The following is a 57,671-nucleotide window of genomic DNA, read 5'->3' as shown; positions in this document are numbered from 1 at the left end:
CGGGTGGGGCCTCGACGGGCTTCGGCGCCTGCTTCGCCGCAGGCGCGGTCCGGCTAGACCTGGGGGAGAGCCGGGGCCTGCGGCAGGGCCGGGGCCTGCGGCAGCGTCGACGTCTGCGGCAGGGCAGGGGCCTGCGGGAGCGCGGGAGCGGCCGGCAGGTTGGACGTCGGGAGCTGCGGCAGCGCCGGAAGCCCCGGCAGGTTCGGGGCGGGCAGCGTGCCGCTCAGCAGCGTGGCCGCGACGACGTTGACCAGGCCGGTCACGACGACGGGTGCCTGGGTGGCCACGGCCGTGACGTCGCCCGCGGTCGCGGCCTTCACCAGGGCGTCGACCGCGGACTGCAGCGCGGTCAGCGCCTCGGCCTTGAGGTCGACCGGTGCTTTCGCGTCGTCAGGAGCCGCTGCTTCGGGAACCGCGACGTCGGGAACGGCGGCGTCGGGCACCGGGGCCGCGGGGGCCTTCTCCTTCGCCGCGTCGATGGCCGCCTTGACCGCGTCGGCGTGCTTCTGGGCCTCCTCGGCGGGGAGCTTGCCGTCCTTCGTCGCGAGGACGGCGTCGAGCAGATCGGTGACCGGGGTCAGGACTCCACCGGTGTCGTGCAGGCTCTTGACCTGACCCAGCAGGGCCTCGGCGTCGGGTACGGGAGCCGATGACCCGACCGTGCGGCTGACGCGCTCATCGGCGGAGTCCGCGGCGAACACCGGTGCTGCCGCACCGATCAGGAGGGACGCGCAGAGAGCGGAGGTCGCAAGGCGCCGTACGGGCAAAGCGGGCATGTTTTTCCCTTTCGAGGGTGTGTCGGTGCTTGAGATCACCGTCGAACGACCCACTACGCCTTGCAACCGAAGGGAGACTCTCCGCGTTCCCCCGAGGTGTCCGGCCATGCCGTTGTCCCAGGTGAAGGGGTATACGGGTCCCGGTCGACCCCCCACCCCCATACGGAGCAAGCAAACAGCCGCCCCCCGGGACAGGGGGCGGCTGCGGAAGAGTCAGGCGTGCTGTTCAGCTGTTGGCGCAGCTGTTGCCGAAGGCGGGGTTCAGCAGGCCGATGACGTTGACGGTGTTCCCGCAGACGTTGACCGGCACGTGCACGGGCACCTGGACGGCGTTGCCCGAGATGACACCGGGGGAGTCGGTGGCGGCACCCTGCGCGCCACTGTCGGCGGTGGCGACACCGGCGGTGCCGGCCATGGCGGCGGCGGCCACGGCGGAGAAGACGAATGCCTTCGCGGTACGCGACATGAGAATGCTCCTTGGGGGGTTCTGTTCGACCGGGCATGCGCCCGGCGCGTGGTGCAACGGTGATGCCGGGCCAGGAGTTGCGGCTCCGAACGGGTGAATGCCAGTTCGGTCGGTGAATGCGCCGCGCAGTGTCGACATGCCGGAACTCTGAATTTCACAACACCGACACACCTCGTGTATTAAGTGAAACTCGCCCTCTGGCGGCTAATTTTGACCGCCCACGCTCGGGGCGACACGTGCCTCAGAAAGTTCATAGGTAAGTATGACTTTCTCATTTTTCTCGCCTGGCGCTGAAGAGCGTCCGCTCATTCCTGAAAGGGAAGCCGGTCGTGCGTAATTCCCAAGGCTGTCTCCTGCGCCGCATGACTGCGGGTCTGCTGACGTCGGCCGCCCTGGCACTGCCCTGCCAGGCGCTGGCGGAGGCGCCCACGCCGATCGCCGAGAAGCCCCGCGTCCCGTTCACGGCGCGCTACGACGCGGTCCTGCACGGCGGGTTCGTCCGCGCGGCGAACGCGGCGATCACGTGCCGGGGCGCCGACTCGGTCAAGCAGGTGGGCTGCGCCGAAGCGCGGTCGGGCGCGACGGCGAGCAACGGTGATTTCGACATGTTCTACACGGACATCGACCGCGATCCCAACACCTACAACTCGTCCGCCTCGGAGGTCCGCCTCCCGGCCGGATCGCGTGTGACCTACGCGCGTCTGTACTGGGGCGGGAATCTGCGGGTCGGGGAGCAGAAGCCGCCGCGGGACAACGGGCGCGTGCTGATCGCGGAGCCCGGCGGTCAGTACAAGCAGGTGCTCGCCGACACGGTGATCGGACACCGGGTCGCCGACGGCGCGGACGCCTACCAGGCCTCGGCGGACGTCACCGACCTCGTGCGCTCCAGCGGATCCGGCAAGTACACCGTGGCCCAACTGAACGTCGCCATGGGCCGCACCGCCTCGGGGGCCTGGGGAGGCTGGACGCTCGTGGCCGCCTACGAGAAGCCCTCCGAACCGCTTCGGCACCTCTTCCTGCACGACGGGTTCGACACCTTCACCCCGCGGCACCCCGGCAGGGACGTCCGGCTGAAGGCGGCGTTCCCCCGGGGCGCGCACGGCTATGCGGGACTCGTCGCCTACAACGGGGACCGCGGCCGCACCGGCGACTCGCTGACGGTCTCGACGGGCCGGGGCACCCCGGTGGCGCTGTCCGACCGGGCCAACCCGGCGGACGACGTGCTCAACTCGACGATCAGCCAGCCGGGACAGCGGCAGCCGGAACGGATTCCGGCCCACGCGAACACCCTCGGGTACGACTCCGACGTGTTCGCCCTCGACCGGGCGGTGGCCCGGGGCGGCGAGTCGCTGGACTTCCGGCTGGACTCCGGCCGCGACGCGGCTTGGTTCGGGGTGCTCTTCGGCGCTGTCGACGCCCGGTCCTAGCCGCTTCCTTCAGTTCAGCCGAGCAGTTCAGCCGAGTAGGAGGCGATGCATGTGACGTCCGCACCCTTGCCGCCGCACGTACTGCACGTGACGCAACCGGTCGACGGCGGAGTGGCGCGCGTGGTGGCCGACCTCGTGCGCATGCAACGAGCAGCGGGGATGCGGGTCTCCGTGGCCTGTCCCGCCTCCGGCGGACTGCCGGAGAGCCTGGCCGCCGAAGGCTGCGAGGTCCTGCGGTGGGAGGCGTCGAGGTCTCCGGCGAAGGGCCTGCTCCGGGAGGGGCGCCGGCTCGCCGAGGTGGTGTCCCGGGTGCGCCCCGATGTCATTCACGCCCACAGCGCCAAGGCGGGACTGATCACGCGCCTGGTGGTGCGGGGCCGTGTCCCCACCGTCTTCCAGCCGCACGCCTGGTCGTTCGCGGCCGTCGCGGGGACCGAGGCGCGGCTGGCCCGGGCGTGGGAGCGGCGGGGAGCGCGCTGGGCCTCCCGGCTGCTGTGCGTGAGCCGCGCCGAGCAGCGCACCGGCACGAGCAACGGGATCGAGGCGCAATGGCGGCTCGTCCCGAACGGGGTGGACCTGGAGCGCTTCCGCCCGGCCGGTCCGTCCGACGGGACGATCCCCCGCCCCTCCGCGCCGGGGCCGCTCGTCGTGTGCGTGGGACGGCTGTGCCGGCAGAAGGGCCAGGACGTCCTCGTGGAGGCGTGGCGGGATGTCGTCCGTGAGGTGCCGCGGGCCCGTCTGGTCCTGGTGGGCGACGGGCCGGACGCGGCGCGGCTGCGGGCCGTCGCGCCCTCCTCGGTCTCCTTCGAGGGGGCGGTCGACGATCCGGTCCCCTGGTACCGGGCCGCGGATCTGGTGGTGCTGCCCTCCCGGTGGGAGGGGATAGCGCTCGCCCCCCTGGAGGCCATGGCCTGCGGAAGTCCGGTTCTGGTCACGGACGTGGACGGGGCCCGCGAGAGCCTGCCGCCCCGGCTGGCGAGCCAGTGCCTGACCCGGCCGGACGACCCGGCGGCCATCACCCGCGATCTCGTCCGCCTGCTGAGCGACGCCGAGGGCCTTCGCACGCTGGGCCGTGCCGCCCACCGTCATGTGCGCGCGCACCACGACGTGCGGCGCACCGCCGCGGCGGTCGCCGACGTGTACGGGGAGCTGCTGGGCCTGGAGACCATCGAGTGCAGAGAGCCGATCACGACGTGACCCAGGAACGAATCGCCTCCTCCCCCGGCCGGCAACTCGCCCGGGACGAGCCAGGAGCGTCCGCCACCGTCATCGCGCAGCGGACCGCGCACACCACCAGGAACACCCTGGTCGGCGGCTCCGCCCAGGACCACTCCTCCCGGGCCCTGCTGCTCGCGACGGACTGCATGGCCGCGCTGCTCGGCACGGTCGTCCTCGCCCCGCTCCAGCGGCATCCGCTGCTGGTGGCCGGGTTCGTCGTCCTCGTCCTCGCCCTGTACCGGAACGCCGGGCTCTACCGCCTCGTCCACGAGCGGTACATGCTCGACGACTGCCCCGCCGTCGCGGCTCGTACCGCGGCCGCCTGGTGCGTGCTCGCGGCCGTCTCGGCGAGTGCGCCGCCGCTCCAGCAGATCTCGCCGCGGGCGGTTCTCTCGGGCGCCGCCGCCCAGGTCGTCCTCGCCCTCCTGGGGCGGGCGCTCGTCCACCGGCGGCGCCGGACGGCTCTCGTACGGCGACCGTGCACGGCCCTGCTGGTGGGGCCGGAGGCGACCGCCCTGCGGGTCGCCTCCGCACTGCAGCGGCATCCGGCGAGTGGGATCCGCCTGGTCGGCATCGTCAGTGACGGTGCCCATGAGCACCAGCCCGTCGACGGCGCCGCTGGCGCCGACGTCGACGCCGACGACGCCAGGCCCGCGCTTCCCGTCCTGACGACGCTCGGCGACATGCGGCGCGCGGTGATCCAGAACGGCGTCCGGCGGGCGATCGTGCTGGGCAGTTCCAGCGCTCCGCGGAACCAGGCCTGGCTGCGCAGCCTGTCCGAACTGCACTGCGACATCTGGGAGTTGGAGCCGGAACCGTCGCCGTACGTTCCTCAGGACCGCAAGGCGGTCCGCCACCTGGCGGGGTTCCGCTGCCGGCCCGTCGTGGCGCCCCCCTTCGCGCTGCACCCCGGCAAGCGCGCCCTGGACCTGGCGGTCTCCGCCCTGCTGCTGGTGCTGGCCGGCCCGGTGCTCCTGACGTGCGCCCTGTGGCTGCGCATCAGCGAGGGGCGCGGGGTGGTCTTCCGGCAGGAGCGCATCGGGAAGGACGGCCGGCCGTTCACCCTGCTGAAGTTCCGCACGCACCGGCCCGCCGACCCGATCGAGTCCGCCACGCGCTGGAGCGTCGCCAACGAGCACCACATGCCGTGGTTCTGCCGCTTCCTGCGGCGCACCTCGCTCGACGAGCTGCTCCAGCTGTGGAACGTCTTCCGCGGCGACATGAGTCTGGTCGGCCCCCGGCCCGAACGCCCCTACTTCGTCGTGAAGTTCGGCGAGTCGTACCCCGGCTACAGCGCGCGGCACCGGATGCCGACGGGCATCACCGGGCTCGCCCAGATCAACGGTCTGCGCGGCGACACGTCCATCGAGGACCGCTGCCGGTTCGACAACGCGTACATCGACAACTGGTCGCTGTGGCAGGACATCAGCATCCTGATGCGCACGGCGTCCGAGTTCTTCCGGCCGACGGGAAGCTGACGACGTGACGGTCCTGCCTGCCCCCACCGACCTGCGCCCCGACCCCGTGGCGGCGGGCCTGCGGGCCCTGCGCCGAGCGGGGCCCGTGATCCCCGTCCTGCTCCTGGTGGGCATGCTCGCCCTGCCGCTGGGCGCCGCCGGCGAGGGCAGCGGCGGGACACCGGCCGACGCCGTCTCCGGACTCGTCGTGCTCTTCTGCGCGGTGCGGGCCGTACGGACGCGGCAGCGCCCCCTGACCCGTACCGCGTTCGTGGTGCTCGGGCTGCCCGTGGTCGCCGTCGCGGTGGCCGCCCTCGGCGCGGACTCGCTGTCGAACGCCCTTGAGGGGATGGTGCGTTACTACCAGATCCTCGTGCTCGTCCCCGCCGCCGTGCTGCTGCTCGTACGCGACCGGAACGACTTCCGGCGGGTCGGCTGGGCGCTGGTGGCGCTGGGGCTGTGGCAGGGGTCGATCGGCGTCTACCAGTATCTGACCGGCACCGGCGCCTCGTACGCGGGAGAGGACATCCGGGCCGTCGGCACCTTCGGCGCCACGGACGTGATGGGCATGTCCACGGTGGTCGCGTACGGCCTGGTCTGCGCCGTGGCGCTGTACCTCGGCGGCGGGACGCGGCGCGTGCGGATCACCGCGCTGGCCTGTGCGGTGGGGCTCGCGGTGCCGCTGGCCCTCTCCTTCAGCCGCGGTGCCTGGATCGCGACGGCCGTGGTCTGCGTGCTGCAGGTCGTCGTCGCCGGAGTGCGCCGGGCCGCCCGGCTGCTGGCCGCGGGAGTCGCCGCCGCGGTCGTCCTCGTCGGCGGGTTCGGCGTGGGGACGTCGATGCTGGAGGAGCGTCTGAGCAGCATCACGCAGGTCACCGCGGCACCGGACCAGTCGGTCACGGACCGGTACACGATGTGGGCGGCGGCGATCGACATGTGGGAGGAACACCCGGCCACCGGCGTGGGCCTCAAGAACTTCCCCGCCTACCGCGACGGCCACGCCTCGATCGCGCTGTCCGCCGGAAGCGACGTCGCCGGAGCGGGAGCGGCCTTCCGGCGCCAGCCGTTGCTGTCGCCGCACAACATGTATCTCCTGGTCCTCAGCGAACAGGGCCTGTTGAGCCTGTGCGCCGTCGCGGGGGCCTGGGCCGCGATGCTGGTGCTGGGCGCGCGGCGCCTCGTCACGGCCCACCGCCGTGCCCGCGGCCTCGACTGCGCCCTCGTCGCCTGCGGGCTGCTCACCTGGCAGTTGATCGACTTCGTGTACGCGGACATCGGCGGCCCGTCGACCGTGCTCACCGGCGTCGTGTTCGGCCTGGCCGCCTGGTGGGCCCTGTCGCCGGGAGCGGTGTCCGGGCCGGTGGGCGAGCGATGAAACCCATCCTGCCCGCGGACGGGGACGAGTCCCTGCGCGCTCCCGCCGTACCGGCGCAGCAGCAGTCTCCCGAGAGCCCCGACAAGAACGCGGACGCATCCGGCACGTCGGGTACGTTCCTGGCCCGTGCCGCGCTGCTGACCGCCGTGCTCTCCGCCGCCGGATCGCTGCTGGGCCTGGGGCGGGACCAGGCCCTGGCCCACCTCTTCGGGGCCGGCAGTGAGACCGACGCCTTCCTGGTGGCGTGGACCGTGCCCGAGGTGGCGTCGACCCTGCTCATCGAGGACGGGCTGGCGTTCATGCTCGTCCCCGCCTTCAGCGCCGCGATCGCCGCCCGCGGCGCGTCGGGGCCGGGGCCGCACGAGCAGGATCCGGTGCGGGCCCTGGTGGCCAGTTCCCTGCCCCGGCTCACCCTGGCGTTCCTGGCCTTCTCCGCGCTCCTGATGGTCAGCGCGCCGAACCTGGTCGCCCTGCTGGCGCCGGGCCTCCCCGATCCTCAACTCGCCGTCGACTGTACGAGGTTGACCGCCTCCTGCGTCCTGACGTTCGGGCTCACCGGGTACTGCAGCGCGGCTCTGCGCGCGCACAGCAGCTATCTCGCCCCGGCCGCCATCTACGTCGCGTACAACACGGGCATCATCGCCACCCTGCTGGTCCTCGCCGACCGCTGGGGGGTGCGCGCCGCGGCCGCGGGTGTGGCGGTGGGCGGCTGCCTGATGGTGCTCGTCCAGGCGCCGTCGCTGCGACGGCGGCTGCGGCGCACCGACCACGGGGACCTCGCGGGCCGCAAGGACGCGAAGGCGTCGAAGAAGCAGTCGATGAACATGGCGCTGATCGCGACCGTGCTGCTCTTCGCGCTGTGCCGGCAGGCGCAGGTCTTCATCGAGCGTTTCCTCGCCTCCTCCCTGCCGTCCGGGGCCATCTCCCACCTCAACTACGCGCAGAAGGTGGCGCAGTTGCCGATGGTGCTCTCCCTGATGCTGTGCACGGTCACCTTCCCCGTGATCGCCAAGGCGCTGGCGCGGGGCGACACCGAGCGGGCCAGGGACCGGGTCGAGCGGGACATCGCGCTCGCCGCCTGCATCGTCCTGAGCGGCGCTGCCGTGGTGTTCGCCTGCGCCCCGCAGATCATCCAACTCCTCTTCCAGCGGGGCGCGTTCACCGCCGAGGACACCGCCGCCACCGCGTCCATCATGCGGGTCTACTCGCTGGGCCTGCTCGGGCACTGCCTGGTCGGCGCGCTCGTGCGCTCCTACTTCTCCGCCGGGCGCCCCACCTGGTACCCGGTGGCCTCGATGGCCGCCGGAATGACGCTCACGGCGGGCGCGGGGACCTGGGCGGTCGTCGCCTGGGGGGTCGGGGGCATCGCCGCGGCCAACGCCCTGGGCATCACGTTCACCGCCGTACTGCTGCTGACCGCGATGGACAAGCGCAGTGTCCCCGTGCGGATCCCCGCGGTGCTGCTCGAACTCGCCAAGACGCTGCTCGCGGCCGTGGCCGCCGCCGTCGCCGGGCTGGTGTGCGCGACCCGCGTCGCGCAGCCACTGGGCTCCCTCGCCGTCGGCTGCCTGGCCATCGGGGTCGTCTTCGGCCTCCTCCTGTGGGCCCTGCGTGTCCAGGCGCTGCTGCCCGCCGTCCGCTTCGCGACCAGAAAGCTTCGGAATGCCCGTTGACACAGCGCTCCAGGAACCACGCGGCCGCAGAACGAGGGAACGTCTGCCCGGACGTTCGCCCTGGGTGGCGATGTACCACTCGGTCGACGACTGCACCGACGATCCGTACAACGTCACCGTCACGCCGGAGCGTCTCCAGCAGCAGCTTCGCTGGCTGCGCTCGCGCGGGCTGCGCGGTGTCAGCGTCGCGGAGCTCCTCGCGGCGCGCAGCCGCGGAGCGGGGCGCGGTCTGGTCGGCCTGACCTTCGACGACGGATACGGAGACTTCGTCGAGAACGCGGTGCCGCTGCTCAGGCACTACGAGTGCTCGGCCACCGTCTTCGTCCTGTCCGGCCGGCTCGGCGGGGAGAACGACTGGGACGTCCAGGGCCCGCGCAAGTCGCTCCTCACCGCGCAGGGGATCAGGGCGGCCGCGGCGGCCGGCATGGAGATCGGTTCGCACGGCCTCATGCACGTCGACCTCACCGGGGTGGACGAGGCGCAGCGCCGGGCCGAGATCCAGCGGAGCAAGGCGCAGCTCGAGGAGCTCACCGGCGGTGAGGTGCACGGCTTCTGCTACCCGTACGGGTGTGTGGACCCGGCGACCGTGGACGCCGTCCGCCGAGCGGGCTACCGCTACGGCTGCGCCATCTCCCCGGGTTCCCTGACCGGCGTGCACGCCATGCCGCGGGTCTTCGTCGGCCAGCGGGACGCCCCGTGGCGGCTGGAGCTCAAGCGCCGCATCCACCGCGTCCGAAGACGCGCCTGGCAGATCGGGGAGAGCGCGCGGTGAAGGTCCTCCACGTCATCACCGGCCTGGGCGCAGGCGGAGCGGAACAGCAACTGCGCCTGCTCGTACGCCACCTGCCGGGATCGCACGACGTCGTGACCCTGACCAACCCGGGGCAGGTCGCCGAGGGCCTGCGCCAGGACGGAGTGCGCGTCGCCCACCTCGGCATGGCGGGCAACCGGGACGCCCGTGCCCTGCCGCGTCTGGTGCGGCTCGTGCGCGACGGGCGGTACGACGTCGTCCACACCCATCTCTACCGGGCCTGCCTGTACGGCCGTGTCGCGGCGCGGATCGCGGGCGTGCGGGCCGTCGTGGCCACGGAGCACTCCCTGGGCGACGCCCAGATCGAGGGCCGTCCGCTCACCTCGGGCGTGCGCGCCCTCTATCTGGCGGGCGAGCGGCTGGGCCGGTCGACCGTCGCCGTGTCCCCCGCGGTGGCCGAGCGGCTGCGCCGGTGGGGCGTGGCACCGCACCGCGTGCACGTCGTCCCGAACGGTGTCGACGTCCCCCGCTTCGCCTTCGACCCCGCGTCCCGCGCCGCGGTGCGCCACGAACTCGGCCTGCCCGCCGACGCCTTCGTCCTCGGCGGCGTCGGGCGCCTCGTGGCCGGCAAGCGGTTCGACGTACTGATCGCCGCACTGCGCGACCTTCCCGGCGACGTGCGCCTGCTCCTCGTCGGTACCGGGCCGCAGGAGGAGTCCCTACGGCGGGCGGCGCACCGCTCCGGAGTGCTCGACCGGGTCGTCTTCGCGGGGGAGCGCCCGCACACCGCCGCGACGGCGACCGACCTGCCCGCGCTGATGTCCGCGATGGACGCGCTCGCCTCCCCCTCCGTCGACGAGGCGTTCGGCCTGGCCGTGGTCGAAGCGCAGGCCAGCGGGCTTCCCGTCCTCTATGTCAGCTGCCCCGCGGTCGACGACCTGCCCGCGGGAACGGCCGCCGACGCCGTCCGTGTCCCGTGTGAACCTGCGTCGTTCGTCCGTGAAGTCCGAAGGATCCGCGAAGAGTCGACGGGCGCCAGACCACCGACGCAGGCGGCTCTCCACTACAGCATCGCCCGCAGCGCCGTACTGCACCGAGACGTGTACGCGACGGCCATGGGCGCACCAACGCCAGGAGTGATGACGTGATGACTGAAGTTGCTCAGGACAAAGACACGTTCCGCCCGCGGTTCGCCGGGCCCGGTACGCGGACGAGGAGGCTGCCCCGCTGGTGGCCGCTGCCCCTCGGGCTCCTGGTCGGCACGCTCGCCGGCGCCACGTACGGGCTGGTCAGCGCCCCTGAGTACACGGCGACGAGCTATGTGATCGCCGTGCCGACGGAGAAGGCCGACCCCATGTCCGCGCTCGGCTTCGCCCAGGCCTACAGCCGGGTGGCCACGCAGGTGGCGGTGCTGAGCGACGCCCAGGACTCGGCGGGCGTATCGGTTCAGGACCTCAAGTCGCAGGTCCGTGCGGAGACGTCGCCGGACGCGCCGATGGTCGCGATCTCGGCGTCGGCCACCGAGCCCGCCCGGGCCGCGAGGATGGCCGACGCCGTCGCCCGCGCGCTCACCAAGAACGCCGGCCACACCAAGGACGACACCCACGTGGAGCTGCTGCGCTTCACGCGGGCCGTGAAGCCGACGGAGCCCTCCTCGGCGTCGGCCGCGCTGACGACCCTGGTCGGGGCGTGCGCCGGAGGACTGCTGGGCGGCCTCGCCCTGCTGCTGCGCCCGCGCCGTGAGGCCGAGACGGTCGCGCCGACGGTGCCGGCCCCCGCCGCCGCGGCCGGGATGCGGGGCGGCGCCTGATGACAGGGGGTGCGTCCGGGCCGGTCGTCACGGTGTGCACGGACACGGCCGGGTTCGGGGCGCTCCGCGAGGAGTGGAACCGCCTGCACCGGGCGTCCCCGACCGCGACACCGTTCCAGAGCCATGCCTGGCTGCATTCGTGGTGGATCTCCTACGGCGGCTCGGGCAGCCTGCGCGTCGTCCTCGTGCGCGAGGAGGGCCGGCTCGTCGCGGCCGCCCCGCTGATGCGGCGGCTGCGTCCCTTCCCGACGCTGACGCCGCTCGGGACGGGCATCTCCGATTTCAGCGACATCCTCGTCGACGAGGAGTCCGCCTCGACGGCCCGTCGCTCCGTCGAGGCCCTCGGCGAAGGCCTGTGGAAGCTGGCCCGGGGCGCCGTGCTCGACCTCCGTGAGGTGCGGCCGGGCAGCGCTGCGGAGGCCCTCCACGACAGCTGGCCGGGTCTGCGCCGCCGCTTCGACGACTCGGCGTGCCTCGAACTGCCCGCCCTGCCGATGGACGACCTGGTGCAGCGGCTGCCGCGGCCCAGGGCGCAGCGGGCGCGGGCCAAGATGCGCAAGCTGGACGCCGTGGGCATCGAGCGCCGGGTCGTGCCCGCCGCCGAGGCCGGGTCGTCGGTGCGCCGCCTGCTCGAACTGCATCAACTGCAGTGGCAGGAGCGGAAGGTGACGACCGAGCACGTGAAGCCGCGGTTCGCCGAACATCTCTCGCGCTCGGTCTCCCTCATGGCGGAGACGGGCGACGCCGTCGTCACGGAGTTCACGCTGGACGGTTCCGTCGTGGCGGCGGACCTGACCTTCGTGTCGCCGCGGCTCGCGGGCGGTTATCTCTACGGTGCCCATCCGCAGCTGAGGGAGCGCAAGATCGACGTGGCCACGATGCTGCTGCGGTCGTGCGCCGAGCATCTGCAGGACGGCTCGCGGGCCGAGGTGCTGAGCCTGTTGCGCGGCACGGAGCCCTACAAGATGCACTGGCGGCCCGAGCAACTGGTCAACCAGCGGCTGCTCCTGGCGCGATCCGGGTCCGCGCCCCAGTTCGCCGCACTGCTCGCCGACATCCGCGCCCGCTCCTGTGCCAAGCGGGCACGACGTGCCTGGAAGGAGCGCGGTGGCGACCCGGCCTAGAGCCCGGGCCGCCACCTCACTCGACAGTCACGCCGGTTCAGGAACGCCGCTCCCACCAGTCGAACCGCAGGCAGAGCTTGCCGCCGAGCCAGTGCTCGACCCAGTCGCCCAGGTCGACGGGGGAACACTGCGGGGGCTGCGTCGGCTCGGTCGGCTGCGTGGGCTCGGTCGGCTCCGTCGGCTTGTCGCGTCCGGTCAGCGCGGCCCGGTAGATCTCCGAGGCCTTCGGGTTCTCGTCGCACTGCCACACACCGTGCGGGCAGTAGTCCGTCAGGGTGTTGTAGAGCGGCTTGTGCTGGTCCATCCAGGCGAGCATGCGCTTCATGTACTCGGAGTTGTCGCCGTTGCGGAACAGCCCCCACTCCGGGTAGGAGATCGGCTTGCCGTGCTTCGCCGCGAAGTCGACCTGCTCCTGCAGCCCGTAGGGCTCGGAGACCTGCTCGTCGAAGGACTTGCCCTCCGGCTGGTCGTACGAGTCCATGCCGACGATGTCGACGACGTCGTCACCGGGGTAGCAGTCCGTCCACGGCACGGCGTCCCGGCCCCGGCTGGGGGTGAAGTCGAAGCGGAACTTCTGTCCCGGCACGGAACGCATCACCGTGACGATGCGGTTCCAGTACTTCTTCCACGACTCGGGGTCCGGGCCGCAGCGGTGCGTGTAGGTGACGCCGTTCATCTCCCACCCGAGCACCACGACGGTGTCCGGCACCTCCAGGTCGACCAGGCGCTCGGCGAGGGTCCGGAAGTGCTGGTCGAAGTCACCGGCCGCGCCCTGCCGCAGCAGCGACCGCACCTCCGTGTCCGGCACCCCTTCCTCGTTGCGCTCCAGCATGGGCACGTTGAGTACGAAGAGCCGGTCGTCGCGCTCCCGGCGCCACTCGGCCCAGTCGTCGAGGAACGACGCCGAGCCCTCGATGCCGCTCCACTGGTCGCCGGGCAGGTAGGTGTGCCCGACGCGCAGGTCGGCCCCGCCGAGCCATTTCGACAGCTTCGTCATCCGGGTCACGCCGCGCGGCCCGTAGTCCAGATAGGCACCGAAGGCCGGGAACCTGTCCGTCTTCCCGGGCTCGTCGCTCGCGTCGGGACTCGTGGTCGGGTCGGGAGTCGGAGTCGGGTCGGGGGCCGCAGGAGTGCTCGGCGACGCGGAGGGCTCGGGGCTCGTCGCGGCAGGCGGTGTCGGATCGGCCGGCGGTGTCGCGTCGGCGGGCTGGACCACCGCGGCCGTCTGGGTCGGATCGGCCGACTCGGTCGGCCACCACGGAATGGGGCTCGTGGGAGCGGACGGCACGTTGCCCGGGTGGGCGTCCGCACGCTCGATGGACACGGATCCTGACGCGACCACCAGTGAGATCAGGACACCCGCCGCGATCAGCGGAGGTCGTCTGCGCTTCGTCCATCGGCGTTCCTCAGCCATACCTGCTCCTCGTGCCGCACTCACTCCGTTCCTGACACTCAGTCATATGAATGCGTATGGCGCCAATCGTGGACCAGCCGATGGCTGCCCTCCCTCACTCTCATGGGTTAATTCCTGGAAGGAATCGACACATGCTCGACCCAGGTGTCCCGGTCCTGCTGCTGCGGATCGACCACAACCCCTTTCACCACGGAACGCTGGGGGCGATCAGATCCCTCGGCCGCTGCGGCGTGGAGGTCCACGTCGCAGCGGTGGAGGACGGCAGCCCGGTGGCCCGTTCGCGCTACGTCCACCGGATGCACGTGCCGCCGAGCCCCGGCTCGTCACCGGGCGAGATCGGCGTCGCCCTGCGCCGGATCGCGGCACAACTCGCCCGTCCGGCGGTACTGATCCCCATGGACGACGCCGGAGCCGTCGCGGTGAGCCGGATGCGTGAGGCGCTGGCCGGGATGTTCCTCCTGCCGGAGCAGCCGGAACACCTCGCCGAGCATGTCGCGGACAAGGCCCGGCTGCCGGACCTCTGCCGGGCGGCGGGCATCGGGCATCCCGAGGTCGTGCTGCCGAAGAGCGAGCAGGAGGCGTACGCAGCGGTCGCGGACCTGGGACTCCCCGCCGTGGCGAAATGGAGCCGGCCGTGGCACCTCGCGCAGGGGTCGGGCCTGCGCAGCACCTGTCTGGTCGGCTCCCCGGAGGAGGCGAGGAGCCTCTACGCGAAGGGGCTGCGCGCCGACAGCGAACTCCTGCTCCAGAAGTACCTGCCCGCCGGACGGGGAAGGGACTGGTTCTTCCACGGGTACGTCGACCGGAGCGGCCGGCTGCACGGCGGCGGAGCCGGGAGCAAGCGCCAGGCATGGCCGCGCGGCGCGGGACTGACCGCCGTGGGCCGCTGGTCGCCGGTCCCGGAACTCCAGTCCATGGTCGAGCAGCTCGTCGCGTCCCTGGGCTACCGGGGCATCTTCGACATCGACTTCCGGGTGGACGCGGAGACGGGCCGGTACTGCCTGCTGGACTTCAACCCCCGGCCGGGCGCCCAGTTCAGGCTGTTCGCGGACGGCAACGGCCTCGACGTCGTACGCGCGCAGTACCTCGACCTGACACACCAGCCGCTTCCCCCCGGACACGCGCTGCCGGGACGGACCTTCGTCGTGGAGAACTACGCGCCCCTGTCCGCGCTCAAGGCCCTGCTGACGTCCGCCCTGCCGTCCCAACGCGGCCCCGCCGCAAGGGAATTCGCCTGGCACGCCCCCGACGACCGCTCGCCCGCCTGGAACCTGGCCACCGAATGGTCCCAGCACGCGGCTCGCCGGCTGGGCGGCCGGGCCCGGCCGGCGGCCCGCCGCCTGCCCGCCCCCTTCGAACCCCCTGTCGCCGCCCAGACCCCTGCCGCACGAGAGGCGAACTGCTGATGCACGACCTGGTGATCGTGGGAGCCGGCCCCTACGGCCTGTCCATCGCCGCGCACGCCGCGGCGCGAGGACTCGATACGCGGGTCTTCGGAAGGCCGATGGACTCCTGGCGGAACCACATGCCGCGCGGCATGTTCCTCAAGTCGGAACCCTGGGCCTCCAACCTCTCCGCCCCCGGGCGGCGGTTCCGACTCGACCAGTACTGCGCCCACCGCGGCGTGCCCGCCGAGCACGGACACCCCATCCCCGTCGACACGTTCGCGTCGTACGGGCTGTGGTTCGCCCAGCACGCGGTGCCCGAGCCGGACGAGCGGATGATCACCCGCATCGACGCGGCACCCGTCGGATTCACGCTCGAGACCGAGGACGGCCAGGTGCTCCGCAGCAGGTCGGTGGCCCTGGCCACCGGCGTGCTTCCGTACCTGCACATCCCGGAGGCGCTCCGCGCGCTGACCGAGGAGCACGTCACGCACAGCAGCCGGCACAGCGACCTGGACAGGTTCCGGGGAGCGGACGTCACGGTCGTGGGAGCGGGGCAGGCGGCCCTGGAGACCGCGGCGCTGCTCGCCGAACTCCAGGCGCGGGTACGCATCGTCGCGCGCGCACCCGAACTGGTCTGGAACAGCGTGCCCCCGCCGTGGAAGCGCCCCTGGTGGCAGCGTCTGCGCGCTCCCCACAGCGGTCTCGGCTGCGGCTGGCGCAACTGGTTCTACGCGGAGCGGCCGGGGGCGTTCAGGAGGCTGCCCGAGCGGACCCGCGCCGCCGTCACACAGACGGCGCTGGGGCCCGCCGGTGCCTGGTGGATCAGGGACCGCGTGGCGGCCGGGGCCATCGACATCCGCATGGGGCGGACGGTCGTGGAGGCGCGGCAGTCGGCGGGGCGGGTCCGGCTGCGCACCGTCGGTTCGTCGGGCGCGGCGGAGGACTTCGAGACCGATCACGTCATCGCGGCCACGGGATTCGAGGCGAGCTGCGCCCGGATGTCCGTACTGACACCACGGCTGAGGAGCGTGCTCGCCCGGTCCGCGGGAGAGACACCCCGGGTGGGGCGGGACTTCCGGTCCTCCTACCCGGGCCTCTTCCTCGCGGGCCTGGTGACGGCCGCCGACTTCGGACCGGCCATGCGCTTCGTCCAGGGAGCTTCCTACACGGCCCCGGCTCTGGTCGGCGGGGTCGAGCGCCATCTGACGCGGCAGCCCTGGCGGGGCGGCCCCGCGGTCCCTCCGGGGAGGCAGCCCGCACCGGAGGGCCCCATTGGGGTGACATCGCGAGCGAATGGGTGAAGAGGCGCTCCGGGACCGACTCCTCGGTGGTCCACTGGCAGCTGTCATGAGAATGGCCGTGCTGCCTTCCTCCCAGCCGTCGGCTCCACGCCGTTGGGGAGGCAGCCTCTACGGCGGCATCCTCTGTGGGTCGGGAAGAGCGTTTGCGTGGCTCTTCCCGACCCGGCTTCAGCGCCTCGCGGCACCTGCCCTGCGGTACAGGACCCCGCCGCCCACGAGCAGCCCCGCGGCGGTGGCCGCCGCTGCCAGGAGGTTCTGGTCGGCACCGGTGTCGGCGAGTCGCTCGTACGCCTGCGGCACCTGAAGAGCCGCGGGAGCTCCCGGCGCGGGACGCACCGCCGGTCGACCGGCCGGACGGGGAACAGCCTGGCTCGGAGCCGGCACAGCCCTGCTCGTCGGTGCCGGGACCGCCCTGTCGGTCGGCGTCGTCGGCGTCGTCGGCGTCGTCGGTGTCGTCTGTGGTGCCGTCGGAGTGTTCTCCGCCTCCGGACCCGACTCGGTCTCGTCAGTGGCGGGGCCCGCGTGCGCGTTCCCGGTGCTCGCGCACGAGTTGCCTGTCGCGGGGTTGGCCGCGCCCACCGCGTCGACGGTGTCACCGCACAGATTCAGCCCGATGCCCGCGGGGGCCTGCACCGAGTTCCCCGACAGCAGTCCGCCGGACCCCGTCTCGCCGGACTGCTCCGCGGGCGCTTCCCCGGCGTAGCCGTACCCGTCGTCCGGGCTCGAACTGGCCGCGGCGGCCGCGGCGGTGGCCGCCGACTCGCTTGCGCAGCCGTTGCCCGCGGCGGAGTTGGCCACCGACAGCACGTCGATCGTGTTGCCGCAGAGGTTCACCGGAGCCGACACCGGGACGGCGACCGAGTTGCCCGCCAGCAGGCCCGCCGATCCGCTCGGCTGGTCCTGGTCGCCGGTCATGGCGGAGGCACTGGATCCGGACATGGACAGGAAGCCCGTCGCCGCCGCGGCCGCTACCGCACCGATCCTCAGCGCTTGCCTCACAGCGTTTCCCTTCATGGTTGAAACTCGAAGCCGACCCTGGAGCCCGTAGGCGTCCAGGGTCGGCCGGGAGACGAACTGCGCTGTCTGAATCAGAAGTTGGCGCAGGAGTTGCCGAAGGTCGGGTTCAGCAGCGCGATGGCGTTGATGCTGTTGCCGCAGAAGTTGACCGGCACGTGGACGGGAACCTGCAGAACGTTCCCGGACAGCACGCCCGGGGAGCCGGCCGCCACGGCCTCGGCGCCGGAGTCGGCGAACGCGGGGGCCGCCATGCCGAGGGCCATGATCGCACCGGCCATGATCGCGGCGCTCTTCTTCAGGGACATATTTCTCTCCTTTGTTGAAAGGGATGATCGAGGGGGGAGGGACCGAAAGGGCGTCAGCCGCCGGCCGTCGGCCGCTCCGAAATCAAAACGACCCAGGGCAAAGGAAAGAAACTGTGTCGTCAGGTACAGCGACCAGGTTCACCCGGATTCCCGCAGGGATTCCTGGGGTCGCATGTGCGCGGGGAAAACAATCGGGCCGCCTGCCCGTGGAAAGGCAAGCGACCCGAGTTGTCTGTTGCGGCTGATCAGCCGTTCTGCACGCCGTTGGCGGAGAGAACCGGGATGTCGCTCAGGATGTGCGACAGCGGCTCGTCGCCCTTGGCCTGGGTCGAGTTCTCGGTGCACTGCTGGTTCTGCGGGGCCGACAGGACGGGGATGTCCTGGACCGAGACCGGCACGAGACCGACGAGGGAGCCGGCGTTGCCCTTGACCGGGAGGCCGATGCAGGGCTTGTTCAGCGAACCCTGGACCAGGCCGAGCTGCGGGCTCATGTCGCCGTGGGTCTCGGAGTTGCCGAAGGCCTGCTTCGCGCCGTTGCCGCTGAGCGAGGTGGTACCACCGTCGTCGCCGAGGGCGAGTGCCTGCGGAGCGGCCGCGGCCGAGACACCGACGACGGACACGGCGACTGCAGCTGCAGCCATAGCCTTCTTCAGCATTGTTGCGTTCCTTTTCTGATCAGACACCGGTTACTGCGAATGAATCAACTCCCTGAGCGGCGGCATAGTTCTGCAGGTTCACTCGTTTGGCCATCCGGCCACCGAGCTCGCCATGTGCACGCGCCCGTGCGATTGTCATTTATTTACCTCCATCGCCGGTCGAACACGTCGAATCGGCGTGATGGAAGAGCGGCATCGGCGATCCCCGTCCGGGTGAACCAGGACAACCGATCCGGCGAAACGCAGTTGATCCGGGTGTTCTCAGGAAACCAATGAAGGGGAACCTCCCATGATGAAGAAGGCTGTGGCTGCCGCGGCTGTCACCGCGTCCCTGGTCGGTATTGCGGCGGCGGCGGCTCCGCAGGCCCTGGCGGTCGGCAACGACGGCGGTACGACCTCCGAGAGCGGCAACAACGCGGAGCAGGCGTACGGCAACTCCGCCACGTACGGCAACATGAGCCCGCAGATGGCGCTCATCCAGGGCTCGCTGAACAAGCCCTGTGTCGGCCTGCCGGCCAAGGCCAACCTCGGCTCGCTCGTCGGTGTCGTGCCGGTCTCCGTCCAGGACATCCCCGTCCTGTCGGCCCCGCAGAACCAGCAGTGCGTCGAGAACTCGACCCAGGCCAAGGGTGACGAGCCGCTGTCGCACGTGCTGGACGACATCCCGGTGCTGTCGGGCAACGGAGCCGGCAACCACTGACGGACCGCACAGCATGATTGGGCCGCCCTGTGGGGCGGCCCAATTTTCGTTATTCGTCGCTGGGCCAGCAGTCGCGGGAGGCCGTGTCACTCCACTCGGCGTCGAACTGGTCAGGAAGCATCCGTCCCGTCGCACGCCATTCGTCCACGAGGGACGAGTAAATGGGTGACGAGGACGGAGTGTCGGGGGATGTCCTGCTGCTCGGAATCAACGCCTGTCGGCGCCAGCGCTCTGGATTGGCTCCCATGTCGTTGCCTCTTGCTGTCTAGCGGTTGATTGCGTTCTCCATACCGCCCGGGCAGTTGAGGCCAATCCTCTTGTGAGGCAGAAGAGTTACTTTTCCCCGCCATGGCGCGGGCCGCCGGGGAATAAAAGCTTATGTGCCTACTCTCGTCATGCACTTACCCCTCCGCAGTGGAGTGTCTTGATGAGGAACGTCTTTCTTCGTGCCGGCCGCAGAGGGGTCGCGCTCGGCGCGCTGGCCCTCGGGCTCCTGACATTTTCGAGCGTCGCCATCGGGCAGGCCGCGGACTCGCTTCCGAAGCAGGTCGATGTCTTCGGCGGCCTCGGTGCCCGTCCCGCGGACGGGAGCGGAACCAACATTCTCCTGATGGGAACGGACGGGCGCGACACCATCACCCGCTCGGAGAAGGAGAAGTTCCACGCCGGCGGAGTCGCCTGCAACTGCAGCGACACCATGATGCTGGTCCACCTCTCGGAGCAGCACGACCGCGTCAGCGTGGTGAGCCTGCCCCGGGACTCCTACGCGGAGATTCCCGAGCACGACGCCGGCGACGGCACCGTACGGGAAAGGCACCCGGCCAAGATCAACGCCGCGTACGCGGAGGGGGGACCGACGCTCGCCGTGCAGACGGTCGAGTCCATGACCGGTGTGCGTATCGATCACTACCTGCAGATCGACTTCCGCCGGTTCATGGACAGCGTCAATGCTGTCGACGGGGTGACGGTGTGCACGTCGCGCAGGCTGTCGGACTCCGCCACGAAGCTGAATCTCGGCCCGGGGCGGCACCACCTGGCGGGAGGGCCCGCTCTGCAATACGTGCGGTCGCGCCATGTCGACACGAGCGCGGATCTGGGACGCGTCCAGAGGCAACAGCGTTTCCTGGTCAACGCATTGCGGGGTGCCGGAATGCGCACGGCCCTCTCCGATCCGTCGAAGGCCGCCGGGCTGGCGAGGACGGTGCTGGGTTCGGCCTCGGTCGACCAGGGCTTCTCCGTGAACGACCTCGTTTCACTGGCGCGCGATCTGAATCGGATCCCGCTTTCCAGGACGGAGTTCGGCACGGTTCCCATCGACGGGTTCAATCCGCTGATCGAGAACGTCGGTTCGACGCTGCGCTGGGACCAAGGCAAAGCCGAGCAGCTTTTCTCGCGGATTCAGGAAGACCGGCCCGTGACGGAACCCGGGTCGCACACCGAACCGCTTGATCCGCCGCGCCTGAACGTCCAGACGTTCGTGCATGGCGACAAACTGGCCTGCAAATGACCTGAACAGCACTGGTCCGAACGGGTCTTGGTTCGCAACCGCCCGATTCCCGGGTCAGTTGAACAAACGCGAACTCGCATCCGGAGTTCGCTCGATGAAGGGAAGTCTCATGAAGAAGCTGTGGGCAACCGCAACGATCGCTGTCTCCGTCGCCGGTATGTCGGCGATCGCCGCTCCCCAGGCGCTGGCCACGGGTGACGACGGCGGTACCACCTCGCTCAGCGGCAACGGCGCGGAGCAGGCGTACGGCAACTCCGAGACCCACGGCGACATGAGCCCGCAGCTCGGCCTCGTGCAGGGCTCGCTGAACAAGCCGTGTGTCGGCCTGCCGGCCAAGGTCAACGCCGGTTCCCTCGTCGGTGTCGTGCCGGTCGCGGTCCAGGACATCCCCGTCCTGTCGGCCCCGCAGAACCAGCAGTGCGTCGAGAACTCGACGCAGGCCAAGGGCGACGAGCCGCTGTCGCACATCCTGGAGGACATCCCGGTTCTCTCGGCGAACGGCGCCGAGAACCACTGAAGGAGCAGAGGGGCAGTTGCGGGGTGCGGCTGCCCCTCTGTCGTGTCCGGTTCCAGGGTGCAGCGAGGGCGGTCGACCATCTGGTCGACCGCCCTCGCTGCACCCTGGAACTACTGGACCGACGGCACCACGTTGGTGACCGGCGCCACCAGATCCGTGACCTGGTGCAGCTCGTTCAGCCGGTTGAGGCCGGAGAGCTGCGAAGCGGTGGTGGGCATGTCGGCGCGGTGATCGGCCGGGATCGCCATGGTCGAGACCGAGTCGAGCGTCGAGGTCGGAGAGATCGGCTCGCTCCCCTCACCGGCCAGCGGAATCGGAGCGGCTCCTGCCGTCGGCATGGCGATCGCGGTGGCTCCGACGGCAAGCAGGACCGCGGTAATGGCTCGTCGAGTTGACTTCATGCCTCTACAACGGCGCGGAACGCAGGGCAGATACGGGAGCCCCGGAGCACCCACTCGACAGGTCTAAGGGGCCGGCCGCCCCTCATCGCTCTCACTCGCTTGACCTCAAGCGGACTTGAGGGTTCATCGTCGTCCCACGACGTGCTCGGCGCGGAGCGTCCGAGCCCAAGGAGGGGCGTGTCATGTTCGCTGTGATCTACCGGTGGCGGTTGCACGAGGGCAAGGAGGAGCAGTTCGCGGCCGGTTGGCACCGGGTGACCCTCGCGATTCGCGCGCACTGCGGCAGCTACGGATCACGCCTGCACCGAGCGGACGACGGTACCTGGGTGGCGTACGCGCGTTGGCCCGACGCCGCCACGCGCGAGGCGAGCCCGGACGTCGACCCCGAAGGGGTGGCCATGATGCGCGAGGCGATCAGTGAGTCCTTCCCCGCCGTCCGGTGCGAGGTGACGGACGACCTTCTCGCGGAACCCCAAGTCAGGTCCTAGGGCCTGAACCCGCCCGCAGGAGTACCGTTGAGGCACCGAGGGCAGTTCGCACTCCGGCATCCGCGCGGGTCTTCGGAACCGCCGAGTCGGGCCGCGCCCGAGCGACCGTGAGGGGACCGCGAAGGGAGTCCGGATGGCCGAGGTGTATCTGCGCCGACTCACCCGGTGGCAGGCCGAGCAGCAGCGTGAGGCGTTCGCCGACGTGTACGTCTCGGCGTACCACGGCGCCGCCGGGGCCGAGTACCGGGACCGGATCGGATTTCTGCGCCGGTTCGAGCAGCACGTGCGCCACGACGGTTTCGACATGACCGTCGCCGACGCGCCCGATCTCGTCGGCTGCGCCTACGGGTTCCGGCTGGAGCGCGACGGGGCGTGGTGGGCCGATTTCCCCGTCGAGGTGACGTCGCAGACGGAGGAACTCACCGCGTCCGGAAGGGTGTTCGCGCTCACCGAGCTGATGGTGCTGCCCGAGCACCGTCGCAGCGGTGTCGCGACCCGTCTCGGCGACCTCCTGCTCTCCCGGCATTCCCAGGACCTGGTGGTGGCCGGTGTGGACGAGAGGAGGTGCTCGGCCGGGATCCGCGAGCTGCTCCGGGCATGGGGCTGGAAGGAACTGCCCGTCACGGGTCCGGTCGCGGAGGTCCGCGGCCGGGAGGTGTGGGCCCGCGGGCCTGTCCGGTGAGCCCTACGCCGCGGCGAGAGGACCCCGTCGTCACTCCGACGTGAGGGACTCGGCTCTCGCCCCACGTCACGTCACCCGTTCGGCGCAGCAATAGTCGCTGCCCGTACCCGCCCCGCATTGCATGGAGCGAGCGGCCCGACGGCCGCCCGTTCTGTGAAGGGGGGCGTGACGGATGGCGGCGGTACCGGGGCGCGCGCTCGTGTCGAAGGCGCGCGGCCGGCTCGGGCGGCCCCGGAAGGCGGACGTCGCGGCGGGTGCCGTGACGGGCCTGTTCTCCATTCCGGAGGGGATGGCGTACGCGGCGATCGCCGGGTTCAACCCGGTGGCCGGTCTGTACGCGGGTGTCGTGCCCGCGATCGTCGGCTCGCTGACCTCCCGCACGGTCCTCATGGTCACGACGCTGACCAGTGCCATCGCCCTGACCTCGCAGAGCGTGCTGAGCGACGCCGGACTCGATCCGAAGGACGCGGGCAATGTCGCGACGCTGACCCTGATGGTCGGCGTCGTGATGCTGCTGATGGGCGTACTGCGGCTCGGCGCGGTGATGAGCTTCGTGTCGAACGCGGTGATGACCGGCTTCTCCACGGGCATCGCCCTGCAGATCATCACGGGCGTCCTGAAGGACGCCACCGGCTACAAGCCGCAGGGACACAACAAGCTCTACCAACTCGGCGACTGGCTGGCCCACTTGGGCGACTGGAAGGGCGCGGCCACCGCGGTCGCCGGCGTGACGGTGGCGGTGTGGGCCGCCGCCCGGTGCGTCCGGCGGCTCGAACCCGTGGCCCTGCTCCTTGCCATGGTCGTCGCGAGCGTCGGCGTGGCCGCGCTCTCCGTCGACGTAGAACTCGTGCGGGACATCGCCCGCATCCCCGGCGCGCTGCCGTCCTTCTCCGCGCCCGACCCCGGGGCCGTGCCGGCGCTGCTTGCCGGGGCGTTCTCGGTGGCGCTCGTCGCGCTCGCGCAGGCCGCGGGCATCGCGCCGTCCATGCCGAACCCGGACGGCTCCCGCTCCGACGTCAACGGCGACTTCCGTTCCCAGGGGTACGCGAACGCGCTGGGCGGGCTGTTCCAGGCGCTGCCCAGCGGCGGCTCGCTGTCGCGTACCGGTGTCGCGGTCAGCGCGGGTGCGCGCACGCGCTGGGCCGGGGTGATCTCCGGTGTGTTCCTCGCGCTGGTGGTCCTGGTGTGCGGCTCGCTCGCCGAGCGGATCCCCATGCCGGTCATCGGCGGCCTGATCCTGGTGGTCGGCGGCGAGCTGATCTGGGGCAAGCGGCACGACATCCGGCTCGTGCTGCGCACGTCGTGGCTGTCGTCGGCGGCGATGGTGGTCACGTTCCTGGCGACCACCCAGCTGCCGCTCCAACAGGCCATCGTCATCGGGGCCGTCCTTTCGCTGCTGCTGTTCTGTGTGCAGGCGGCGCGGCAGACCCGGCTCGTCGCCCTGCACCGGGAGACGGGCGGCGGCCACTGGCGCACCGGCGACCCGCCGCGCCGCCTGCCGCCCGGCGAGGTCACCGTCCTCGACTACGCGGGCACCTCGCTCTTCGCCGAGCTGCCGCGCGTGGAGGCCGAACTGCCCGACGTCCACGGGGCCCGTGACGCCGTGCTGGTCCTGGTGGTGCGCACGCTGCCCGATGTGCCGTCGTCGGCGGTGATCAAGTCCCTCGACCGGTACGCCCGGTCGCTGTCCGACGAGGGCGGGCGGCTGGTCCTGGCCGGGGTGCAGCCGCCGCTGGCCCGCCTCCTGGAGGTCTCGGGCCTGGCCGAACGGCTCGGCGAGGGCGGTGTCGTACCGGCGCAGCCCGAGATCTTCGCGCCGGTGGAGCGGGCCGTCGCCGAGGGCCGCGCCTGGATCACGGAGCACGAGCGGGCCGCGGACACCGCCGACACCGACCTCGGTACGAGGAGCCGCCCCGAGCTTCCCTGACCGTCCCCGCCCGACGTGCGATCACCTCCGAGCCGCCCGATGCTGGGACGGACCGGCGCCGCCGCGTCGGCCGGATCCGAACCGACCGACCCGTGAAACGGAGCGCCAGATGACCGCCGCCCTCCCCTTCGACGACACCACCGACTTCGAGAACGCCGACCGGGGCTTCATCGACGCCCTCGTGCCCGCGGTCGTGAGGGGCGCCGACGGGCAGGTGGTCTACGACAACGACGCCTACGACTTCCTCCAGGGCGACTGCCCCGACACCGCGCACCCCAGCCTGTGGCGCCAGGGCCAGCTCTGCGCCCGCCAGGGCCTGTACGAGGTCACCGAGGGCGTCTACCAGATCCGCGGCCTGGACCTGTCGAACATGACGCTCGTCGAGGGCGAGCGCGGCGTCATCGTCGTCGACCCGCTGCTGAGCGTGGAGACGGCCGCCGCGGGCCTGGCCCTGTACCGGCGGCACCGCGGCGACCGCCAGGTCACCGGCCTCATCTACACGCACTCCCACGGCGACCACTTCGGCGGCTCCCGCGGCGTCCTGCCCCGCGGCACCGAGCAGGACGTGCCGATCCTCGCCCCGGCCGGCTTCCTGGAGCACGCGGTCAGCGAGAACGTGTACGCGGGCAACGCCATGACCCGCCGCGCGATCTTCATGTACGGCGACCGGCTGCCGAAGTCGCCCGAGGGCCAGATCAGCGCGGGCCTCGGCATGACGACCTCGAACGGCACGATCAGCCTCGTCCCGCCGACCCTGGACATCACGCACACCGGCCAGGAGGAGACGATCGACGGCGTCCGCATCGTCTTCCAGCTCACCCCGGGCACCGAGGCGCCCGCCGAGATGAACTTCCTCTTCCCGGAGAAGCGGGCCCTGTGCCTGGCCGAGAACGCCACGCACAACATGCACAACATCCTGACCCTGCGCGGCGCCGTGGTCCGCGACGCCCGCGTCTGGTCCCGGTACCTCGACGAGGCCATCGAGTACTTCGACGGCGCCTACGACGTCGCGTTCGCCTCCCACCACTGGCCGACCTGGGGCCACGACAACGTCGTCGCGTTCCTCGCCACCCAGCGGGACCTGTACGCGTACATGCACGACCAGACGCTGCGGATGCTGAACAACGGCCTGACCGCCCCGGAGATCGCCGAGGAGATCCAGCTGCCGCCCGCCCTGGAGAACTCCTGGCACGCGCGCGGCTACTACGGCTCCCTCTCCCACAACGTCAAGGCGATCTACCAGCGCTACCTCGGCTGGTTCGACGGCAACATCGCCCATCTGTGGGAGCACCCCCCGGTCCAACTCGCGCAGCGCTACGTGGAGTTGGCGGGCGGCGCCGACGAGGCCCTGACCAAGGCGCGTACGTACGTCGACGACGGCGACCTGCGTTTCGCGGCCACGCTCCTCAACCACATCGTCTTCGCCGAGCCGTCCCGCACGGACGCGAAGGAACTCCTCGCGCAGGTCTACGAGAAGCTCGGCCACGGGGCCGAGAACGGGACCTGGCGCAACTTCTACCTGACCTCCGCGATGGAACTGCGCCAGGGCGTGAACCCCATCGTCATCGACACCACCAACCCCGAGATGGCGATGGCCCTCACCACGGACATGCTCCTGGACTCCGTCGCCGCGCGGATCGACGGCCCGCGCGCCTGGGACGAGGACCTGACCGTCGACCTCGTCCTCACCGACGAGAACACCCGGCACCGTCTCACCCTGCACAACGGCGCCCTCACCCACCGCGCGACGGCCGCGGCCAGGACCCCCGCACAGCTGACGCTCACGCTCACGAAGCCCCAACTCCTGGGCGTACTCGCCGGAAAGGGCCTCGACGGCGTGACCACGGACGGCGACCCGAAGGTGCTGGCCACCCTCTTCTCCCACGTCACCGAACCCGACAAGGCCTTCCCGGTCGTCACGCCCTGACGACCGGTCCGCCGGCCTCCGGGGGCGGGGCCGGCGGGCGGCTCACCGATCGCGGTCCCACCGCCGGACCTCGCGGCGGCGCCGGCCCTCACGCTCCCTGGCGTAGCGGCGGTCCCAGCGGGCGCGGCGGTCCCGCTGGTCGCGGTAGGCCCGGTACTCGGGGTCGTAGACGCCCCCGGTGCGTCCGTAGCGGAAAGCGCCGAAGATGACGACGATGGCCGCCACCCACCACAGGGCGTTGAGGAATCCGAGACCGATCAGGGCGACAGCCAGAAGAAGAAGCAGGGCGAACACGACCGGCCCCCTCACGTCGGAGTGGTCGAAGCGCTGCCGGGGACCGGGGCCGCCCCTCCAATGTAGGACTCCCCGAGCCGGGCGGATACGGCCCGGCGTATCCGCGGCGCACCCGCTCGTGATTGTTCGTCCGCGGGCGCATCCGACCCGCGCACAGCTTCTGAAGCCCTGGTGAGGGGAGCGGACCCGAGTGCACGGCGGCAGAGCCGTGCCGCCCGCTCCACGAGTCGAGGCGAGGGGCCGGGGTGGGCGTCATCGGAGGGGACCGGGAGGCGGGTCGGCTGCCGCGCGAGACGACGAGCTTCGTCGGACGGGAGGCCGAACTGATCGAGGTGTGCGCCCTGTTGGGGGACGCGCGCCTGGTGACCCTGACCGGGGTGGGCGGGGTCGGCAAGACCCGGCTCGCGCTGCGCGCCGCCCACGAGCTGCGGTCCCGCTACCCGGACGGGGTGTGGCTGGTGGAGCTCGCGCCGCTGCACCGGGGCGAGTTGCTGCCGCTCGGCATCCTGGAGACGCTGCGGATCGAGGACCGGTCGACGCGGCCCGCGCTGGAGGTACTGGCCGAACGGCTGGCGGACAAGCGGCTGTTGCTCCTCCTCGACACCTGCGAACACGTCCTGGACGTCTGCGGGCCCGTCGTCGAGTCGCTGCTGGCGGCGGCCCCCGGTCTGAGCGTCCTCGCGACCAGCCGCCAGCCGATCGGCCTCTTCGGCGAACGCGTCGTCACGGTCGCCCCGCTGCCGGTTCTGGGCGCCCGCGGTACCCGGGATGCTCAGGACGCCACGGCCCTGTTCGCGCAGCGGGCCGCCGCAGCCGTGCCGGGGTTCACCGTGGCGGAGGGCGACCGGGAGACCGTCGTCGACGTCTGCCGCCGCCTCGACGGCATCCCGCTCGCCGTCGAACTCGCCGCGGCCCACCTCGCCCGGCTTCCCCTGGACACGCTGCACCAGCGGCTGCGGGACCGGTTCGAGCTGCTGACCGCCGCCGCTGCCTCCGCCGCCGACCCGCTCACCGGAGACTTCCGGCACCGCGCCCTGCGCACCACCATCGGCTGGAGCCACGAGCTGTGCACCCCGCTGGAACGACTCCTGTGGGCCCGCCTGTCGGTCTTCCCCGGCAGCTTCGACCTGGCCGCCGCGCGCGAGATCTGCGCCGGGGGACCGCTGCGGGCCGAGGACGTCCCGGCCGTGCTCGCGGGGCTGGTGGCGAAGTCCCTGGTCAGGCGGGAGCCGGCGGCAGGGGGAGCGGAGCGCTGGGGGTTCCTCGACACCGTCCGGGAGTACGGGGCGGGCTGGCTCGCCGAGCTCGGGGAGACCGACGGGCTGCGCCGCAGGCACCGGGACCGCTGTCTGGCCCTGGCCCGGGCGGCCGACGCGCGCTGGATGAGCCCCGACCAGGTGGCCCGGTACGCGCGCACGGTCGCCGAGCACGCCGACTTCCGGGCCGCGCCGGACATCTGCCTGTCCACCGAGGGCGAGGGACACAGCGCCCTCGAACTGAGCGGCGCCCTGTGGTTCCTCTGGTTCGCCTTCGGCCACACCCGCGAGGGACGCCACTACCTGGAACGCGTCCTGGAGCGCTGCCCGACCGCCGGGCCCAGCCGCAGCCCGGCCGTGTGGGCCTGTGGCGCGGTGGCCGTGCAGCAGGGCGACGGCGCCACGGTGGCCGCGCTGGCCCGCACCTTCCGCGCGGACGCCGAGGCCGTCGGCACCCCGGCGATGCTGAACGCGCTGGCCTTCCTCGACGGCGTGGCCCTGCTGCTGGACGGCGAACCGGCCAAGGCCGCCGCGGTCTTCGACGCCGCGCCGTACGCCGAGGAGCACGACGCGGGGCAGCCCACGGCCCACACGGCGGGCCGCCTGCTGATCTGGGGTGCCCGCACCCTCGTCCTGATCCAGCTCGGCGAGCTGGAGGCCGCCGCGCGGCTCAGCGAGGCCGCGTACCGGGCGTGCGCCGATTACGGGGAGCGGTGGCTGCTCTCCTCCGCCGAGCTGCTGCGGGCCGTGGTGGCGCTCGCCCGGGGCCGCTCCGGCGAGTCGGTCGGGCACGCCCGCTCGGCGCTGCGCGGCAAGTTCGTCTTCCACGACCGGCACGGCCTCGCCCGGACCGTCGACCTGCTCGCCTCGGGCCTGTGCGCCACCGGCCGGCCCGCGGAGGCGGCCCGGCTGCTCGGCGTCGGCCAGCGCCTGTGGGAGACCGTCGGGCGCCCGCGGTCGGGCCTCCCCGAGTTCGTGATGCCCCGCCAGGCGTGCGAACGACAGGCGCGGCGGGACCTGGGCGACGCGGCGTACGAGACGAACTTCCTGCGGGGCAGGGGCCTTTGCCTGGCGGACGGCATCGCGTACGCGCTGAGCGGCGGCGTGTGAAGGAGGGGCGGCCCGTCGCCGGTACCGCATCACGCGATCGGCCACGGAGGCCGGACCCGCCGGGGCACCCTGTGGATCACCTGACCCACCGCGACCCGTACCCGGGAGACCCGCATGACCACGATCGGCATCATCCTCGGCAGCACCCGACCCGGCCGCGTCGGGCCGCAGATCGGGGAGTGGGTCGAGAAGGCGGCCAGGGAACGGGCGGACGTGAGCGTCGAGCTCGTCGACATAGCCGAGTACGCGCTGCCGCTGTTCGACGAGCCGCGCTCGCCGCGCATGGGGGACTACGAGCACGAGCACACCCGCGCCTGGGCGGCCAGGATCGACGCGCTGGACGGGTTCGTCTTCGTCACGCCCGAGTACAACCGGTCGATCCCCGCCGCGCTGAAGAACGCCATCGACTTCGTCTACAACGAGTGGAACAACAAGGCCGCCGGCTTCATCGGCTACGGCAGCAACGTCGGCGGGGCCCGCGCCGTCGACCACCTGCGGCACATCGCCGGGGCGGTCCAGCTGTCGGCCGTGCACACCCAGCTGCACCTGTCGCTGCAGACCGACTTCGAGCGGTACACCACGTTCGCGCCCGCCGAACGGCACGAGGCCGCGCTGCGCCAACTGCTCACCGAGGTGATCACCCTGACCGAGGCGCTGGCACCGATGCGCCGGGGCTGAACAGGGCACGCGCGGGGGCGGTGCCGCCGGCTCTCTTCCGAACCGGGGCACCTGGGCTGTGGCACGTCCTAGGCCGTGCCCCCACTTGGCCGCCGGGTACCCCTGGTGCCCTTGGTATGCCCCCTCGGCGCGACTTGTCGGGACCGGTCGGGAGCGATCGGCACATGACTCAGTGTCAACAATATTGCGCTCAGGACGGTTCTCATCATTCTCGGACGCGTCACAGGTCACGCCCACGTCCCTGACGGTCCCCGTCCCTACGGTCCGTGTTCATGACGGGAAGCCACCGAGACAGGTCCCTCACCCGGCGCCGCGCGAGGGCCGTGACCGGCGGCGCGGTCGGCGCGGGCGGGCGGGCTCGCCGGGTGCCAGGCGTTCGCGGACGACAAGACGTACCTGCGCGGCACGGAACGCTCCGCCCGACATGCCGGGGCGCGCGCGGCGAGGCGCGGGCCGGGTTGCCCCACGTACGACGGGCTCTGGAGGTGTCGCACGGCGCACGGGGGGACGCGGCGCGGGGTGTGCTGGGGGCCGGCGGAGCGTCAAGTACGGCCGGGGCGGCGGCACTTGGGGTACCGGGGGCGGATCTGCGGGCGCGCGGGTGGGCGGCGCGGGGCGGTGCCGCACTCATGGCGGGGGTGCTGTTCCTGCGTTCCGGCGGAACTTCCGGGCCTCTCCGCTAGTTTCTACGCTGTTGTAGAAATAACTGGCCGGCACGAAGGACGGAGCACACCCGTGGCCCTGTGGGACCGCATCAAGGAATCCGCGTCGACGATGCAGACGCAGCTGGTGGCGAAGAAGAACGACCTGAAGTCCGGCGCCTTCCGCGACGCCTCCATGGCGATGTGCGCCCTGGTCGCCGCGGCCGACGGCACGATCGACCCCTCGGAGCGGCGCCGCGTCGCGCAGCTGATCACCTCCAACGAGGTGCTGCAGAACTTCCCGGCGGACGACCTCCAGCGCCGCTTCGACGACAACCTGAACAAGCTGACCGCGGACTTCGACTTCGGCAAGGTCGGTGTCCTCCAGGAGATCGCCAAGGCGAAGAAGAAGGAGAACGAGGCGCGCGCCGTGATCCAGATCGGCATCGTCATCGGCGGCGCCGACGGAGACTTCGACGCCACCGAGCGGGCCGCCGTCCGCGAGGCCTGCCAGATGCTCGGCCTCGCCCCGCACGAGTTCGACCTGTAGTTCGCCCTGTAGTTCGCCCTGGAGGGCGCGCTCGCTCCCGACCGGCGCAACAGATCCTGCGCCGGTCGCCCACAGGGGTCAGGCTGCCAGTGACCGAACCGGAGGCGGAGGTAGGGCATGGCAGCGGCGAGTTCCCCACGACCCCTGTGGGTGCGACGCGTTCTTCTGGGGGCTCTGCTCCCTCTTCTGACCCTGAGCGGCACGGCCTGCGGCTCCTCGGACGTCTCCGACGCCGGCGCCGCCGCGGCCCCGGCGACCCGCTCCCCCGACCAGCCCTTCACCCACCCCGGTGCGCTGGTCAGCAAGGCCCAGCTGGCCGCCGCCCGCGACCACGTCGCCCGCAAGCAGGAGCCGTGGCTGTCGGCGTACAAGGCGATGAGCACCAGCAAGTACGCGGCGGCGGACTACACGCCCAAGGCGTACGCGACCGTCGAGTGCCCGCCCGACACCCGCCCCGGACAGGGCTGCGTCGAGGAGCGCGAGGACGCCATCGCCGCGTACACCCAGGCCCTGCTCTGGAACATCACCGGCGACAGGGCCCACGCCACCAAGGCCGTGCAGATCATGGACGCATGGTCGGACAAGGTGAAGCGGCACACCGAGGGCAACGCGGGCCTCCAGACCGCCTGGGCCGGCACCTCCTGGGCGAAGGCCGCCGAGCTGATGCAGTACACGTACGACGGCTGGCCGGACGGCGAGGAGCTGAAGTTCCAGCGGATGCTGCGCGAGGTGTACCTGCCCGTGGTGCGGCCCGGATCCGCCGACTTCAACGGCAACTGGGACCTCGTCATGGCGGACGCCACCATGAACATGGCGGTCTACCTCAACGACCACGCGGCCTTCGACAAGGCCGCCCACCACTTCCGCACCCGCGTCCCCGCGTACTTCTACCTCTCCTCCGACGGGCCGCTGCCGGTGACGCCGGAGGGCAGCGACATCAACACCCCGGCGAAGCTGCGCACGTACTGGTTCGGGCAGTCCACCTTCAAGGACGGCCTCGCCCAGGAGACCTGCCGCAACTTCAAGCACGCCAGCTACTCGCTGGCCGCCGCCGCGCACATCGCCGAGACCGCCTGGCACCAGGGCGTCGACCTGTACGGCGAGGTGAAGGACCGGCTCGCGGCGGCCCTCGAGTTCCACTCCAGGTACCAGCTGGGGGAGAAGCCCCCGTCCTGGCTGTGCGGCGGGAAGGTGCAGCGGGACATGGGACCCGACACCGAGGTCGGGCTCAGCCACCTCCAGGGCCGGCTGAAGATGGATCTTCCGCAGACCGAGAAGCTGACCCGCGAGGAGCGCCCCGAGGGGACCGACGACCTGTTCGTGGCCTGGGAAACCCTGACCCACGCGTGGTCCGCGTGAACCGATTCGCGTTCCGTCCCCCCGATGGCGTAGAGTCAGGTTCACCGACGCGGGGTGGAGCAGCTCGGTAGCTCGCTGGGCTCATAACCCAGAGGTCGCAGGTTCAAATCCTGTCCCCGCTACTGAAGGCCGAGGCCGGAATCTTCCGAGATTCCGGCCTCGGTTTTTTTGCGTGCGCTCTTCGTGGCGCCACCCGTCCGGCCCACACCGGTAGCCCTCGCACCGGTCCCCGGGAACCCTTGGTGAGACGCCAGAGACCGGGCGCGGACGCGGCAGGAGACGAGCGGTGGGGAAGCGAGGAGGACGGCACGGATGCGCGGCGAACGCCGGGGCCACCCGGTGGTTCCTGCGGCTGCTGCCGCCGCTGCTGATCCTGTGCGGCGGCTGCTACGAGTACGTGACCCCGGCCGGGTTCTCCGGCGCCCCCCTGTTCAGCGCGGCGCCCCTGGTGGCCGCACCGTTCTTCTCGCTGCGCAGCACGCTGCTGGCCGGGCTCGGGTCGATCGTCACGATCCTGCTCGTGCACTTCCGGTACACCCAGCGGGTCGGCACCGACACCATCACGGAGATGGCCACCGTGACGACGGTGTGCCTCATCGCCTGTTTCATCAACCGGCTCGTGCGGCGCGGCAACGAACAGCTCGACTCCGCACGGCGGATCGCCCAGGCCGCGCAGTTCGCCGTCCTGCCCGAACCGGCCGACCGGATCGGGGGCCTCGCCATCGCGGCGCGCTACGAGGCCGCGCAGGCCGGCGCGTTCATCGGCGGTGACCTGTACGCGGTCCAGGACACCCCGTACGGCGTACGGATCGTCGTCGGGGACGTGCGGGGCAAGGGCATGGGCGCGGTCTCGGCCGTGGCCGTCGTCATCGGCGCGTTCCGGGAGGCCGCCGAGCAGGAGGGCAGCCTGGAGGCGGTCGCCCTGCGCCTGGAGCGGGCGCTCGCCCGCGAGGGCACCCGGCGCGACGGCATCGACGACTTCGAGGGCTTCACCACCGCCGTGCTCGCCGAGATCCCGCACGGCACCGGCACGGTCCGCGTGCTGAACCGCGGCCACCCCGAGCCGATCCTGCTGCTCGGTGACGGCACCGTGCGGATGATTCACCCCGAGGAGGCCGCGCTGCCGCTCGGCATGGCCGAACTCGGCGCCTGGCCGGACCGGGCCACCGAGGCGGAGTTCCCGCCCGCGGCCACGCTGCTGCTCTACACCGACGGACTCTCCGAGGCCCGCGACGAGCAGGGCGTCTTCTACGATCCGGCGGCGCGGCTCTCCGGGCGCATCTTCCCCGGGCCGGAGGAACTCCTCGCCGCGCTCGCCGCCGAGGTGCGCGGGCACACCGGGGGCGGCGCGACGGACGACATGGCGCTCCTCGCCCTGCGCCGGCCGTCACTCTCCGCAGAGCCCCCGGATAACAATTGACGAACCGTCAGGAAAGTGGCTGGTTCACACGGTCGGTCAAGTCGACCCGTTCCGGCCGTTCTTGACCCGATAAATCCTGGCCAAAGTCGTGAACGATCAGTAGGAACAGCTTGGAATTCTTGTCGGCTGTCTATTAACGTTCGATAACGCAGCGCGGTCGTCCCAGCCGTCACAAGCGACGGCTCCGCGCGCACACGCCTAATCCCGCAAGGGAGCCGGGGAACCACCAACTTGGGGTGAATCAGGCATGGTTCGCGCGTCTTCGGACGCCCGGGCGGTGCTTGTAGGAGACCTTCCTGCTCCGAACCCGTCAGCTAACCCGGTAGGCGAGAAGGAAGGAAAGGAGAGCGCCCCCGTGGCGTCGAACCGGCCTGCCCCCGAGTTCTCCTACCCGTCGAACGACGAGTTCGGCCCCGACCAGGAGACCTGGGAGGAGTGGAATCCCACCGAGGAGTCCGTCCGCCCCGTCCGCGGCAGGCACCGCGTGGCCCGGCAGCGCGGAGGTCTCGCGCGCAGCTCCACCGTTCTGGGCGTCGGCGTGATCGCCGCCGTCGGCGCCGGCGGCATCGCCACCGCGCAGGGCGGCAAGCCCGCCGTCCACATCTCCATGCCCGATCTGCCCGGCCTGTCTTCCGTCAAGGACTCGCTGCCCGAGGCCACGTCGCTGCCCGGCGTGGGCGCCCTCATATCCGACGACTCCGGTTCCGACACCGCCACGGCGTCGGCCGCCCCGCTCACCACCGTGGGCAACGGCACCTCGGACGCCGGTGAGGCGCTGCGCACCCGGATACTCGCCCAGGCCGAGACCCAGCAGGACGCCGCCGACGCGTCGGCGCAGCAGGCCGCCCAGGACGCCGCCGCGAAGAAGGCCGCCGAAGAGGCCGCCGCCAAGCAGGACGCGGCCGAGAAGAAGGAAGCCGCCGCGAAGAAGAAGGCGGAGGAGGAGGCCAAGAAGAAGGCCGAGGCCGAGCGCCTCGCCGAACTGGCCAAGAGCTACAAGCTCCCCGTCGCCTCCTACACGGTCACCGGCACCTTCGGTCAGCCCGGTGCCATGTGGTCCTCCGGCTACCACACGGGCCTGGACTTCGCTGCTTCCACGGGTACCCCGATCTACGCCATCCACTCCGGCACCGTCACCGAGGCCGGCTGGGCGGGCGCGTACGGCTACCGCACGATCATCACCCTCGACGACGGCACCGAGCTGTGGTTCTGCCACCAGTCGTCGCTCAACGTCAGCGCCGGCCAGAAGGTCAGCACCGGCGACGTCATCGGCCGCGTGGGCGCCACCGGCAATGTCACCGGGCCGCACCTGCACCTGGAGGTCCACCCCGGCGGCGACGCCACCGGGATCGACCCGGCGGCGTGGCTGCGCGGCAAGGGCCTCACTCCCTGAGCCTTCGAGGCTCCCCCGAGCCTCACAGGCTTTCCTCTGAACACCGGCGGTCCTGACGGCAACCCCCCGACGTCAGGGCTGCCGGTTTTGCCCGATCTTGATGCGTGCGCCAAGGTGTCTACGGAATACCGGATTCTGTACGGGCGTTGAAGCGGAGCATGACTTCTTCTGTGCTCCGCCCGCTCGGCTCCTCCGGCCTCGACGTCTTCCCGCTCTGCCTCGGCGGCAATGTCTTCGGCTTCTCCGCCGACGAGAAGGCCTCCTTCGAGGTGCTGGACGCCTACACCGCGGCGGGCGGCAACTTCATCGACACCGCCGACTCGTACTCGGCCTGGGCGCCGGGCAACAAGGGCGGTGAGTCCGAGACCCTGATCGGCAAGTGGGCCAGGTCCCGCGGCAAGCGCGACGACGTCGTCATCGCCACCAAGGTCGGCCGCCACCCCGACTTCCTCGGCCTGCGCGGCGACAACATCAAGGCCGCGGCCGACGCCTCGCTGCGCCGCCTCGACACGGACTACATCGACCTCTACTACACGCACTTCGACGACGACGAGACGATCCCGGTCGAGGAGATCATCGGCGCGCTCGACGAGCTGGTGAAGGCCGGCAAGGTGCGTCACATCGCCGTCTCCAACATCTCGCCGGAGCGGCTGCAGGAGTCCCTCGACTTCTCCGACCGCGAGGGCCTCGCCCGCTACGTCGCCATCCAGCCGCACTACAACCTCGTGTCGCGGGACACCTACGAGGGCGCCCGCCAGGACATCGCCTCGCGCGCGGGCCTCGGCGCCGCCCCGTACTGGGCGCTCGCCTCCGGCTTCCTGACCGGCAAGTACCGGCCGGGCGTCGCGGTCGACAGCGTCCGTGCCGACAAGGCGGGCGCGCACCTGGAGACCGAGCGCGGGCAGAAGGTCCTCGCCGCGCTCGACGAGATCGCGCAGGCGCACGACGCCGAGGTCGCCACCGTCGCCCTCGCCTGGCTCGCCGCCCGGCCCACCGTGACCGCGCCGATCGCCTCCGCGCGCACGGTCGAACAGCTGCCGGCGCTGCTCGCGGTCGCGGACCTGGAACTGACGGCCGCGGAGCTGGGCCGGCTGAACGAGGCGTCGGCGTAAGCGTTCTGCGGATCCGCGGTTCTGCGGTTCTGTTTTTTGCCGGTACTGGTTCAGTACTTGTACGGGTTGTAGGTGTACGCGGGGCCCTGTGGCGGCGGTGGGCCCGCGTACGCCGGCGGCAGCCACATCGGCGCCGCGATCTGCGAGCCGTACGCGAGCGCGGCCCGCGCGTAGCCGCGCCGCTCCCACAGCTCCTTCAGGAGCTCCCGCTCCCGTACGACGAAGTCGGCGCCGGCCCGGCCCCTGCGGCCGCGGTGCCGCAGCAGGGCCAGCGACGTCGCGTACGACTCGTACTCGGCGACCGACTGGGCCGCCTGCCGGCCGCCGTAGTGCGCGGCGAACTCCCGTGCCAGGCGCCGTGCCTTGAGCGAGCCGAGGGCGAACGGCTCGGGCGGCGCGACCCACCCGGCCGCGACATAAGCGGGCAACTCCTGCCGTACGGTGCGTAGTTCACGCTGCCTCACGAACACGGCGAGCCAGGTGACGAGCCCGAACACCGGCACCATGAAGGCCGCGTACACCGCGAAGAAGCCGTACTCGCCGAGTGACGACGAGCCGTTCCAGAAGGCGTGCATGCCCATCGCGGCGAGCAGTCCGGCGAGCGGCAGCAGGATGCGGCGGACCCGGCCCCGGTCGGCCGCGGTGACCGCCGCGATGCCGAAGCCGATCCCCGTGAGGACCGTGAACAGCGGATGCGCGAACGGGGACATCACGATGCGCACGAAGAACGTGGCGGCGGTGACCGAGCTGAGGCCGGGACCCGTGCCCGCCAACTGGTCGGTGCCGAAGGCGTTCCCGAGATACAGGATGTTCTCGGTGAACGCGAAGCCGGTCGCGGTGACCCCGGCGATCACGATGCCGTCGACGACGGAGCTGAAGTCCCGTCTGCGGAAGAGGAAGACCAGCAGCACGGCCGCCGCCTTCGCCGACTCCTCGACGATCGGGGCGATGACGGTGGCGCCGAGGGTGTCTGCGCTCGTCGGGTCGGCGGTGGCGGTCTCTATCCACCGGGTCGCGAAACTGTTGGCGACGATCGCTATCAGGGCCGCCGCGCAGGCGCCCCAGGCGAAGGCGAAGACCGTGTTCCGCCACGGCCCGGGCTGCACCCGGTCCAGCCAGCGGAACGCGGATATCAGCAGCGGCACGGGGACGACGGCGAGCCCGAGCCCGACCAGGAACCCCTCGGTCCCGGTCTGCTCCCGCACCAGCGCCGCGATCACCACCCCCGACAGCGCGAGCAGCGTGGCGAGCGCCGTGACCCGCACGCCCTTCCGCTCCCACCAGCGCGGATGCGGGACCGCGCCGCCCGGGTGCGTACCGAGGGCGTGGTCCTGGTGGGGCGGGTAGGTGGGGTACGGGGCCACGTGTTGACCCTAACGAGGGATACGGTTCGCCGCGACGGGGCCTATGAGACAGGGTCCGTGCGCGGGGGCTTCGGGCCGACCGGAACCGTTTCGGCCAGAGCCGCTTCGGCTGGAACTGTTCCGCCTGAGTTGCTTCGGCTGGAACTGCTTCGGCTGGAACGGGCCGGGGTGGAACTACTTTCGCCGGAACAGCAGATCGTGCACGACGTGGCTCTTGTCCAGGCCCTTGCCCTCGAACCGGGTCAGCGGCCGGAACGCGGGCCGCGGGGCGTATCCGCCGTCGGCCGCCGTGTTCTCGAAGTCGGGGTGGGCGGTGAGCACGTCGAGCATCTGCTCGGCGTAGTCCTCCCAGTCCGTCGCGCAGTGCAGGATCGCCCCGGGCCTCATCGGGCCGGCGACGAGCGACAGGAACTCCGGCTGGATCAGGCGCCGCTTGACGTGCCGCTGCTTCGGCCAGGGGTCGGGGAAGTACACCCGCACCCCGTCCAGGCTGTCCGCGGGCAGCATCGAGCGCAGCAGGATGATCGCGTCGCCGTTGGCCACGCGGACGTTCGTCAGTCCGTTCAGGGCCGCGAGGTTCAGCAGGTTGCCCTGGCCGGGCGTGTGCACGTCGACCGCGAGGATGCCGGTCGTCGGATCGTCCGCGGCCATCTGGGCCGTCGCCTCGCCCATGCCGAAGCCGATCTCCAGGACGATGCGGTCCACCCCGCGGTCCGTGTCCTTCGCGAACAGGCCGGCCAGGTCGAGCACGCCCTCCCCGTCGACGTCCAGGCCCCACTTGGGCCACAGCCGCCGCAGCGCGTCGCCCTGCGCCGAGGTGACCCGCCCGCGGCGCGGCTGGAAACTGCGGATCCGCCGCTCGTGGTGCGAGTCGGCGGGGTCGGGCCTGGGCCCGTCGGGGAACCGGGGCTCGTTCGGGCGCGATGACGTGGGGTGCTCGGAAGACTCAGACACAGTGCGAGGATTTTACGCGTCCGACGCGGATCGCCGCTCTTCAGGAGCCCCGCGGGCGGGGGCCCCGGGGCGGGTCCGCTCAGGCTGAGGCGAGCGCGTCCAGGGCACGCCTGGCGACCTCCCGGCCGATCGGCAGGGAGGCCGTGGCGGCCGGCGACGGCGCGTTCAGCACATGGACCGTGCGGACGCCCTCGCGTATCAGGAAGTCGTCGACGAGCGTGCCGTCCTTCAGAACCGCCTGGGCGCGCACTCCGGCCGGCGCCGGGGTCAGATCGTCCGCCGTGACGGCGGGCACCAGCCGACGCACCGCCTGCGCGAACGCGGCCTTCGACGCGGAGCGCCGCAACTCGCCCGCCCCGTACCGCCAGTGGCGCCGGGCGATCCTCCAGGACCCGGGCCAGGCCAGCGTCTGCGCGAGCTCCCTGGGCCGCACGACACCCCATCCGTAGCCCTCCCGGGCCAGCGCGGGAACCGCGTTCGGCCCCACGTGGACGCCGCCGTCGATGCCCCGGGTCAGGTGCACGCCGAGGAACGGGAACGCCGGGTCCGGCACGGGATAGACCAGGCCGCGCACCAGGTCGGGCCGGGCCAGCTCGAAGTACTCCCCGCGGAACGGCACGATCCGCATCTCCGGGTCGTCCCCGGCGAGACGGGCCACCTGGTCGCACTGCAGCCCCGCGCAGTTCACCAGGACGCGGCCGCGCACGATGTCCCCGGTGCTCGTGCGCACGGCGACGCCCCGCTCGGGCCGCCGGTCGATCTGCACGACCTGGGCCCCGTACCGGATCTCGGCGCCGGAGGCCTCGGCGAGCCGCTCGGCGACCGCGCGGTAGTCCGCGATGCCGGTCGTCCCCACATGGATGGCGGCGAGGCCGCGCACCTCGGGCTCGTACTCCTGGATCTGGGTGGCACCGAGCTCGCGCACCGGGATCCCGTTCTCCCTGCCGCGCTGGACGAGGGCGTGCAGCCGGGGCAGCTCGTCCCGCTCGGTGGCGACGATCAGCTTTCCCGTGACCTCGTGCGCGATCCCGTACTCCGCGCAGAACTTGACCATCTCGGCGGCGCCGCGCACGGCGAACCGGGCCTTCAGCGAACCGGGGCGGTAGTAGATCCCGCTGTGGATCACCCCGCTGTTGCGCCCCGTCTGGTGACGGGCGGGTCCCGCCTCCTTCTCGAGCACGACGATCCGGGTCCCCGGCGCGATCCTCGATACGGCGTACGCGGCGGAAAGCCCGACGATCCCGCCGCCGACCACCACCACGTCCCCGTCATACGCAACCGTCCCCACCGGGCCTCACCTCCACTCCCAGCATCTTGCCCGACCCCACTGACAACGCCTTGGGCAGCCTGCCGCCCGCCCCTGAGCCTTGGGCAATCCGCCGCTCGGAGCGGCACCCCCCGGCGCGGGGCGAGCGCTTCCGTCCGGCGCCCACCCCGACCCGGCACCCCCTACGCCGGCGCCACCAGCAACGGCCGGGCCCGCTCCCGCAGCTCGACGACCCGGGGCTCGTCCCCGTACGGCTCCAGCCGATGCAGCAGATCCTTCACGTACTCCGTGGTACGCGCCGAGGAAATGCGTCCGGCCACCTCCAGCGCCCGGGTCCCCTGCTCGCACGCCGCGTCCAGATTCCCGGACTCCAGCTCGGCGACGGCCGACACCACGAGCCGCAGCCCGTGCGAGCGCACGAACTCCTCCGTGGGCCGCGACAGCGCCTGCTCGGTGAAGCGGCGTACCTGTCGAGGCGCCTTCAGGTCGCGGTAGCACTCGGCGGCGTCCGCCGCGAACCGGTCGTACGAGTAGAACCCCAGCCACGAAGGATCACTGTCCCCGTCCCGGGCCCGCTCCAACCATCCTTCCGCGGCACGCAACGCGGCACCGGCCGCCTGCGCGTCTCCGGCGCGCGCGTGTGCGCGTGCCTCGACCAGCCGGAAGAAGCTCATGGTCCGCGCGGTCGCCAGCCCGCGATTGCGTTCGAGCGCGGCCTGCGCCAGGTCCACCCCTTCGTCGCCGAAGCCCCGGTACGTGGCCTGGAGCGACATGGAGGCGAGCACGTACCCGCCCAGCGGCACGTCGGCCGCCGCCCGGGCGAGCCGCAGCGCCTGGATGTAGTACCGCTGAGCGGCTTCCTGCTGCCCGGTGTCGAACGCCATCCACCCGGCGAGCCGCGTCAGTTCGGCGGCGGCCCCGAACAGGGAGCGCCCCACCTCGTCCGAGTACGAGCCGAGCAGCAGCGGCGCCGCCTCCACCCGTAGACACTCGGGCACCATCGACGAACGCCAGTCCCCGCCGCCGTACTTGGAGTCCCAGCGGCGCGCGTCCTCCGCGGCCTCCCGCAGCTTCTGGACGTCGCTGTGCCCCACCTTCTGCACCTTCGCGCCGTCCTCGGCGCTGTCGGTGCTCTCGGGTCCCGCGGCCCCCTCCGCAACGTGCGGCTCTCTCGCGACCGAGGAGTCGGCCGGGGTTATCAGCCACCGTGAAGCGGGCGTCGCGTACGCGCTCACCGCGAACGAACCGGCCAGCGACTGCCAGATCCCGCCGCCGGCCCGCCGCCCGGCGAGGTCGAGCCGGTACAGCTCGGTCGCCGACTTCACCGCCGCGCGCACGTCGCGCGGGAAGGCGAGACCCACCTCCGGCGCCGGATCGGCGTCGGCGAGCCCGATCTCGTGCAGCGGCACGGGACGGCCCAGCTTCTGCCCGATGGCGGCGGCGATGAGGTGCGGGGCGGCGCCCTGCGGCACCATGCCCTTCGACACCCAGCGCGCCACCGACGTCTTGTCGTAGCGAAGTGTCAACCCGCGCTGTGAGCCGAGGTCGTTGACGCGTCGTGCAAGCCCTGCGTTGCTGATTCCCGCGAGGGCGAGAACGGCGCCGAGTTTCTCGTTCGGCCCGCGTTGCTCCCTGGACATGCGTCACCCCTCGACACAGACGGCTGCCGCGTCAGTCGTCATGCGGACCGGGCAGAGGGGCTCGGCCTGGCATAACCGCGCGGCATTCGTACACCCAGCGTAGTTCGCCGAATCCCAAGCGTTAAGGGTCGCTGTTCCGGATGGCGGGATTGTTGTCCGTACTGAAGTACGGCGCAGGCCACGCGGTGTGACCGTGTGCTCCGGGTGTGGTGCCGTGCGCCTGCGCGTGCGCTCTTACTCGGGTACCCGGAGAGCGCTTCCATGGATCCTGCGTGGGTCGGCCCGCTGTACTGGATCCAGTGGGCTGGGGGACACCGCCGCCTTCATCCCCGCGGGCGGCGGACCGGTCCGGGAGGCGGTGTGCGCCTCCCGGACTGTGCGTGGCGCCATGGGTTGCGCGCTGTGGCCGAAGCGGGGTGTCCGGCTCCGGCCACCACGGCCCGATTTGGCCGAAACTCGCCCCCGTCGTCCTACGTCGCCCTGGTAGTGCCACGGTTCAACTACGGCTCAAAAGGGGCGCATTGGGGGGAGCGCACGCCAACTCGCGCTCTCTGTATGTCCCGTCACTCGGCCCTTCACTTGGCCCCTCCTGGACGTCTCCTTCGTGGCAGCATGGGGACCCCTTGGTTGTCCACAGCTTGTGGAGGCGGCGATGCGGTGGTTGGTGGGATGGAGCAGTACCGCCGCTGGCGCCGTCGCCTTCGGCTCGGCGGGAGCCGCGGGATCGACGGGCACGGAAGGCGAAACGGTACATCCGGTGGGTTCCCAACTCCTGTGGGGCGATCCGGATCCGCTGTGGGCGGTCGGTGACTGGCGGCCCGACGAGGTGCGCATCGTGAAGGTCGACGACCAGACCCGGATCGCGGTGCTCGGGGTGTGCGGCGCCACCGACGAACAACTGCGCGTGGGCCTGTTCGCCGCGCGCGGTGGCGCCCTGCGCCACCTCACGGCCTGGCCCGGCAGCTACACGGCGGTGGTCCAGGTGGGCCGCCGCGTCATGGTGGTCGGCGACCTCGCGGGCGCACGCCCCGTCTTCTACACCCCCTGGGCGGGCGGCACGGCGTACGCCACCGCGGCGCTTCCGCTCGCCGACCTCATCGAGGCCCACCTGGACGTGGGGCACCTGGCCGCCCTCCTCGCGGCCCCCGACGTCCCCGAGGCGCTGCACGACTCGACGCCGTACCAAGGCGTGCGCCGCATTCCGCCGGGGCACGCGCTGATCCTGCGCGCCGGGGCACGCGAGATCGCCGGCTACGAGCATGTGGCGTCCCTCGCGGTGGCCGCGGCGCCCGCCGACCCCGACCAGGCCGTGGACGCCGTCAGGGATGCCCTCGTGGACGCCGTACGGGCCCGCCTGGCCGCGCCCCGGCACATCCCCGGCACCGACCTGGACCCCGGACCCGTGCCCGGCATGGGGCCCGCCGAGCGCCGCGCCGCCCGCGGCATGCCGGTGCCCGGCATCGGCGCCGACCTCTCCGGCGGGCCCGCGTCCGGCACCCTCGCGCTCCTGGCGGCCGGCCTGCCCGGCATGCCCGGCACGGTGCTCGGCCACGGCACAGGAGCGGGCGAACGCCTCCTGGCGGTCACCTTCAACGACCTCTCCACCACCACGACCCACAGGGAGGCGGAACTCGAACGCGCGGGAGCCATCGCGTCGAACCCGCGCCTGCACCACGTAGTGGTGGCCGGGGGCGAGGAGACCCTCCCGTACGCGGACCTGGAGGGCCCGCTCACCGACGAACCGAGCGCCACCCTGGTCACCGCCTCCCGGCACCGCGCCCGCCTCGCCTCCGGAAGCGCCGACCACTTCACCGGCTACGGGGCACGGCAGGTCCTGGACGCCCACCCGGCGCGCCTGGCCGACCTCCTGATGGATCGTCAACGGCGTCACATGGTGCGTCCCATGGCAGCCCTCACCAAGGCCGAGGGAGGCTCCCTCCGGGTCCCGCCGCGCGTCTACGGCGCGGCCAGGAAGCTGGCCCGCACTCCCTACAAGGCGGGCCTCGACACGCTGTCCGACCGCCTGCTGCAGCGCCGCTTCGACGAACCGGTCGGCGCCGTCGGAGCGTCCCTCGCCGCGCTCACGTGGGCCAGGCCGGGACCCGCCGCGCGCTGGCTCACCGGCGAGGCCCTCGCCGAAGTATCGGTTCGCCTCCAGGAAGGCGCGACGCGCCCCGGCACCGGACCCGGCCAGCGCCCCGGCGCGTTCCGGGCCCGCTCGGCCCTCGCCCGGCACGCGGCGGACCTGCGCATCCTCGAGCAGGCCGCCGAGGTCCGCTCCCAGCGCCTGCACGCGCCCTTCCTCGACAACGAGGTGGTCCGCGCCTGCCGCGTCCTCCCCGAGGCGCTCCGCGTCCAGCCGGGAGCCCGCGCGGCGATCCTGCGCACCGTCCTGGAGGGCGCCGGCGTCAGGGACCTGCCCCCGGGCTGGGGAGCGCCCTCCCACGCCACGTCGGCGGCGGCCGCCCGCACCGGCATCCGTGTCTCGGCGGACCACCTCATCGCCCTCTTCGACACCCCGCTCCTCGCCCAGACGGGCCTGATCGAGGCGAGGGTGGTCCGCAAGGCCCTCCGCGCCGCGGCCGACGGAGAGACCGTCGCCCTGGACGGCCTGGCCGACCTGGTCGCCCTGGAACTGTGGCTGCGCCGGCTCCTCTCCCGCCGCGGCACCTGCTGGACCGGCACCCCGGCCCGCGCCCGCGCGGTCCCCACCGGCAGCGTCGTCCCGGACCGAGCCCTGGGCACAGGCATCCGCTGACCAAAGGCTCACCCGCGGCCCTGGGCAATCTGTCGCCTGGGGCGGCAGGGTGGGCAAGGCGGCACCCCGGCGCGGGGCGAGCGCCCATCCGGCCCGCACCACGACCCGGCCCACCCCAGCGCACCCCCTCCCACAAACCCCGCGCACCCATCCGCGTCCGCCAGCGACAATGCCCAGGTGCAGTACAAAATCCTGGGAACCACACAGGCCTACGACACCGAGGGCACCGCCGTACCTGTAGGCGGCCCCCGCCTCCGCGCCCTGCTCACGTCCCTGGCCCTGCACACCCCCCGCACCGCCCCCACCGACGCCCTCATCGACGACGTCTGGGCCGACGCCCCGCCCACCGACGCCCCGGCCGCCCTCCAGGCCCTGGTGGGCCGTCTCCGCCGCGCCCTCGGCCACGACGCCGTCACCTCCGAACCCGGCGGCTACCGCCTCACCGCGACCCGCGACGACATCGACCTGCACGTCTTCGCGCGCCTGACCCGGGAGGGCACCGCGGCGCTCACCGCGAACGACCCGGCGACAGCGGCCCGCGTCCTGCGGGAGGCCCTCGCCCTGTGGCACGGCCCCGCCCTCGCCGACCTGCCCGACCACACCGCGGCCACCCGCCCCGAGGCCCAGCGCCTGGAGGCCACGCGCCTGGAGGCCACGCGCGCCCGCGTGAGCGCCGACCTGAGTCTGGGCCGCGCCTGCGACCTCGTACCGGAGCTGCGTGAACTCACCGCGGCGCATCCTTACGACGAGCCGCTGCACGCCCTGCTCATCCGCGCCCTGCGCGCGACGGGCCGTGGCGCCGACGCGCTGGCGGCGTACGAGTCGGCGCGCCGCGCGCTGGCGGACGGCCTGGGCGCGGACCCGGGCCCGGAACTGGCAGCGCTGCACGTGGAGTTGCTCGCGGAACCGACAGCGCCCGCCCCCACAACCCCACCCACCCCCACAACCTCACCCACCCCCACAACCTCACCCACCCCTCAAGTGCCACCCGCCACTCAAGCCCCCCGCCCCCCGGCCCGTACCGGAAATCTCCGTCCCCGTCTGAATTCCTTCGTCGGCCGGGAACCCGAACTGGACGCGATCCGTTCTGACTTGCGAGGAGCACGCCTGGTCACGCTCACGGGCCCGGGCGGCTCCGGCAAGACCCGCCTGGCCGAGGAGGCAGCAGCCCCCGAGCCCAGGGCCTGGCTGGTCGAGCTGGCGCCGCTCGACGACTCACGGGCGGTCCCGGGCGCGGTCGTCAGCGCGCTGGGCCTGCGCGAGACGGTCCTGATCACGAACGAGAGATCGGGCGGTCACGACGACCCGACCGCGCTCCTCCTGGAGCACTGCGCACACCGCAGCGAGCTCTTGATCCTTGACAACTGCGAGCATGTGATCGACGCGGCGGCGGACCTCGCCGAGACCCTCCTGACGCACTGCCCGGGTCTCACGATCCTCGCCACCAGTCGCGAACCCCTGGGAGTCCCCGGGGAGTCCGTACGCCCAGTCGAGCCGCTGCCACCGGACCCCGCACACCGCCTGTTCGCGGAGCGGGCCATCGCGGTGCGCCCCGGTTTCGACCCCACGCAGGATGCCGACGCCGTCGCCGAGATCTGCCGCCGCCTGGACGGCCTGCCGCTGGCCATCGAGCTGGCGGCGGCCCGCCTGCGTCTGCTGACCCCCCGCCAGATCGCCGACCGTCTCGACGACCGCTTCCGCCTGCTGACCGGCGGCAGCCGCACCGTCCTGCCCCGGCAGCAGACCCTGCGCGCCGTCGTCGACTGGTCCTGGGACCTGCTCGACGAGCGCGAGCGCACCGCCCTGTGCGAGCTGTCGGTCTTCGCGGGCGGCTGGGACCTGGACGCCGCCGAGGCCGTCTGCTCCCCGGCCGACACCACCGGCGCCGCCGACGTCATCGGGTCCCTCGTGGACAAGTCCCTGCTGGTCGCGACCCCGTACGACCGCGGGCTCCCCGGCATGCGCTACCGCATGCTGGAGACCATCCACGAGTACGCCACCGAGCGCGCCGCCGCACTCCCCGCACTGCGGCTGGCCGCCGAGCGCCGCCACCTCGCGTACGTCCGCGCCCTGGTCGAGGAGGCCGACCCCAAGCTGCGCTCGGCCGAGCAACTCCCGTGGATCCAGCGCCTGGAGACCGAGCTGGACAACATCCGCGCCGCGTTGACGCGCGTCACCGCCTCGCCCGGACTGGTCGACGAGGAGACGGCGATCGCCCTGGCGCTGAACCTGGGCTGGTTCTGGTGGCTGCGCAACTACCGCATCGAGGGCGGCGGTTGGATCCAGACCATCGTGGGCCTGCTGCCGGACCCGACCGGTACAGGTGATCCGGGGGATCCGGAGGACCCGCTGCACTGGCCGCGGATGAAGCTGCGCCTGCTGTCCCTCTTCCTGGTCACCGAGTCCACCCCGCAGGAGGTCATCCGCAGCGAGGCCGACCGGGCGTACCTGAAGCGCGTCCGGGCCGCCTTCGAGCCGCCGAACCCGCAGGGCGCCACCTTCCCCGGCATCATCTGGCCGTTCACGCTCTTCGTCCTCGACGGGATGGGCGACGTGCGCGAGGCCCTGGACCGGGCCGTCGAGAACTGCCGCCGCTTCGGCGGCGACTGGGAGGTCGGCGTCACGCTGATGTTCCGGACCCACACGGTCGTGGACATGGCGGGGAACATGCAGGGCGTGGACGACGACCTCGCCGAGCTGCGCCGGATCAGCCGCCGCGTGGGCGACCGCTGGATGCGCGCCCAGGTGTGCAGCGCTGCCGGCGAGGCCGCCATGGGCCGCGGCCGGTACACGGACGCGCGGGGCGAGTACGAGGAGGCCATGCGGCTCGCCTACGAGGTGGGGGCGTACGCGGAGACACCGTTCCTGATGGTGCGGCTCGCCGAGATCCACTACCGCGAGGGTGACCGGGAAGCGGCCCACAAGGCTCTCGACTCGGCGAGCGAGGACGCGGAGCGGTACGGGGTCGCCGACACCACGGCCTACGCGGGACTGCTGCGCGCCCATCTCGCGCTGGCCGACGGGGAGGTGGCCCGCGCGCGCGAGCTGTGCGACACGTCCCGCAGGGTGGCGGCGACGGCCTCACCGCCGCCGCAGTTCTCCGCGGCCCTCGGCCTGACCGACGCCCGCGTCACGGCCGCCGAGACGGGCCCGGCCGCCGGCCTGGTGCTCCTCGTCGACGCGTGGCGCGACGCGGTGGCGGGGCAATGCGCGGAGTCGGTCACCGCGGGTCTGGTCGACGTCGGGGCCGAACTGCACGCGCGCGGCGGCGACGTGGCGCGGGCGGTCCGGCTGTTCGCCGCGGCGGACGAGCTGCGCCGCGGCATGCCCCGGGCGGTGCCGGAGCGCGACGAGTGCGTGGCCGTGGAGACCCGCGCCCGGGCCGAGCTCGGCGACGTACGGTACGAGGCCGAGCGCACCAGCGGCGCGGCGCTCACCCAGGAGGAGATCCTGGCGGAGCTGGCGGCGCCCACGGCCGTCGGCTGACCGGCGGCCGGGCCCCCGTCAGCCGCAGCTGAACCGCGACTCGGCCCAGTCGGCGACCGCCACCGAGTCGACCGGCGAGTTCGGTTCGACGACGAGCCGGATCGACTTCGCCCCGGCCAGGTTCACATGCACCGGCACCGCCGGGTCCTTGCCGCGGACCACCTGCGACTGCCAGGCGCGCGCCCCGTCGACGTACACGGAGAAGCGCACGGCTCCCAGGCCGAGGGTCATGTCGTCGACGCCGACGTACGCGTCGTACGCGGAGCAGGTGCGGTTCAGGTCGATGGTGACGGAGGACCGGGAGTGGACGGAGACGCCGTTCGCGTACCTCTTGTCGGCGATCGACATCCCGTAGCGCTGCCAGACCCAGCTGCTCTCGCCGAGCCGGATCTCCGGTGCGGTGCCGTCTCCGACGGCCCCGTAGTCCAGGGAGTTCAGCTGGTACACGGCCGGAGCGGGCGGGGGAGTGGGGGTGGGCGTCGGTTTGGGCCGGGGCTTGGGCTCGGTCGGCGTGGGCTTCGGCTTCGGCTTCGGGGTGGGCTTCGGCGGTGTCGGCTTGGGCTTCGGCTTCGGGGCCGCCTTCGCCGGGGGAGTCGGCGTCGGGGTGGGCTTCGGCTTCGGCGCGGGCGGCTCGGGCTTCGGGGTCGGGGTCGGCTTCGGCGGCGTCGGGGTGATCGGCTGCGAGACCGGCGGCTTCTCCTTCTTCGCCTCCGGCACCTGCTTCGGCTCACCGCCGGTGAGCGCGATGGCCAGCGCGGCGGCGGTCGCGGCCGCCACCACACCGGCCGCGATGCCCGCCTTCGCCGGAGCTCCGAGCCCTTCGGCGGCGGCGCCACCGGCCGCCCCCGAGCCGGACGAACCGCCGCTCGCCGCCGCGGCCGCACCGGCGCCCGCCGCACTCGCCGCGCCACCGCCGATGAACGCGGCGGCCTTCGCGTACCCGGCGGCGCCGAACCAGCCGATGACCGCGACCGGCACGACACCCGGGATCCCGCTGGCGACTTCCTTGATCTGGCCGGCCGCCAGCCGGCACTTGGCGCACTCCTCCAGGTGCTTGCGCAGGCCGCGCTCGGCCCGCGTGCGCAGGCTGCCGCGCGCGTACGCGCCGAGCCGGTCGGCGTAGCGGGAGCACTCCTCGGACTCGGTGAGGGTGGCCGAGACATGCGCCTGGAGGTAGGCCTCCTTGAGGCCCTCTCGGGCGCGCTTGGCGAGCACGCGGGTGCCGTTGGCGTCGAGTCCGAAGAGGGTGGCGACCTCGCTGGGCGACTCGTCCTCGACCTCGGTGTGCCACAGCACGGCCTGCCAGCGCTCGGGCAGCGAGCGGAAGGCCTGCATGGCCATGGACTGCTCGGCCTCCTGCATGGCGCGCACGTCCGCGCCGAGGTCGAGCGTGTCGTCGTCCGACACCTCGTTCGTCCGGGCGGCCTGTGCGGCGAACAGCGCGAAGTCGTCGACGAGTTGCTCGCGCCTGGCCGATTTCGTCCATGACGCGGCGACCCGGCGCACCGTGGTCAGCAGGTAGGCGCGCACCGCGTGCTCGGGCCCGCTGCCGCCGCGGACGGCCTGCAGCATGCGCGCGAACACCTCGGCCGTCAGGTCGTCGGCGGTGTGCCCGTCGCGGCAGCAGGTGCGGGCGTAGCGGCGGACGGCGGCGGCGTGCCGGCGGTACAGCTCCTCGTACGCGCTGTCGTCGCCCGCACGCATGCGACCGATCAAGTCGGCGTCGGACGTGGGCAGTTCGCCACTTGCGTCGGCCGTGGCAGCGGCTTCGCGCTGGGCCGGTACGGAGGCGTCGGCGTCGGCCCGGTGCTTCGCGGGGAAGGTCTTGCCCGGAGTGCGCCCGGGGCCGCCCTGGCTCGGCACCTGCTGTGCGGAGAGATCGTCCGCCTCGGCCCCGCCACCGTCGGGCCGCGGCTCGCCCTGCCCGTCAACGCTCATCGCGGAAGCCCCCGCCTGCACACTCCAAGCCCGATCACCGGGAAAGCGTGCCACACGGCCGGACCCGGGAGCCCGCCCGTGCACAGCAACCACTCATCCGTGGAGTTTTCCCGAATTCGAGCACTAGCTCTCACTCGTCCGGGGAAGGGTCAACGGTCCCGCTGTGCACGAGAGTTGACCGCGGGTGACCCCATTCGGCCACCCGCGGTCAAGACGCTCGAAACCGCCCCGGACGTGCTAAGAGCCCGCCCGGGAACGCAGGTTCTACGCGGGCCGCGAGCGCAGACCTTCCAGGAGGATGTCGAGCAGCCGTGCCGAGGCCGCCGCCTGCTGCGCGGCGTCCGGCAGCGACGGCGCGGCCGTCGCGATGACGAGCAGCACGTCCGACACGGTCACGTCGGCACGCAGCTCACCGGCCTCCCGTGCGCGGTCCACGAGCCGCCCCACGACCTCGAGCAGCTCCGCCGCCCCCGCGTCGTCCGCGGGAAGGGCTTCCTCGCCCGGCGCCGTCCGCTGCTCCACGAGCCGCAGTTCGGGCGTGCCGCCGCGCTGTTCGGGAACGCGCGTCTCGTCGCGTACGGGCTCCTCGGCCACGCCCACCCGCAGCACGTGCGGCGGAAGCAGCCGACCGGCGCCCGAGGCGACCGAGGTCCGCAGGAAGCGCGAGAGCGCCGACCACGGCTCGTCCTCCTGACCGAGCGCCGTGCGTGCCTGGTCGGTCAGCCGGGAGGTCTCCTCCTCGGCTATCCGTCGCACCAGTACGTCCTTGCTGGGGAAGCGCCGGTACACCGTGCCCACACCGACGCGGGCGCGCCGCGCCACGTCCTCCATGGGCGCCCCGTACCCCAGCTCGCCGAAGACCTCGCGGGCCGCGCGCAGCACATGCTCCAGATTGCGCTGGGCATCCACGCGCAGCGGCGTGGAGCGCGAACTGTCGCCCGCCCCACGCCCGTTGGCGCCACCCGATGCGCCCGAAGGCGCGACGGTAGACGCGGAGGTCCAATGAGTGTCCTGAATGTGCATATGTGTTCCCCCGGTAATGACGTCTCCCCCCGGAGACACTCCCCGCCATTGTCCGCCGGAGTCTGGGGAACAGAAAGCCATTTCCCGGCCCGCCCCTGCGGTCCGGTCAGCGCATCCCCCGACACCCCGACAGCACACGAACATAGTTGAGCCGGGGTCAATTCAGAAGGGGCAGGTTCCGCACGGAGCGCCCCCCGAACGGAGTACGCGGCGATTCCGCCCCGATTGCACCCCTGCCTCCCCCTCCCACTCCCCACGCTGACCTGCGCTTCTTTCCAAAGTCCGGCCCGGCCGGCGGACCGGTGGGAGGCATTCCGCTCAGTCACACAAATTGCCGGGGCTGTGGACAAACGCAAGGGTCCGGTGCGTCATGGGGTGGTGACGATGCCAAGGACGCCATCACCGGAGCCGACCGTGCCGGAGCCCGCGCGCATTCTCGTCGTCGGCGGCGGCTACGTGGGGATGTACACCGCCCTGCGCCTCCAGAAGAAGCTCAAACCCGAACTGCGCAGCGGCGCCGTGGAGATCGTCGTCGTCACCCCCGACCCGTACATGACGTACCAGCCGTTCCTGCCGGAAGCCGCGGCCGGCTCCATTTCCCCACGTCACGTGGTGGTCCCACTGCGCCGCGTACTGCCGCACTGCAGCGTGATCGTCGGCGAGGTCGTCTCCATCGACCACGCCAAGCGCACGGCCACGTACACGACGCTCGCCAGCGACGAGGAGGGCACGGGGCCGGCCCCCCTCAGGTACGACGAACTGGTCCTGGCCCCCGGCTCGATCTCGCGCACGCTCCCCGTCCCGGGACTCGCCGACCACGGCATCGGTTTCAAGACGGTCGAGGAGGCCGTCGGTCTGCGCAACCACGTCATCGAACAGCTCGACATCGCCTCCTCCACGCGCGACCCGGCGATCCGCGACGCGGCGCTCACCTTCGTCTTCGTGGGCGGCGGCTACGCGGGCGTCGAGGCGCTCGGCGAGCTGGAGGACATGGCCCGGTACGCGGCGAAGTACTACCACAACGTCAAGCCCGAGGACCTGAAGTGGATCCTGGTCGAGGCGAGTGACCGGATCCTGCCCGAAGTCGGCCCGGAGATGGGCCAGTACACGATCCGCGAACTGCGCGGCCGCAACATCGACGTGCGCCTGGAGACCCGCCTGGAGTCGTGCGAGAACCGGGTCGCGGTCCTCTCCGACGGCTCCCGCTTCCCCACCCGTACGGTCGTGTGGACGGCCGGCGTCAAACCGAGCCCGCTGCTCGCCGCCACCGACCTGCCCCGCACCGAACGCGGCCGCCTCAGGTGCACGGCCGCGCTGGCCGTCGACGGCGCCCCGCACGCCTGGGGCGCGGGCGACGCGGCGGCCGTTCCCGACGTCACCTCACCGGGGAACGACTGCGCGCCCAACGCCCAGCACGCCGTGCGCCAGACCAAGACCCTCGCCGACAACATCGCGGCGTCCCTGCGCGGCCGGCCGCTGACCGACTACCGGCACGCGTACGTGGGTTCGGTCGCCTCGCTCGGCCTGCACAAAGGTGTCGCGCACGTCTACGGACGGAAGCTGAAGGGCTACCCTGCCTGGTTCATGCACCGCGTCTATCACCTCAGCAGGGTGCCCACCGCCAACCGGAAGGCCCGCGTCCTGACCGAATGGACCCTGTCCGGCCTGTTCAAGCGGGAGATCGTCTCGCTCGGCTCGCTGGAACGACCGCGCGCCGAGTTCGAACTCGCGGCCGGTGGTGTCCCCCCTGAGGACCCTTCCGCACCTCCCGCACCTCCCGCACCTCCCTCTCAAGGCCCGAAAGGGTCGCCCTGACCGCTCAGTTGACGCCCTGCTGACCGGAGCGCGGAACTCCCGTCCGCGGACCGGCGTCTGACGTTTGTCAGTACGGTCGGCCACACTGGTCCCCGACCATGGGCGGGCCAAGCGCCCTCCCTCGACCCCACGAGGCTTTCCCCAAGTGAACTTCACGCGCTGGAGCGCCCGGCTCCCCGGAACGCAGCGCCGCGCCGCAGCGCGGGCCGACCACGGCGTAGCCCAGCGAGGCGACGGCGCGGTGCCCGCGGCCCGCGCCGAGCAGCTGTCCGACGACGAGCAGACGGCCACGGGCGGCGCGGGTGGCACAGGCGACCCGGACGCCACGGGCGTCACCGAGATCGCAGGCGTCGCAGGCGTCGCGGGTGTTGACGGGCTGCCCGTCCGCGACGTCCTCGACCGCATCCCGGGCCTCGTCGCCCTGGTGCACGGCCCCGAGCACCGCATCGCGTACGTCAACGACGCGTACGTCGCGGCCTTCGGCGACCGCCCCGCCGGCGCACCGGCCCGCGAGGCCCTGCCCGAACTCGACGAGCTGAGCCTCCTCCCGCTCCTCGACCAGGTCCTGCGCAGCACGAAGCCCCGTACGGTCAAGTCCCGCAAGACGTCCGGCGGCCGCTCGTACACCGTGACCTGCACTCCCCTGGAGACGGCGGAGGGCCCCGGCGTCCTGATCTTCGCGGCGGACGTCACCGACCACGCGGAGGCCGCCGAGCGCCTGCGCACCAGCGAGCGCCAGCAGCGCGAGACGGCCGTGACCCTCCAAAGATCGCTGCTGCCCCAGGAGTTGGAGGAGCCCGACGACCTGCGCATCGCGGCCACCTACCAGCCCGGCGGCACCGAGGCCGCGGTCGGCGGCGACTGGTACGACGTCATCACCCTCGGCGGCGGCCGCACGGCCCTCGTCATCGGCGACGTCATGGGCCGCGGCGTGCGGGCGGCGGCGGTGATGGGCCAGCTCCGCACGGCGGTCCGCGCCTACGCCCGCCTGGACCTTCCGCCGCACGAGGTCCTGCAACTGCTGGACGGGCTCGCTACGGAGATCGACCCGCATCAGATCGCCACGTGCGTCTACGCCGTCCACGACCCGAACGAGGGCCGCCTCGTCTACGCGTCCGCGGGCCACCTCCCCATCCTCGTACGGGACGAGAACGGCACGATCCACCGCGGCGACGAGCCGACCGGCCCGCCGCTGGGCACCGGCGGCTGGCTGCACACCTCGGGCTCGGTCCCGCTCGGCCCCGGCTCGACGGCGGTCCTCTACACGGACGGGCTCGTCGAGCGCAGGGACGAGGACATCGACGAGGGCGTCGCCGCTCTCGAACACGCTCTGGCCGGCGCCACCGGCACCCCCCAGGTCGTCTGCGACCGCCTGATCCGGGCGGCGGGCGTCACGGCCGACCACGACGACGACGTGGCGGTCCTCGTCCTCCAGCACCCGGCGCGCAAGGGCCCCGACGGCGAACTCTTCCGCAACGCGGCCCTGGAACTCCTCGGCGGCGTCGAGGCGGCCCCGCGCGCCCGCGCCTTCGCCTCGGGAGTGCTGTCGAGCTGGCGCTTCACCCCCGAACTGCACGACCTGGGCGTCCTCGCCGCCAGCGAACTCGTCGCCAACTCCCTCCAGCACGGCATCCCGCCCATGCGCCTGCGCCTGCGCCGCACGGACCGCCGCCTGATCATCGAGGTCACCGACGGCGACGACCACCTCCCGCGCCGCCGCCGCGCGGAACCGGCGGACGAGACGGGCCGCGGCATCGCCATCGTCGCCACCATCGCCTCGAACTGGGGCTCGCGCCGCACACCGGGCGGCGGCAAGGCCGTGTGGTGCGAGTTCGTCCTGCCGAACAAGTGAATACGGTGCCCAGGGGGACAGGACCTCTGGGCAAGTGGGCGCGGCGGTGCTATCAGCTCCGTATGACAGACGCAGCAGATGCCGCACACGCCTCTGGTTTCCGTCTCACCGACAGCGCCCCCGAGCGCTACGAGCAGTACGTCGCCCCACTCATGGCCCCGTTCGTCGACGCCCTGGTCGAGAGCGCCGACCTGCGCCCCGGTGACACCGTCCTCGACCTGGCCTGCGGCACCGGCTTCACGGCCCGGCTCGCCGCGGCCCGGGTCGGCCCGACCGGCCGGGTCCACGGCACCGACGTCAACCCGGAGATGCTCCGGGTCGCCGTGGCGCACCGCCCGCACCTGTACCCCGACATCGAGTTCACCGAGGCCCCCGCCGACCAACTGCCGCACGAGGACGGCATGTTCGACGCGGTCCTGTGCCAGCAGGGCGCCCAGTTCTTCCCGGACCTGGCCGCCGCGTGCGCGGAGGCGGCCCGCGTGACCCGCGCGGGCGGCCGCTTCACCGCCACGACCTGGAGCCACCTGGACCGCTCCCCGTACTTCCTCGCACAGCACGAACTCGTGGCCGAGTACGCGGGCGAGGAGGCCGCCGACGGCTTCGTGCAGGCCTTCTCCGCCACCGCCGAGGTGATGACGCCGGCCCTGCGCAAGGCGGGCTTCCACGACGTGACGACCCGCGTCCTCACCCTCGACGTGACGCTCCCGCCGCTCATCGACTACGTCCCCGGCCACCTCTCCGCGCTCCCCTGGAGCACCCTGACCGGGACGGACGCCCTGCGCACGGCAGGCGAAACCTTCGCCGCCCGCTTCGCGGCCCACGCGGCCCCCGACGGTTCGACGACGCTCCCCTTCACGGCGACCTTGACGACAGCGACCCGCTGACGGAACGCGAGTGGCCGGTGCCCACGGGCACCGGCCACTCGCGCGTCCTGTCGGTTCAGGCGTCCTGCACCGCGGGCTCGGGCGCACTGCGCATCACCACGCGCGTACCGGCCAGCGACGGCTGGTCCTGTACGGGGGTGAGCCGCTTCCCGAGCCGCAGCGCGAGGAAGGTGATCCCCAGCGAGAACAGCACGAAGGTCACGATGTACGGCCCGTGCAGCGCGGCCCCCATGGGCCCGCCGACGGCCGGCCCCACCGCCAGCGCGAGCTGCTTCACCAGCGCGAAGGCGGAGTTGTACGACCCGACCATGCCCGCCGGAGCGAGATCGGCGACCAGCGGCGCCACGGTCGGCGACAGCATCGACTCACCGAGCCCGAAGAGGGCGTACGTCGAGATGAACGCGGCGGTCGCCATGGCCTGGCTCCCGTGCCCGAGCCCCGCGTAACCGGCGGCGATCCACGCGACGGCCCAGATGAGCCCGACCGCCGCGATCACACGCGACCGCTTGCGCCGCTCGACGAACTTCAGCACGGCGAACTGCGCGACGACGATCATCGCGGTGTTGGCGGCAAGGGCGATCCCGAGCGTGGAAGCCGAGATTCCCGCGGCCTCCACCCCGTAGGCGCTCAGCCCCGACTCGAACTGCCCGTAGCAGGCGAAGAACAGCACGAACCCGAGCCCGCACAGCTGCACCATCGCGCGGTGCCCGAGCAGCACCCGCAGCCCGCCCTTGGCCTCGCCCTTCGGCGCGGACTCGCCCAGCGCCGCTCCCTGCGGCATGCGCACGGTCCACACGATGGCGGCGAGCACCAGGAACATCACGGCCTCGATGGCGAACAGCCGCAGGAAGGTCTCCGGCCGGCTCTCGTCGACGATCTGGCCACCGATGAGTCCGCCGATGCCGAGTCCCAGGTTCTGCAGGAAGAACTGCATGGCGAAGGCCCGCGTCCGCGACTCCGGCGCCGAGCACCACACGATCATCGTCGCGAGCGCCGGCTGCAGCACGGCGGTACCGGCACCGAGCACGGCGGCGGCCGCGATGGCGGCAGGCTCGGTACCGGCGAGCCCGAGCCCGAGAGCACCCACGGCCGCGACACCGGACGCCGTCAGCAGTACGGGCATGGGGCCGCGCCGGTCGATGGCGCGACCGGTGAAGGGCAGGACGACCAGAGCGGCCATGGCGAAGGCGGCCAGCACGATCCCCGCCGCACCGGCACCCAGGTCCCGCACTTCCGCTACGTACACATAGAGGAACGGAACCGTGAAGCCCACGCCGAACGAACTCAGCGCACTGCCGATCTGCACACGCCGCATCGCGGCGCCCATCGCCCTGGTCACTTTCACCTGCCCTTTCGCAGTCGCACGAAGAAGAAGCCCCCAGGGACCGCCGCAGCGGTTAACCTTGAAGACTTCGAAGCTAAAGTTAGAAGCTAAACAGTACAGCGCGAAGGACTTCAACGCCAACCGCGGCCGTGCCATACTTCGCGGCATGGCAGCCGAGCCGACCCTCGAAGAGCAGATCGCCGCGTATCAGCGGGAGTTCCAGGACCTCGACCCCCAGGTCGAGCAGATCGTCTCGGCGCTGGGCAGACTCAACCGCCGCATGAACGTGGCGTACGGCCGCCAGACCTCCGAGATCGGCATCAGCAACGCCGAGTGGGAGGTCCTCAAGGCCCTCGTCCTCTCCGGGGCCCCGTACCGCATGGGCCCCGGCGACCTGGCGAAGCGCCTCGGCCTGACCCCCGCCGCGATGACCCACCGCATCGACCGCATGGTCCAGGAGGGCCTGGTCACCCGCGACCGCGACGAGAGCAACCGGGTCCGCGTCATCGTCGAGCTGACCTCCGAGGGCCGCGAGAAGTGGCTGGAGGCGATGCGCCTGGCCTCGGTCTTCGAGGAGGACCTGCTCCAGGACCTCAACCCGGCGGAGCGCACGGCTCTCGGCGAGGTCCTGACCCGCCTCCTGCGCCGCGTGGAGCACGCCCAGCCGGACGCCGGCGGCCGCCTCAACGACCTGGACTGAGGCGGGGATCGGGGCCCAGCCCGAGGGGGTTGACGCGGCCCCACCGGATCCGTATAGTTCTTCGGGTTGCCGCGGAGCCGTAACGGTTCTTCGACAGCACCTTTCGCCGCTGATGCGGCACCCAAACCAACCAGCACGATCTCCCCATGGGATTGATTTCGGCGTGTCCGAATTCAATTCGAAATTGGGTTGCGGTCGCCCTGATCACCTCGATTAGGAACCACCGCCGGGATCCGCTAAAGTTTGGGACGTCGGAACGGCCCAACAGCCGGGAAGACAAGCCCCGCTGACTGGGAATCAGGCCCGAAAGGATCTGATAGAGTCGGACTCGCCGGAAAGCCGAAAGGCCGGAAAGCGAAGCAGGACCCCGAGGAAATCGGCCGGTGAAACGGTCTGATAGAGTCGGAAACGCAAGAAAGCAAGACCGAAGGGAAGCGCCCGGAGGAAAGCCCGAGAGGGTGAGTACAAAGGAAGCGTCCGTTCCTTGAGAACTCAACAGCGTGCCAAAAATCAACGCCAGATATGTTGATACCCCGTCTCCAGCAT

General features: G+C 72.0%; 46 protein-coding genes, 1 tRNA gene and 1 riboswitch. Of the genes, 32 read left to right on the top strand and 15 right to left on the bottom strand.

The features are described 5' to 3' along the window. Positions 1 to 53: 53 nt before the first annotated feature. Both B072_RS42815 and B072_RS0108485 read right to left on the bottom strand, forming a co-directional pair. Positions 54 to 776, bottom strand: a complete 723-nt coding sequence (locus B072_RS42815; RefSeq protein ID WP_078506349.1) for a hypothetical protein — start codon at positions 774 to 776, stop codon at positions 54 to 56. Positions 777 to 1,002: 226 nt separating this feature from the next. Further along, on the bottom strand, positions 1,003 to 1,242 hold the full coding sequence (locus B072_RS0108485; protein ID WP_018529516.1) for a chaplin: 240 nt from the start codon (positions 1,240 to 1,242) through the stop codon (positions 1,003 to 1,005). A gap of 362 nt (positions 1,243 to 1,604) precedes the next feature. On the opposite strand from B072_RS0108485, the gene B072_RS0108480 reads away from it, so the two are divergent. The 9 genes from B072_RS0108480 (at position 1,605) to B072_RS0108440 (ending at position 12,077) form a co-directional block, all read left to right on the top strand. Further along, a complete protein-coding gene (locus B072_RS0108480) occupies positions 1,605 to 2,669 on the top strand; it encodes a DUF3344 domain-containing protein (RefSeq protein WP_018529515.1) in 1,065 nt (354 codons plus the stop codon). A 45-nt stretch (positions 2,670 to 2,714) separates the two neighbouring features. Further along, entirely contained in the window at positions 2,715 to 3,866 is a 1,152-nt protein-coding gene (locus B072_RS0108475; RefSeq protein WP_043243607.1) for a glycosyltransferase family 4 protein, read from the top strand. Continuing rightward, the gene (locus tag B072_RS0108470; protein ID WP_018529513.1) at positions 3,863 to 5,365 is read left to right on the top strand and encodes an exopolysaccharide biosynthesis polyprenyl glycosylphosphotransferase; all 1,503 of its coding nucleotides are present in this window, start codon (positions 3,863 to 3,865) and stop codon (positions 5,363 to 5,365) included. Before B072_RS0108475 ends, B072_RS0108470 begins: the two co-directional genes overlap by 4 nt. A 4-nt stretch (positions 5,366 to 5,369) precedes the next feature. Continuing rightward, positions 5,370 to 6,719, top strand: a complete 1,350-nt coding sequence (locus B072_RS0108465; RefSeq protein ID WP_018529512.1) for an O-antigen ligase family protein — start codon at positions 5,370 to 5,372, stop codon at positions 6,717 to 6,719. Beyond that, entirely contained in the window at positions 6,716 to 8,392 is a 1,677-nt protein-coding gene (murJ, locus tag B072_RS0108460) for a murein biosynthesis integral membrane protein MurJ (protein WP_018529511.1), read from the top strand. Before B072_RS0108465 ends, murJ begins: the two co-directional genes overlap by 4 nt. Positions 8,393 to 8,462: 70 nt before the next feature. Continuing rightward, the gene (locus B072_RS0108455) at positions 8,463 to 9,164 is read left to right on the top strand and encodes a polysaccharide deacetylase family protein (RefSeq protein ID WP_018529510.1); all 702 of its coding nucleotides are present in this window, start codon (positions 8,463 to 8,465) and stop codon (positions 9,162 to 9,164) included. Beyond that, positions 9,161 to 10,291, top strand: coding sequence for a glycosyltransferase (locus tag B072_RS0108450; RefSeq protein ID WP_018529509.1), 1,131 nt, complete (start codon positions 9,161 to 9,163; stop codon positions 10,289 to 10,291). The genes B072_RS0108455 and B072_RS0108450 overlap by 4 nt, the downstream gene beginning before the upstream one ends. Beyond that, positions 10,291 to 10,953 (top strand): hypothetical protein, encoded by a 663-nt coding sequence (locus B072_RS0108445; RefSeq protein WP_018529508.1) that lies wholly within the window; start codon positions 10,291 to 10,293, stop codon positions 10,951 to 10,953. The genes B072_RS0108450 and B072_RS0108445 overlap by 1 nt, the downstream gene beginning before the upstream one ends. Beyond that, positions 10,953 to 12,077, top strand: a complete 1,125-nt coding sequence (locus tag B072_RS0108440; RefSeq protein WP_018529507.1) for a GNAT family N-acetyltransferase — start codon at positions 10,953 to 10,955, stop codon at positions 12,075 to 12,077. Before B072_RS0108445 ends, B072_RS0108440 begins: the two co-directional genes overlap by 1 nt. A gap of 37 nt (positions 12,078 to 12,114) precedes the next feature. Here B072_RS0108440 and B072_RS0108435 read toward each other — a convergent pair whose 3' ends face one another. Beyond that, the gene (locus B072_RS0108435; protein ID WP_018529506.1) at positions 12,115 to 13,491 is read right to left on the bottom strand and encodes a glycoside hydrolase family 26 protein; all 1,377 of its coding nucleotides are present in this window, start codon (positions 13,489 to 13,491) and stop codon (positions 12,115 to 12,117) included. A gap of 131 nt (positions 13,492 to 13,622) precedes the next feature. On the opposite strand from B072_RS0108435, the gene B072_RS0108430 reads away from it, so the two are divergent. Further along, a complete protein-coding gene (locus B072_RS0108430; protein WP_018529505.1) occupies positions 13,623 to 14,897 on the top strand; it encodes a hypothetical protein in 1,275 nt (424 codons plus the stop codon). Continuing rightward, entirely contained in the window at positions 14,897 to 16,180 is a 1,284-nt protein-coding gene (locus B072_RS0108425; protein ID WP_018529504.1) for an FAD-dependent oxidoreductase, read from the top strand. Before B072_RS0108430 ends, B072_RS0108425 begins: the two co-directional genes overlap by 1 nt. Before the next feature lie 168 nt (positions 16,181 to 16,348). On the opposite strand, the gene B072_RS49760 is transcribed toward B072_RS0108425, so the two are convergent. The 3 genes from B072_RS49760 to B072_RS0108410 form a co-directional block, all read right to left on the bottom strand. Then, the gene (locus tag B072_RS49760) at positions 16,349 to 17,179 is read right to left on the bottom strand and encodes a chaplin family protein (protein WP_018529503.1); all 831 of its coding nucleotides are present in this window, start codon (positions 17,177 to 17,179) and stop codon (positions 16,349 to 16,351) included. A gap of 89 nt (positions 17,180 to 17,268) precedes the next feature. Beyond that, a complete protein-coding gene (locus B072_RS0108415) occupies positions 17,269 to 17,502 on the bottom strand; it encodes a chaplin (protein ID WP_018529502.1) in 234 nt (77 codons plus the stop codon). Positions 17,503 to 17,747: 245 nt separating this feature from the next. Then, positions 17,748 to 18,158 (bottom strand): rodlin, encoded by a 411-nt coding sequence (locus B072_RS0108410; RefSeq protein ID WP_026245583.1) that lies wholly within the window; start codon positions 18,156 to 18,158, stop codon positions 17,748 to 17,750. 289 nt (positions 18,159 to 18,447) lie between these two features. On the opposite strand from B072_RS0108410, the gene B072_RS0108405 reads away from it, so the two are divergent. The 3 genes from B072_RS0108405 to B072_RS0108395 all read left to right on the top strand — a co-directional run bounded on the left by B072_RS0108405 (position 18,448) and on the right by B072_RS0108395 (position 20,882). After that, a complete protein-coding gene (locus B072_RS0108405; RefSeq protein WP_018529500.1) occupies positions 18,448 to 18,858 on the top strand; it encodes a rodlin in 411 nt (136 codons plus the stop codon). Between the two features lie 427 nt (positions 18,859 to 19,285). Beyond that, on the top strand, positions 19,286 to 20,365 hold the full coding sequence (locus B072_RS0108400) for an LCP family protein (protein ID WP_018529499.1): 1,080 nt from the start codon (positions 19,286 to 19,288) through the stop codon (positions 20,363 to 20,365). 109 nt (positions 20,366 to 20,474) lie between these two features. Continuing rightward, positions 20,475 to 20,882, top strand: coding sequence for a rodlin (locus tag B072_RS0108395; RefSeq protein WP_018529498.1), 408 nt, complete (start codon positions 20,475 to 20,477; stop codon positions 20,880 to 20,882). Between the two features lie 110 nt (positions 20,883 to 20,992). On the opposite strand, the gene B072_RS0108390 is transcribed toward B072_RS0108395, so the two are convergent. Beyond that, positions 20,993 to 21,220: a hypothetical protein gene (locus B072_RS0108390; RefSeq protein ID WP_018529497.1), complete on the bottom strand. Its 228-nt coding sequence runs from the start codon at positions 21,218 to 21,220 to the stop codon at positions 20,993 to 20,995. 245 nt (positions 21,221 to 21,465) lie between these two features. Here B072_RS0108390 and B072_RS0108385 point away from each other — a divergent pair, with 245 nt between their 5' ends. From B072_RS0108385 to B072_RS0108370, 4 genes are all read left to right on the top strand, one after another. After that, positions 21,466 to 21,771, top strand: coding sequence for an antibiotic biosynthesis monooxygenase (locus B072_RS0108385; RefSeq protein WP_018529496.1), 306 nt, complete (start codon positions 21,466 to 21,468; stop codon positions 21,769 to 21,771). Between the two features lie 133 nt (positions 21,772 to 21,904). Next, complete coding sequence (locus tag B072_RS42810; RefSeq protein ID WP_018529495.1) at positions 21,905 to 22,453, top strand: GNAT family N-acetyltransferase; 549 nt, start codon at positions 21,905 to 21,907, stop codon at positions 22,451 to 22,453. Positions 22,454 to 22,625: 172 nt separating this feature from the next. Then, the gene (locus tag B072_RS0108375) at positions 22,626 to 24,380 is read left to right on the top strand and encodes a SulP family inorganic anion transporter (protein WP_018529494.1); all 1,755 of its coding nucleotides are present in this window, start codon (positions 22,626 to 22,628) and stop codon (positions 24,378 to 24,380) included. Positions 24,381 to 24,489: 109 nt separating this feature from the next. Next, entirely contained in the window at positions 24,490 to 26,307 is a 1,818-nt protein-coding gene (locus tag B072_RS0108370; RefSeq protein WP_018529493.1) for an alkyl/aryl-sulfatase, read from the top strand. 42 nt (positions 26,308 to 26,349) lie between these two features. Here B072_RS0108370 and B072_RS0108365 read toward each other — a convergent pair whose 3' ends face one another. Next, positions 26,350 to 26,601, bottom strand: a complete 252-nt coding sequence (locus B072_RS0108365; protein ID WP_018529492.1) for a hypothetical protein — start codon at positions 26,599 to 26,601, stop codon at positions 26,350 to 26,352. A 245-nt stretch (positions 26,602 to 26,846) separates the two neighbouring features. Here B072_RS0108365 and B072_RS0108360 point away from each other — a divergent pair, with 245 nt between their 5' ends. From B072_RS0108360 to B072_RS0108325, 8 genes are all read left to right on the top strand, one after another. Beyond that, positions 26,847 to 28,967 carry an ATP-binding protein gene (locus tag B072_RS0108360; RefSeq protein ID WP_018529491.1) on the top strand — a complete coding sequence of 707 codons (2,121 nt, stop codon included), beginning with the start codon at positions 26,847 to 26,849 and terminating at the stop codon, positions 28,965 to 28,967. A gap of 114 nt (positions 28,968 to 29,081) precedes the next feature. Continuing rightward, positions 29,082 to 29,645, top strand: a complete 564-nt coding sequence (locus B072_RS0108355) for an NADPH-dependent FMN reductase (protein ID WP_018529490.1) — start codon at positions 29,082 to 29,084, stop codon at positions 29,643 to 29,645. Positions 29,646 to 30,380: 735 nt separating this feature from the next. Further along, on the top strand, positions 30,381 to 30,836 hold the full coding sequence (locus B072_RS0108350) for a tellurite resistance TerB family protein (protein ID WP_018529489.1): 456 nt from the start codon (positions 30,381 to 30,383) through the stop codon (positions 30,834 to 30,836). Between the two features lie 117 nt (positions 30,837 to 30,953). Then, positions 30,954 to 32,195 (top strand): alginate lyase family protein, encoded by a 1,242-nt coding sequence (locus B072_RS0108345; protein WP_051127127.1) that lies wholly within the window; start codon positions 30,954 to 30,956, stop codon positions 32,193 to 32,195. A gap of 48 nt (positions 32,196 to 32,243) precedes the next feature. After that, positions 32,244 to 32,317, top strand: a tRNA-Met gene (locus tag B072_RS0108340). Between the two features lie 164 nt (positions 32,318 to 32,481). Next, positions 32,482 to 33,615 carry a PP2C family protein-serine/threonine phosphatase gene (locus B072_RS0108335; protein ID WP_018529487.1) on the top strand — a complete coding sequence of 378 codons (1,134 nt, stop codon included), beginning with the start codon at positions 32,482 to 32,484 and terminating at the stop codon, positions 33,613 to 33,615. Between the two features lie 185 nt (positions 33,616 to 33,800). After that, positions 33,801 to 33,959: riboswitch (cyclic di-AMP (ydaO/yuaA leader) on the top strand. An 11-nt stretch (positions 33,960 to 33,970) separates the two neighbouring features. Then, positions 33,971 to 35,008, top strand: a complete 1,038-nt coding sequence (locus B072_RS0108330; RefSeq protein ID WP_018529486.1) for a M23 family metallopeptidase — start codon at positions 33,971 to 33,973, stop codon at positions 35,006 to 35,008. Between the two features lie 158 nt (positions 35,009 to 35,166). Further along, complete coding sequence (locus B072_RS0108325; RefSeq protein WP_026245580.1) at positions 35,167 to 36,120, top strand: aldo/keto reductase; 954 nt, start codon at positions 35,167 to 35,169, stop codon at positions 36,118 to 36,120. Between the two features lie 50 nt (positions 36,121 to 36,170). Here the strand turns inward: B072_RS0108325 and B072_RS0108320 are convergent, their stop codons facing one another. The 4 genes from B072_RS0108320 to B072_RS0108305 form a co-directional block, all read right to left on the bottom strand. Further along, entirely contained in the window at positions 36,171 to 37,484 is a 1,314-nt protein-coding gene (locus B072_RS0108320; protein WP_018529484.1) for a PrsW family glutamic-type intramembrane protease, read from the bottom strand. A gap of 174 nt (positions 37,485 to 37,658) precedes the next feature. Continuing rightward, complete coding sequence (trmB, locus tag B072_RS0108315) at positions 37,659 to 38,438, bottom strand: tRNA (guanosine(46)-N7)-methyltransferase TrmB (RefSeq protein WP_018529483.1); 780 nt, start codon at positions 38,436 to 38,438, stop codon at positions 37,659 to 37,661. Between the two features lie 79 nt (positions 38,439 to 38,517). Continuing rightward, the gene (gene lhgO, locus B072_RS0108310) at positions 38,518 to 39,726 is read right to left on the bottom strand and encodes an L-2-hydroxyglutarate oxidase (RefSeq protein ID WP_026245579.1); all 1,209 of its coding nucleotides are present in this window, start codon (positions 39,724 to 39,726) and stop codon (positions 38,518 to 38,520) included. Positions 39,727 to 39,887: 161 nt separating this feature from the next. Further along, positions 39,888 to 41,345 (bottom strand): hypothetical protein, encoded by a 1,458-nt coding sequence (locus tag B072_RS0108305; protein ID WP_018529481.1) that lies wholly within the window; start codon positions 41,343 to 41,345, stop codon positions 39,888 to 39,890. A gap of 652 nt (positions 41,346 to 41,997) precedes the next feature. Between B072_RS0108305 and B072_RS0108300 the strand changes: the two genes are divergently transcribed. Beyond that, the gene (locus B072_RS0108300) at positions 41,998 to 44,103 is read left to right on the top strand and encodes an asparagine synthase-related protein (RefSeq protein ID WP_026245578.1); all 2,106 of its coding nucleotides are present in this window, start codon (positions 41,998 to 42,000) and stop codon (positions 44,101 to 44,103) included. 177 nt (positions 44,104 to 44,280) lie between these two features. Further along, positions 44,281 to 47,589: an AfsR/SARP family transcriptional regulator gene (locus B072_RS0108295; protein ID WP_018529479.1), complete on the top strand. Its 3,309-nt coding sequence runs from the start codon at positions 44,281 to 44,283 to the stop codon at positions 47,587 to 47,589. 18 nt (positions 47,590 to 47,607) lie between these two features. Here the strand turns inward: B072_RS0108295 and B072_RS0108290 are convergent, their stop codons facing one another. Further along, positions 47,608 to 49,527: a sigma-70 family RNA polymerase sigma factor gene (locus B072_RS0108290; protein WP_018529478.1), complete on the bottom strand. Its 1,920-nt coding sequence runs from the start codon at positions 49,525 to 49,527 to the stop codon at positions 47,608 to 47,610. 264 nt (positions 49,528 to 49,791) lie between these two features. Next, a complete protein-coding gene (locus B072_RS0108285) occupies positions 49,792 to 50,550 on the bottom strand; it encodes a TetR/AcrR family transcriptional regulator (RefSeq protein ID WP_026245577.1) in 759 nt (252 codons plus the stop codon). A gap of 384 nt (positions 50,551 to 50,934) precedes the next feature. Here B072_RS0108285 and B072_RS0108280 point away from each other — a divergent pair, with 384 nt between their 5' ends. The 3 genes from B072_RS0108280 (at position 50,935) to B072_RS0108270 (ending at position 55,101) form a co-directional block, all read left to right on the top strand. After that, positions 50,935 to 52,365, top strand: coding sequence for an NAD(P)/FAD-dependent oxidoreductase (locus B072_RS0108280; RefSeq protein ID WP_051127132.1), 1,431 nt, complete (start codon positions 50,935 to 50,937; stop codon positions 52,363 to 52,365). A gap of 145 nt (positions 52,366 to 52,510) precedes the next feature. Beyond that, the gene (locus B072_RS0108275) at positions 52,511 to 54,217 is read left to right on the top strand and encodes an ATP-binding SpoIIE family protein phosphatase (RefSeq protein WP_018529475.1); all 1,707 of its coding nucleotides are present in this window, start codon (positions 52,511 to 52,513) and stop codon (positions 54,215 to 54,217) included. A gap of 62 nt (positions 54,218 to 54,279) precedes the next feature. Further along, entirely contained in the window at positions 54,280 to 55,101 is an 822-nt protein-coding gene (locus B072_RS0108270) for a class I SAM-dependent methyltransferase (RefSeq protein ID WP_026245576.1), read from the top strand. A gap of 55 nt (positions 55,102 to 55,156) precedes the next feature. On the opposite strand, the gene B072_RS0108265 is transcribed toward B072_RS0108270, so the two are convergent. Further along, on the bottom strand, positions 55,157 to 56,428 hold the full coding sequence (locus B072_RS0108265) for an MFS transporter (RefSeq protein WP_018529473.1): 1,272 nt from the start codon (positions 56,426 to 56,428) through the stop codon (positions 55,157 to 55,159). A gap of 163 nt (positions 56,429 to 56,591) precedes the next feature. Here B072_RS0108265 and B072_RS0108260 point away from each other — a divergent pair, with 163 nt between their 5' ends. Next, complete coding sequence (locus tag B072_RS0108260; RefSeq protein ID WP_018529472.1) at positions 56,592 to 57,125, top strand: MarR family winged helix-turn-helix transcriptional regulator; 534 nt, start codon at positions 56,592 to 56,594, stop codon at positions 57,123 to 57,125. The last annotated feature ends 546 nt before the right edge of the window (positions 57,126 to 57,671 follow it).

The organism is Streptomyces sp. HmicA12 (assembly GCF_000373565.1).
Taxonomy (GTDB): Bacteria; Actinomycetota; Actinomycetes; order Streptomycetales; family Streptomycetaceae; genus Streptomyces.
Note: the sequence above shows the minus strand (reverse complement) of the source record. Positions and strands in the feature narration are given on the sequence as shown.

Bases quoted from the DNA above. Each gene is read 5' to 3' on its own strand.
- B072_RS42815 (WP_078506349.1), bottom strand. From the start codon at position 776: ATGCCCGCTTTGCCCGTACGGCGCCTTGCGACCTCCGCTCTCTGCGCG.
- B072_RS0108485 (WP_018529516.1), bottom strand. From the start codon at position 1,242: ATGTCGCGTACCGCGAAGGCATTCGTCTTCTCCGCCGTGGCCGCCGCC.
- B072_RS0108480 (WP_018529515.1), top strand. From the start codon at position 1,605: ATGACTGCGGGTCTGCTGACGTCGGCCGCCCTGGCACTGCCCTGCCAG.
- B072_RS0108475 (WP_043243607.1), top strand. From the start codon at position 2,715: ATGCATGTGACGTCCGCACCCTTGCCGCCGCACGTACTGCACGTGACG.
- murJ (WP_018529511.1), top strand. From the start codon at position 6,716: ATGAAACCCATCCTGCCCGCGGACGGGGACGAGTCCCTGCGCGCTCCC.
- B072_RS0108455 (WP_018529510.1), top strand. From the start codon at position 8,463: ATGTACCACTCGGTCGACGACTGCACCGACGATCCGTACAACGTCACC.
- B072_RS0108445 (WP_018529508.1), top strand. From the start codon at position 10,291: ATGACTGAAGTTGCTCAGGACAAAGACACGTTCCGCCCGCGGTTCGCC.
- B072_RS0108440 (WP_018529507.1), top strand. From the start codon at position 10,953: ATGACAGGGGGTGCGTCCGGGCCGGTCGTCACGGTGTGCACGGACACG.
- B072_RS0108435 (WP_018529506.1), bottom strand. From the start codon at position 13,491: ATGGCTGAGGAACGCCGATGGACGAAGCGCAGACGACCTCCGCTGATC.
- B072_RS0108430 (WP_018529505.1), top strand. From the start codon at position 13,623: ATGCTCGACCCAGGTGTCCCGGTCCTGCTGCTGCGGATCGACCACAAC.
- B072_RS0108425 (WP_018529504.1), top strand. From the start codon at position 14,897: ATGCACGACCTGGTGATCGTGGGAGCCGGCCCCTACGGCCTGTCCATC.
- B072_RS0108415 (WP_018529502.1), bottom strand. From the start codon at position 17,502: ATGTCCCTGAAGAAGAGCGCCGCGATCATGGCCGGTGCGATCATGGCC.
- B072_RS0108410 (WP_026245583.1), bottom strand. From the start codon at position 18,158: ATGCTGAAGAAGGCTATGGCTGCAGCTGCAGTCGCCGTGTCCGTCGTC.
- B072_RS0108405 (WP_018529500.1), top strand. From the start codon at position 18,448: ATGATGAAGAAGGCTGTGGCTGCCGCGGCTGTCACCGCGTCCCTGGTC.
- B072_RS0108400 (WP_018529499.1), top strand. From the start codon at position 19,286: ATGAGGAACGTCTTTCTTCGTGCCGGCCGCAGAGGGGTCGCGCTCGGC.
- B072_RS0108395 (WP_018529498.1), top strand. From the start codon at position 20,475: ATGAAGAAGCTGTGGGCAACCGCAACGATCGCTGTCTCCGTCGCCGGT.
- B072_RS0108390 (WP_018529497.1), bottom strand. From the start codon at position 21,220: ATGCCGACGGCAGGAGCCGCTCCGATTCCGCTGGCCGGTGAGGGGAGC.
- B072_RS0108385 (WP_018529496.1), top strand. From the start codon at position 21,466: ATGTTCGCTGTGATCTACCGGTGGCGGTTGCACGAGGGCAAGGAGGAG.
- B072_RS42810 (WP_018529495.1), top strand. From the start codon at position 21,905: ATGGCCGAGGTGTATCTGCGCCGACTCACCCGGTGGCAGGCCGAGCAG.
- B072_RS0108375 (WP_018529494.1), top strand. From the start codon at position 22,626: ATGGCGGCGGTACCGGGGCGCGCGCTCGTGTCGAAGGCGCGCGGCCGG.
- B072_RS0108370 (WP_018529493.1), top strand. From the start codon at position 24,490: ATGACCGCCGCCCTCCCCTTCGACGACACCACCGACTTCGAGAACGCC.
- B072_RS0108355 (WP_018529490.1), top strand. From the start codon at position 29,082: ATGACCACGATCGGCATCATCCTCGGCAGCACCCGACCCGGCCGCGTC.
- B072_RS0108345 (WP_051127127.1), top strand. From the start codon at position 30,954: ATGGCAGCGGCGAGTTCCCCACGACCCCTGTGGGTGCGACGCGTTCTT.
- B072_RS0108325 (WP_026245580.1), top strand. From the start codon at position 35,167: ATGACTTCTTCTGTGCTCCGCCCGCTCGGCTCCTCCGGCCTCGACGTC.
- B072_RS0108305 (WP_018529481.1), bottom strand. From the start codon at position 41,345: ATGTCCAGGGAGCAACGCGGGCCGAACGAGAAACTCGGCGCCGTTCTC.
- B072_RS0108300 (WP_026245578.1), top strand. From the start codon at position 41,998: ATGCGGTGGTTGGTGGGATGGAGCAGTACCGCCGCTGGCGCCGTCGCC.
- B072_RS0108290 (WP_018529478.1), bottom strand. From the start codon at position 49,527: ATGAGCGTTGACGGGCAGGGCGAGCCGCGGCCCGACGGTGGCGGGGCC.
- B072_RS0108285 (WP_026245577.1), bottom strand. From the start codon at position 50,550: ATGCACATTCAGGACACTCATTGGACCTCCGCGTCTACCGTCGCGCCT.
- B072_RS0108280 (WP_051127132.1), top strand. From the start codon at position 50,935: ATGCCAAGGACGCCATCACCGGAGCCGACCGTGCCGGAGCCCGCGCGC.
- B072_RS0108270 (WP_026245576.1), top strand. From the start codon at position 54,280: ATGACAGACGCAGCAGATGCCGCACACGCCTCTGGTTTCCGTCTCACC.
- B072_RS0108265 (WP_018529473.1), bottom strand. From the start codon at position 56,428: ATGGGCGCCGCGATGCGGCGTGTGCAGATCGGCAGTGCGCTGAGTTCG.
- B072_RS0108260 (WP_018529472.1), top strand. From the start codon at position 56,592: ATGGCAGCCGAGCCGACCCTCGAAGAGCAGATCGCCGCGTATCAGCGG.